The organism is Streptomyces sp. A0958, from assembly GCF_004795035.1.
Lineage (GTDB): Bacteria > Actinomycetota > Actinomycetes > Streptomycetales > Streptomycetaceae > Streptomyces.
Genome location: NZ_SSBK01000011.1, coordinates 115,344 through 171,470, shown reverse-complemented (window position 1 = coordinate 171,470; position 56,127 = coordinate 115,344). Strand labels below are relative to the sequence as shown.

General features: G+C 72.1%; 50 protein-coding genes, 4 pseudogenes and 1 riboswitch (2 of these 55 running past the window's edge). Of the genes and pseudogenes, 16 read left to right on the top strand and 38 right to left on the bottom strand.

Going from position 1 to position 56,127, the window contains the following annotated elements:
* The 5 genes and pseudogenes from E6P78_RS14570 to E6P78_RS33055 form a co-directional block, all read left to right on the top strand.
* Positions 1–820 carry the 3' portion of an adenosine deaminase gene (locus E6P78_RS14570; RefSeq protein ID WP_136204003.1) on the top strand. 215 nt of this gene lie to the left of the window's left edge, so only the last 820 of its 1,035 coding nucleotides appear in the window; the start codon falls outside the window, past its left edge; it ends in the stop codon at positions 818–820.
* Positions 821–844: 24 nt separating this feature from the next.
* Positions 845–1,585 carry a glycerophosphodiester phosphodiesterase gene (locus E6P78_RS14565; RefSeq protein ID WP_136203986.1) on the top strand — a complete coding sequence of 247 codons (741 nt, stop codon included), beginning with the start codon at positions 845–847 and terminating at the stop codon, positions 1,583–1,585.
* Positions 1,586–1,684: 99 nt separating this feature from the next.
* A pseudogene (locus E6P78_RS14560) lies at positions 1,685–1,858 on the top strand (ATP-binding protein); the annotation flags it as partial.
* A gap of 14 nt (positions 1,859–1,872) precedes the next feature.
* Positions 1,873–2,204 (top strand): annotated as a pseudogene (locus E6P78_RS33060) (LuxR C-terminal-related transcriptional regulator); the annotation flags it as partial.
* Between the two features lie 27 nt (positions 2,205–2,231).
* Positions 2,232–2,858 (top strand): annotated as a pseudogene (locus E6P78_RS33055) (serine hydrolase domain-containing protein); the annotation flags it as partial.
* Between the two features lie 76 nt (positions 2,859–2,934).
* Here the strand turns inward: E6P78_RS33055 and E6P78_RS14550 are convergent.
* Complete coding sequence (locus E6P78_RS14550) at positions 2,935–4,374, bottom strand: gamma-aminobutyraldehyde dehydrogenase (protein ID WP_136203985.1); 1,440 nt, start codon at positions 4,372–4,374, stop codon at positions 2,935–2,937.
* A 350-nt stretch (positions 4,375–4,724) separates the two neighbouring features.
* Here E6P78_RS14550 and E6P78_RS14545 point away from each other — a divergent pair, with 350 nt between their 5' ends.
* From E6P78_RS14545 to E6P78_RS14535, 3 genes are all read left to right on the top strand, one after another.
* Positions 4,725–5,462, top strand: coding sequence for an ATP-binding cassette domain-containing protein (locus E6P78_RS14545; RefSeq protein WP_136203984.1), 738 nt, complete (start codon positions 4,725–4,727; stop codon positions 5,460–5,462).
* On the top strand, positions 5,444–6,628 hold the full coding sequence (locus E6P78_RS14540; protein ID WP_168712622.1) for a hypothetical protein: 1,185 nt from the start codon (positions 5,444–5,446) through the stop codon (positions 6,626–6,628). Before E6P78_RS14545 ends, E6P78_RS14540 begins: the two co-directional genes overlap by 19 nt.
* Positions 6,629–6,696: 68 nt before the next feature.
* Complete coding sequence (locus tag E6P78_RS14535; protein ID WP_136203982.1) at positions 6,697–7,830, top strand: LOG family protein; 1,134 nt, start codon at positions 6,697–6,699, stop codon at positions 7,828–7,830.
* A 7-nt stretch (positions 7,831–7,837) separates the two neighbouring features.
* Here the strand turns inward: E6P78_RS14535 and E6P78_RS14530 are convergent, their stop codons facing one another.
* The 4 genes from E6P78_RS14530 to rlmN form a co-directional block, all read right to left on the bottom strand.
* Positions 7,838–8,863 carry an ABC transporter ATP-binding protein gene (locus tag E6P78_RS14530; protein WP_136203981.1) on the bottom strand — a complete coding sequence of 342 codons (1,026 nt, stop codon included), beginning with the start codon at positions 8,861–8,863 and terminating at the stop codon, positions 7,838–7,840.
* Positions 8,864–8,866: 3 nt separating this feature from the next.
* Entirely contained in the window at positions 8,867–10,471 is a 1,605-nt protein-coding gene (locus tag E6P78_RS14525) for an iron ABC transporter permease (protein ID WP_136203980.1), read from the bottom strand.
* Between the two features lie 86 nt (positions 10,472–10,557).
* On the bottom strand, positions 10,558–11,661 hold the full coding sequence (locus E6P78_RS14520; protein WP_136203979.1) for a thiamine ABC transporter substrate-binding protein: 1,104 nt from the start codon (positions 11,659–11,661) through the stop codon (positions 10,558–10,560).
* A gap of 80 nt (positions 11,662–11,741) precedes the next feature.
* A riboswitch (TPP riboswitch) is annotated at positions 11,742–11,858 on the bottom strand.
* A gap of 131 nt (positions 11,859–11,989) precedes the next feature.
* Positions 11,990–13,096: a 23S rRNA (adenine(2503)-C(2))-methyltransferase RlmN gene (rlmN, locus tag E6P78_RS14515; RefSeq protein WP_136203978.1), complete on the bottom strand. Its 1,107-nt coding sequence runs from the start codon at positions 13,094–13,096 to the stop codon at positions 11,990–11,992.
* 119 nt (positions 13,097–13,215) lie between these two features.
* Between rlmN and E6P78_RS14510 the strand changes: the two genes are divergently transcribed.
* The gene (locus E6P78_RS14510; RefSeq protein WP_136203977.1) at positions 13,216–13,764 is read left to right on the top strand and encodes a hypothetical protein; all 549 of its coding nucleotides are present in this window, start codon (positions 13,216–13,218) and stop codon (positions 13,762–13,764) included.
* Between the two features lie 69 nt (positions 13,765–13,833).
* Here the strand turns inward: E6P78_RS14510 and E6P78_RS14505 are convergent, their stop codons facing one another.
* The 5 genes from E6P78_RS14505 to rpsB form a co-directional block, all read right to left on the bottom strand.
* Complete coding sequence (locus E6P78_RS14505; protein WP_136203976.1) at positions 13,834–14,922, bottom strand: phosphatidate cytidylyltransferase; 1,089 nt, start codon at positions 14,920–14,922, stop codon at positions 13,834–13,836.
* Positions 14,922–15,479, bottom strand: coding sequence for a ribosome recycling factor (gene frr / locus E6P78_RS14500; RefSeq protein WP_018551793.1), 558 nt, complete (start codon positions 15,477–15,479; stop codon positions 14,922–14,924). The genes E6P78_RS14505 and frr overlap by 1 nt, the downstream gene beginning before the upstream one ends.
* A gap of 164 nt (positions 15,480–15,643) precedes the next feature.
* Positions 15,644–16,420: a UMP kinase gene (pyrH, locus tag E6P78_RS14495; protein WP_136203975.1), complete on the bottom strand. Its 777-nt coding sequence runs from the start codon at positions 16,418–16,420 to the stop codon at positions 15,644–15,646.
* Positions 16,421–16,577: 157 nt separating this feature from the next.
* On the bottom strand, positions 16,578–17,414 hold the full coding sequence (tsf, locus tag E6P78_RS14490; protein ID WP_136203974.1) for a translation elongation factor Ts: 837 nt from the start codon (positions 17,412–17,414) through the stop codon (positions 16,578–16,580).
* A 98-nt stretch (positions 17,415–17,512) separates the two neighbouring features.
* Complete coding sequence (gene rpsB / locus E6P78_RS14485) at positions 17,513–18,436, bottom strand: 30S ribosomal protein S2 (protein ID WP_136203973.1); 924 nt, start codon at positions 18,434–18,436, stop codon at positions 17,513–17,515.
* A 428-nt stretch (positions 18,437–18,864) separates the two neighbouring features.
* Here rpsB and E6P78_RS33870 point away from each other — a divergent pair.
* A pseudogene (locus E6P78_RS33870) lies at positions 18,865–19,317 on the top strand (M23 family metallopeptidase); the annotation flags it as partial.
* 384 nt (positions 19,318–19,701) lie between these two features.
* On the opposite strand, the gene E6P78_RS14470 reads toward E6P78_RS33870, so the two are convergent.
* The 18 genes from E6P78_RS14470 to E6P78_RS14385 form a co-directional block, all read right to left on the bottom strand.
* Positions 19,702–20,277 carry a TetR/AcrR family transcriptional regulator gene (locus E6P78_RS14470; protein WP_136204002.1) on the bottom strand — a complete coding sequence of 192 codons (576 nt, stop codon included), beginning with the start codon at positions 20,275–20,277 and terminating at the stop codon, positions 19,702–19,704.
* 164 nt (positions 20,278–20,441) lie between these two features.
* Complete coding sequence (gene whiG / locus E6P78_RS14465; RefSeq protein WP_136203972.1) at positions 20,442–21,278, bottom strand: RNA polymerase sigma factor WhiG; 837 nt, start codon at positions 21,276–21,278, stop codon at positions 20,442–20,444.
* 288 nt (positions 21,279–21,566) lie between these two features.
* Complete coding sequence (gene dprA, locus E6P78_RS14460) at positions 21,567–22,829, bottom strand: DNA-processing protein DprA (protein ID WP_240799210.1); 1,263 nt, start codon at positions 22,827–22,829, stop codon at positions 21,567–21,569.
* Positions 22,826–24,457 (bottom strand): YifB family Mg chelatase-like AAA ATPase, encoded by a 1,632-nt coding sequence (locus E6P78_RS14455; RefSeq protein ID WP_136203971.1) that lies wholly within the window; start codon positions 24,455–24,457, stop codon positions 22,826–22,828. Before E6P78_RS14455 ends, dprA begins: the two co-directional genes overlap by 4 nt.
* Positions 24,457–24,816, bottom strand: a complete 360-nt coding sequence (locus E6P78_RS14450; RefSeq protein ID WP_136203970.1) for a YraN family protein — start codon at positions 24,814–24,816, stop codon at positions 24,457–24,459. Before E6P78_RS14450 ends, E6P78_RS14455 begins: the two co-directional genes overlap by 1 nt.
* Before the next feature lie 84 nt (positions 24,817–24,900).
* Positions 24,901–25,209: a DUF2469 domain-containing protein gene (locus tag E6P78_RS14445; protein ID WP_003965949.1), complete on the bottom strand. Its 309-nt coding sequence runs from the start codon at positions 25,207–25,209 to the stop codon at positions 24,901–24,903.
* A gap of 63 nt (positions 25,210–25,272) precedes the next feature.
* Positions 25,273–25,761, bottom strand: a complete 489-nt coding sequence (locus tag E6P78_RS14440; RefSeq protein ID WP_136203969.1) for an NUDIX hydrolase — start codon at positions 25,759–25,761, stop codon at positions 25,273–25,275.
* Positions 25,751–26,500 carry a signal peptidase I gene (lepB, locus tag E6P78_RS14435; RefSeq protein ID WP_168712621.1) on the bottom strand — a complete coding sequence of 250 codons (750 nt, stop codon included), beginning with the start codon at positions 26,498–26,500 and terminating at the stop codon, positions 25,751–25,753. Before lepB (E6P78_RS14435) ends, E6P78_RS14440 begins: the two co-directional genes overlap by 11 nt.
* Before the next feature lie 49 nt (positions 26,501–26,549).
* Positions 26,550–27,353, bottom strand: a complete 804-nt coding sequence (lepB, locus tag E6P78_RS14430; RefSeq protein WP_240799213.1) for a signal peptidase I — start codon at positions 27,351–27,353, stop codon at positions 26,550–26,552.
* A 207-nt stretch (positions 27,354–27,560) separates the two neighbouring features.
* Complete coding sequence (lepB, locus tag E6P78_RS14425; RefSeq protein ID WP_136203998.1) at positions 27,561–28,484, bottom strand: signal peptidase I; 924 nt, start codon at positions 28,482–28,484, stop codon at positions 27,561–27,563.
* Positions 28,366–29,445 carry a signal peptidase I gene (lepB, locus tag E6P78_RS14420; RefSeq protein ID WP_240799208.1) on the bottom strand — a complete coding sequence of 360 codons (1,080 nt, stop codon included), beginning with the start codon at positions 29,443–29,445 and terminating at the stop codon, positions 28,366–28,368. The genes lepB (E6P78_RS14425) and lepB (E6P78_RS14420) overlap by 119 nt, the downstream gene beginning before the upstream one ends.
* Positions 29,438–30,208, bottom strand: coding sequence for a signal peptidase I (gene lepB, locus E6P78_RS14415; RefSeq protein ID WP_136203968.1), 771 nt, complete (start codon positions 30,206–30,208; stop codon positions 29,438–29,440). The genes lepB (E6P78_RS14420) and lepB (E6P78_RS14415) overlap by 8 nt, the downstream gene beginning before the upstream one ends.
* 45 nt (positions 30,209–30,253) lie before the next feature.
* A complete protein-coding gene (gene rplS / locus E6P78_RS14410; RefSeq protein ID WP_136203967.1) occupies positions 30,254–30,604 on the bottom strand; it encodes a 50S ribosomal protein L19 in 351 nt (116 codons plus the stop codon).
* 128 nt (positions 30,605–30,732) lie between these two features.
* On the bottom strand, positions 30,733–31,554 hold the full coding sequence (trmD, locus tag E6P78_RS14405; protein ID WP_136203966.1) for a tRNA (guanosine(37)-N1)-methyltransferase TrmD: 822 nt from the start codon (positions 31,552–31,554) through the stop codon (positions 30,733–30,735).
* Positions 31,554–32,147, bottom strand: a complete 594-nt coding sequence (gene rimM / locus E6P78_RS14400) for a ribosome maturation factor RimM (RefSeq protein WP_136203965.1) — start codon at positions 32,145–32,147, stop codon at positions 31,554–31,556. The genes trmD and rimM overlap by 1 nt, the downstream gene beginning before the upstream one ends.
* A 79-nt stretch (positions 32,148–32,226) precedes the next feature.
* The gene (locus E6P78_RS14395; protein ID WP_005311361.1) at positions 32,227–32,466 is read right to left on the bottom strand and encodes an RNA-binding protein; all 240 of its coding nucleotides are present in this window, start codon (positions 32,464–32,466) and stop codon (positions 32,227–32,229) included.
* Between the two features lie 2 nt (positions 32,467–32,468).
* Complete coding sequence (gene rpsP / locus E6P78_RS14390) at positions 32,469–32,909, bottom strand: 30S ribosomal protein S16 (RefSeq protein WP_136203964.1); 441 nt, start codon at positions 32,907–32,909, stop codon at positions 32,469–32,471.
* 157 nt (positions 32,910–33,066) lie between these two features.
* Positions 33,067–33,660 carry a hypothetical protein gene (locus tag E6P78_RS14385; RefSeq protein ID WP_003965961.1) on the bottom strand — a complete coding sequence of 198 codons (594 nt, stop codon included), beginning with the start codon at positions 33,658–33,660 and terminating at the stop codon, positions 33,067–33,069.
* A 556-nt stretch (positions 33,661–34,216) separates the two neighbouring features.
* Here E6P78_RS14385 and E6P78_RS14380 point away from each other — a divergent pair.
* Entirely contained in the window at positions 34,217–35,065 is an 849-nt protein-coding gene (locus E6P78_RS14380; RefSeq protein ID WP_136203963.1) for a class I SAM-dependent methyltransferase, read from the top strand.
* Between the two features lie 93 nt (positions 35,066–35,158).
* Here E6P78_RS14380 and ffh read toward each other — a convergent pair whose 3' ends face one another.
* The 5 genes from ffh to E6P78_RS14355 form a co-directional block, all read right to left on the bottom strand.
* The gene (ffh, locus tag E6P78_RS14375) at positions 35,159–36,712 is read right to left on the bottom strand and encodes a signal recognition particle protein (RefSeq protein WP_136203962.1); all 1,554 of its coding nucleotides are present in this window, start codon (positions 36,710–36,712) and stop codon (positions 35,159–35,161) included.
* A gap of 110 nt (positions 36,713–36,822) precedes the next feature.
* On the bottom strand, positions 36,823–39,276 hold the full coding sequence (locus E6P78_RS14370) for a [protein-PII] uridylyltransferase (protein ID WP_136203961.1): 2,454 nt from the start codon (positions 39,274–39,276) through the stop codon (positions 36,823–36,825).
* A 50-nt stretch (positions 39,277–39,326) separates the two neighbouring features.
* Complete coding sequence (locus tag E6P78_RS14365) at positions 39,327–39,665, bottom strand: P-II family nitrogen regulator (RefSeq protein ID WP_136203960.1); 339 nt, start codon at positions 39,663–39,665, stop codon at positions 39,327–39,329.
* A complete protein-coding gene (locus tag E6P78_RS14360) occupies positions 39,662–41,014 on the bottom strand; it encodes an ammonium transporter (RefSeq protein ID WP_136203959.1) in 1,353 nt (450 codons plus the stop codon). Before E6P78_RS14360 ends, E6P78_RS14365 begins: the two co-directional genes overlap by 4 nt.
* A 467-nt stretch (positions 41,015–41,481) precedes the next feature.
* Complete coding sequence (locus E6P78_RS14355) at positions 41,482–42,957, bottom strand: hypothetical protein (RefSeq protein ID WP_136203958.1); 1,476 nt, start codon at positions 42,955–42,957, stop codon at positions 41,482–41,484.
* A gap of 362 nt (positions 42,958–43,319) precedes the next feature.
* Between E6P78_RS14355 and E6P78_RS14350 the strand changes: the two genes are divergently transcribed.
* Positions 43,320–43,979 carry a bifunctional DNA primase/polymerase gene (locus E6P78_RS14350; RefSeq protein ID WP_136203957.1) on the top strand — a complete coding sequence of 220 codons (660 nt, stop codon included), beginning with the start codon at positions 43,320–43,322 and terminating at the stop codon, positions 43,977–43,979.
* 84 nt (positions 43,980–44,063) lie between these two features.
* Here E6P78_RS14350 and ftsY read toward each other — a convergent pair whose 3' ends face one another.
* Complete coding sequence (gene ftsY / locus E6P78_RS14345; protein ID WP_136203956.1) at positions 44,064–45,269, bottom strand: signal recognition particle-docking protein FtsY; 1,206 nt, start codon at positions 45,267–45,269, stop codon at positions 44,064–44,066.
* A gap of 124 nt (positions 45,270–45,393) precedes the next feature.
* Here ftsY and E6P78_RS14340 point away from each other — a divergent pair, with 124 nt between their 5' ends.
* Both E6P78_RS14340 and E6P78_RS14335 read left to right on the top strand, forming a co-directional pair.
* The gene (locus tag E6P78_RS14340) at positions 45,394–46,785 is read left to right on the top strand and encodes a cytosine permease (protein WP_136203955.1); all 1,392 of its coding nucleotides are present in this window, start codon (positions 45,394–45,396) and stop codon (positions 46,783–46,785) included.
* Positions 46,786–46,840: 55 nt separating this feature from the next.
* Positions 46,841–47,806: an LLM class flavin-dependent oxidoreductase gene (locus tag E6P78_RS14335; RefSeq protein ID WP_136203954.1), complete on the top strand. Its 966-nt coding sequence runs from the start codon at positions 46,841–46,843 to the stop codon at positions 47,804–47,806.
* A 67-nt stretch (positions 47,807–47,873) separates the two neighbouring features.
* Here E6P78_RS14335 and E6P78_RS14330 read toward each other — a convergent pair whose 3' ends face one another.
* From E6P78_RS14330 to E6P78_RS14310, 4 genes are all read right to left on the bottom strand, one after another.
* Entirely contained in the window at positions 47,874–49,292 is a 1,419-nt protein-coding gene (locus E6P78_RS14330) for a sugar porter family MFS transporter (protein WP_136203953.1), read from the bottom strand.
* A gap of 210 nt (positions 49,293–49,502) precedes the next feature.
* Positions 49,503–53,222 carry an AAA family ATPase gene (locus tag E6P78_RS14325; protein WP_136203952.1) on the bottom strand — a complete coding sequence of 1,240 codons (3,720 nt, stop codon included), beginning with the start codon at positions 53,220–53,222 and terminating at the stop codon, positions 49,503–49,505.
* Between the two features lie 358 nt (positions 53,223–53,580).
* Positions 53,581–53,793, bottom strand: coding sequence for a hypothetical protein (locus E6P78_RS14320; protein ID WP_018551753.1), 213 nt, complete (start codon positions 53,791–53,793; stop codon positions 53,581–53,583).
* 436 nt (positions 53,794–54,229) lie between these two features.
* Positions 54,230–54,511 carry an acylphosphatase gene (locus E6P78_RS14310; RefSeq protein WP_026242487.1) on the bottom strand — a complete coding sequence of 94 codons (282 nt, stop codon included), beginning with the start codon at positions 54,509–54,511 and terminating at the stop codon, positions 54,230–54,232.
* 142 nt (positions 54,512–54,653) lie between these two features.
* Here E6P78_RS14310 and E6P78_RS14305 point away from each other — a divergent pair, with 142 nt between their 5' ends.
* The gene (locus E6P78_RS14305) at positions 54,654–55,676 is read left to right on the top strand and encodes a CAP domain-containing protein (RefSeq protein WP_136203951.1); all 1,023 of its coding nucleotides are present in this window, start codon (positions 54,654–54,656) and stop codon (positions 55,674–55,676) included.
* A gap of 100 nt (positions 55,677–55,776) precedes the next feature.
* Positions 55,777–56,127, top strand: partial view of a helix-turn-helix domain-containing protein gene (locus E6P78_RS14300; RefSeq protein ID WP_136203950.1) — the 5' portion only. It continues 57 nt past the right edge of the window; 351 of the gene's 408 nt are visible here — the first part of the coding sequence; its start codon is at positions 55,777–55,779; its stop codon lies beyond the right edge, outside the window.

Below are 56,127 nucleotides of genomic sequence, written 5' to 3'. Positions count from 1 at the left end.
CACCCCGGAGGACGTCCGGCTGCTGACGTTCGAGATCGCCCGCGACATGGCCCGGCAGAACATCCGTTACGCGGAGCTGACGGTCACCCCGTTCTCCTCGACCCGGCGCGGCATTCCCGAGCAGGGCTTCATGGAGGCCATAGAGGACGCCCGCAAGGCCGCCGAGCGGGAGCTCGGGGTCGTGCTGCGCTGGTGCTTCGACATTCCCGGCGAGGCCGGTCTGGAGGCGGCCGAGGAGACCACCCGGCTCGCCGTGGACCTGCGGCCCGAGGGGCTCGTCTCGTTCGGCCTCGGCGGCCCGGAGGTCGGCGTGGACCGCCCGCAGTTCAAGCCCTACTTCGACCGCGCGATCGCCGAGGGCCTGCACTCGGTGCCGCACGCCGGGGAGACCACCGGCCCGCAGACCGTCTGGGACGCGCTGACGTCGCTGCGCGCCGAGCGCATCGGCCACGGCACCAGTTCGGTGGCCGACCCCGAGCTGCTGGACCACCTCGCCGAGCACCGCATCGCCCTGGAGGTCTGCCCCACGTCGAACATCGCAACCCGGGCGGTGAAGGACATCGAGCAGCACCCGGTCAGGGAGATGGTCCAGGCAGGCGTGCTGGTCACCATCAACAGCGACGACCCGCCCATGTTCGGCACGGACCTCAACAACGAGTACGCGGTGGCCGCCCGCATCCTCGGTCTCGACGAACGGGGCCTGGCCGCGGTCGCGAAGAACGCCGTCGACGCCTCCTTCCTCGACCCGGCCGGCAAGCGCGCGCTGGCCGCCGAGATCGACACGTACACGGACAACTGGCTGGAGAGCATCGGGCGGTGATCACCCGGCGGTGACAATGGCCCCATGCCCATGCCTGTCACCGCCGTCGCCCATCGCGGCGATCCGTACCGCGCCCGCGAGAACACCCTCCCCTCGATCCGCTCCGCCGTCGAACGGGGGGCGGACGCGGTCGAGATCGACGTCCGGGTCACCCGCGACGGTGTGCCGGTCCTGCTGCACGACGCCACCCTGGAGCGGCTGTGGGGCCGTGACCTGCGGCTGGACCGGCTCACCCACCGGGAGCTGACCGAGCTGACGGCGGGCGGTGTGCCGACGCTCCGCGAGGCGCTGCTCGCCCTCGCGGAGCACCGGGTGATGGTCGATCTGCCCGGTTCCACGTACGAGTCGGTGAAGCGGACGGTGGGGGTGGTGCGGGAGTGCGGGGCCGATGACCGCGTCTACTACTGCGCGGGCCCCGATGCCATGCTGCGGGTACGGGCCGCCGACCCGTCCGCCGAGATCGCGATGACCTGGACGACCCTCGCACCGCCGCGCCCCGTCCTGCTGGACGCGGTGCGGCCGCGCTGGCTGAACTACCGCTTCGGGCTGGTGGGCCGGGAGCTGACGGACCGCAACCACCGGGACGGGCTGCTGGTTTCGGCGTGGACCGCGGACACCGGCCGAACGATGCGCCGGCTGATCGGCCAGGGCGTGGACTCGGTCACCACCAACCGGATCGACGTGCTCCGCAAGGTGATCGACCGGCACGCGGCCGGTGGCCCGGACGGCTCCGGCCGCCGCCCCGCCACCGGGCCGAGACCGTGAGGAGCCCGCGGCGGATCTGGCGGCGGCTCCGGGACACCGGCGGGCCGGGCCCCCGGGTGGCGGACGCCGGCGTGGCTCTGCTGGTGCAGGCGGCGGTGTCCGCAGGACACCGGGGGCGCCGTCTACCGGATCGTGCAGGAGGCCCTGACCAACACCGTCAAGCACGCCGCCGCCACCGAGGTGGGCGTCCTGCTGACGTACGGGGAAAGCGGCCTGACCGTCTCCGTGACCGACGACGACAGGGGCGAGGGGCCGGGGACCGCCACCGGGAGCGGGCACGGTCCGGTCGCCGGGACGACCTCGTGCACGCGGTACGGGTGGTCGCGGCGGGCGACTCGCTGCTGGCGCCCTCGGTGGCCCGGCGGCTGATCGCCGAGCACACCTCGCGCCCGGCCGCGTCCGCGGCGGCGGGCAGCGGGCAGCGGCTCGGTGTGCTGACCGCCCGGGAGCGCGAGACCTGCTGCATCTGGCGCGCGGACTGTCCAACGCCGAGATCGCGGCGGCCATGGTGGTCAGCGACCACACGGCGAAGACGCACGTCGGCAACGTACTGTCCGAACTGGGCCTGCGCGACCGCGTCCGGGCCGTCATCTGCGCGTACGAGACCGGGCTCGTCGCCCCCTCGCCGGAGGGAGCGGCCCCGTTACCCGCGGGGACCAGGCAGCGCTACCTCAACATCAACCACACGGTGGCCGGGCTGCTGATCGAGAAGGTCACCGGGCACAGCTACGAGACGGAGGTCTCCCGGCGCATCCTGGCCCCGCTCGGTCTGCGCGACACCTCGTCCCCCGGTTCGCACCCGCGCATCCACGGCCCGTACGACCACGGCTACCAGCGCATGAGGCCGGCGGACGGCAGCACGGGGCTGCGGGACGTCAGCGTGTGGAGCGCGACCGACGGCTGGGCGGCGCGGGACATCATCTCCACCACCGCGGACCTGGAGCACTTCCTGACCGCGCTGTTCCGCGGCCGCGTGGGGCGCGGCCCGCTGCTGGGGGAGATGTTCACGCTGCCCGACGCCTCGGTGCGCGACTTCGAGTCCGGTGACGCGCCCGCGTACAGCGCCGGCCTGTCCACGTGGCAGCTGGGCGGCCGGCAGGTCTCGGGCAAGACCGGCGGCCGTTGGGGCTACAACTCCGGGATCGGCGCCCCGCGCGACCTCTCCCGCACCCTCGTCTACAGCATCAACTCCACGGACGCGAAGGCCGAGGGGGAGAACGCCCTGGTCATGGGGGTCGTGGGCACGGTCTTCGGCGCCCCGTCGGCCGGTTGAGCCGGGCGGCCATGCCGATGGCGGCCGCGGCCCCGCGCGGACCGGGTGGTCCGTGCGGGGCCGCGGGCGGGTGTGCTCAGGCGTCGAGGGACGTCATGACGTGCTTGATGCGGGTGTAGTCCTCGAAGCCGTAGGCGGAGAGGTCCTTGCCGTAGCCGGACTTCTTGAAACCGCCGTGCGGCATCTCCGCGACCAGCGGGATGTGGGTGTTGATCCAGACGCAGCCGAAGTCGAGGTTCTTCGACATCCGCATGGCGCGCGCGTGGTCCTTGGTCCACACCGAGGAGGCCAGCGCGTACTCGACGCCGTTGGCCCACTCCAGTGCCTGGGCCTCGTCCGTGAACGACTGGACGGTGATGACCGGGCCGAAGACCTCCTGCTGGATGATCTCGTCGTCCTGCTTGAGCCCGGAGACGACGGTCGGGGCGTAGAAGTAGCCCTTGTCGCCGACCCGGTGGCCGCCCGCCTCGACCCGGGCATGGGCGGGAAGGCGCTCGATGAAGCCGCTGACCTGGGCCAGCTGGTCGGCGTTGTTGAGCGGGCCGTAGAGCACGTCCTCGTCGTCGGGGCGGCCGGTCTTCGTGTCGGCGGCGGCCTTGGCGAGCGCGGTGACGAAGTCGTCGTGGATCGACTCGTGGACCAGGACGCGGGTGGCCGCCGTGCAGTCCTGCCCGGCGTTGAAGTAGCCGGCGACCGAGATGTCCTCGACGGCCTTGGCGATGTCGGTGTCCTCGAAGACGACGACGGGCGCCTTGCCACCGAGCTCCAGGTGGACCCGCTTGACGTCCTTGGCCGCCGACTCGGCGACCTGCATGCCGGCACGGACCGAGCCGGTGATGGAGGCCATCGCCGGCGTCCGGTGCTCGACCATGGCGCGGCCGGTGTCGCGGTCGCCGCAGATGACGTTGAAGACGCCCTTGGGCAGGATCTGCCCGATGATCTCGGCGATCAGCACGGTGGAGGCCGGCGTGGTGTCGGACGGCTTGATGACGACGGTGTTGCCCGCGGCGAGGGCCGGGGCGAACTTCCAGACGGCCATCATCATCGGGTAGTTCCACGGCGCCACCTGGGCGCAGACGCCGACCGGCTCGCGGCGCACGATGGAGGTCAGCCCCTCCATGTACTCGCCGGCCGAGCGCCCCTCCAGCAGCCGGGCGGCGCCCGCGAAGAAGCGGATCTGGTCCACCATCGGCGGGATCTCTTCGGTGCGGGTCAGCCCGATCGGCTTGCCGGTGTTCTCGGACTCGGCCGCGATGAGGTCCTCGGCCCGCTCCTCGAAGGCGTCCGCGATCTTGAGCAGGGCGCGCTGGCGCTCGGCCGGTGTGGCGTCGCGCCAGGCGGGGAACGCGGCCGCGGCGGCGTCCATCGCGGCGTCGACGTCGGCGGGGCCGGAGAGCGGCGAGGTCGCGTAGACCTCTTCGGTCACCGGGTTGACCACGTCGATCGTCCGCCCGTCGGCGGCGTCCCGGAACTCCCCGTTGATGTAGTTGCGCAGACGGCGTACCTCGGCGGTCACGGCCACCCCTCCTGATATGAGTCCAATGGGTGAGACGCCCAGCGTAGTCGGGCGCTCCCGCGCGGCGTCGGGCAAGGCCGCGGGCGAAGCTCTGAGCGAGCGTTCGACCGACTGATCGATTGACCCCGTCTTGACCTCCCCTTGACCGTCCCACGACGGCCCACAGCCGGTCATCTCATACGCCCGGCGCAGCCCTGTTGCGCCCGATCGAGTGGGAAGAAGCGCACCCGGGCCGCGTGCTGTGCGCTCACCGCGATCCGAATCCTTACGGTGCCGAGTGACCGATCGGCCCCCTCTTCGTTCCCCCGTACGGGGGAACGGGATATCTGATCTGAACCGAGGTGTACGCCATGGTGGCCCCGCCGGACAACGACGTGATCTGGGCGCGTTCCCTGCAGCACTCCCACAACGGCTCGCCCGCGCTCGGCGGGGTCTCCCTGGGTATCCGCGACGGCGAGATCCTCGCGGTGACCGGCCCGCGCGGCAGCGGCAAGACGACCCTGCTGCACTGCCTCTCCGGCCAGCTCGTCCCCCAGGAGGGCGAGGTCTGGTTCAACAGCGTCCCCGTGCACACCATGGGGCCGAGGCTGCGCGAGCGGCTGCGCCGCGACAAGTTCGGCTGGATCGCCCCCGAACCGCAGCTCGTCCCGGAGCTGAACGCCTGGGAGAACACAGCCCTCCCGCTCCTGCTGCGCGGCGCCTCGCAACGGGAGGCGAAGAAGGCCGCCATGGAGTGGCTGGAGCGCCTCGACATCGGCATGTGCGCCAAGAAGCGCCCGCACACCCTCCAGCAGAGCCAGCGGCAGCGGATCTCCGTGGCCCGCGCCCTGGCCACCGGCCCCTCGGTGATCTTCGCCGACGAGCCGACCGCGAGTCTGCACCGCACCGACCGCACCCATGTGCTGCGGACCCTGACCAGCGCCGCCCGCTCGCACGGCATCACGGTGGTGCTCGCCACCCACGACGCGGAGATCGCCGCCCTCGCCGACCGCGTGGTGCCCCTGCTGGACGGGCGCCGCGTCGCCACGCTCGCCCTGCCCGCCGAAACCGATCCGGAGGGCCGCGCGGCGTGCTCGCTCTCCGTCTAGCCCGCGGTTCCCATCCCCTGGTCCTGGTGCGCAGGCTGCTGGTCGCGGCCGCCTCCGCCGGGGTCGGCTTCCTCCTCCTGTGCACCCTCGGCTACGCGGCCGGGCACCCCGCCCACTCGGCCGGTTCGGTGCTGCGGCTGCTGTGGTGCCTCGTGCCGCTCGCCGCCACGGTGCAGTTCGCCGTCGCGGTGGCCCGTACGGACCCGAGCACCCGGCCGCGCTCCGGACTGTCCGCCGTCGGCCTCGGCCCGGTACGGCTCAGCGTGCTCGCCGCGGTCTCCACCGCCGTCTCGTGCACCCTCGGCTCCATGGTGGCGCTGCTGTTCTTCCTCCACCTGCGCGGCGACCTGTCCGGGCTGCCGTTCGACGGCGCCGCCGCCGGGCTGCTCGGCGCGGACGCGCCGCTGCCGGTCGCCGCCGTCCTCCTCCTGCTGGCCCTGGTGCCGGCGGTGGCCGCGACGGCCAGCGCGCTGGCGCTGCGCGCCCGTCCGGTACGGGCGGCGAGCGCCGCGGCGGACACCGGCGACCTGGTGTCCGCCGAGGAGATCCCGGCCCCCGCGGCCCCGCCGGCCGGACTGCCCTGGGGCGTGGCCCTGACGGCCGCCGGTCTCGCCGTCGAGGCGTACGCGAGCCGGGGCTCGGCCGGCAGCCCCTTCCCGCTTCCCGGCAAGCTCGACGCCACACCGGCCTGGGTGCTCGTCGGCTGGACGCTGACCGCGATCGGCCTGGCCATGGCGGGCCCCGGCCTGACCCACCTGTGCGGCCGGCTGCTCCAGTCGGCGCGCCCCGGAGCCGTACGCCTGCTGGCGGGCCGGGTCCTGATGGACGAGGCGCAGCGGATCGGCCGGCCGCTCGGCGTCGTCTGCGCGGTCCTCTCGGCGATCGTCGCCGCCTTCGCCCTGTACGGGACGGGGCCCCGGCCGTTCGGCCCGCTCACCGCGCTCGGGGCGGTGCTCGTCATCGGCTGCACCACGGCGACGCTGCTGACCTCGGCCCTGGAGGCGAAGCAGGCCCGCGCCGAGACGGCCCGGGCGCTGCTGCGGCTCGGCGCCCCGGCCTCGGCGCTGCGCGCGGCGACGGCCCTGCGTGCGGCCGCGCTGCTGGTGGTCTTCGCCCCGCTCACCTGGGCGATCGCGGAACTGGCCGCGCTGCCGCTGGCCCCGTGAGCGGGACCTGACGGACGAACCGGACCGGCCCGGGTGCGCTGCCCGGCCGGTCCGCGGCGTTTCGTAGCATGAGGGCCGTGGAAAGCAGCCCGGACGAGAACCAGAACGCCCACGGCGCGGAGATCGAGTCGCTCGCCGCGTTCGACGCGGCGGTCGCCGCCGGTTCGCTGGCGGGGCGCCGCGTGCAGTCCGTCGACCTGACGGACCGGGGTGCGGCCCTGCTGGCCACCGACGCCTCCGGGGCCGTCTTCCTCGGCTGCCCGATGGAGCCCGGCCCGGAGGAGAAGATACGGGCCGACGGCGCCCTGGTCTTCCCGCCGGTTCCGGGCCTGCCCTTCGACCCGTACCGGGGGCTGCTCTACTCCCCCGACGCGCTCTACGACGGGCTCGCGCGGGGCGGTTACGAGGCGACGCCGGACGCCCTCGCCTACCGCTGGTTCCAGCGGACGCGGTCGGACGGGGACGCGTTCGCCTCGATGCTGCGGGCGCTCCACGACGACGCGGTCTCCGACGCCCTGGAGGAAGTGCTCGCGGGACGGCGGGTGGCCGGCGTGATGGGCGGCCACGCGACGGCCCGGGGCAGCACGGCCTACGCGGCGGCGGCCCGCCTCGGCAGGACCCTGGCCCGCAGCGGTCTCACGGTGGCCACCGGGGGCGGCCCGGGCGCGATGGAGGCGGCCAACCTCGGCGCGTACGCCGCGCCCCACCCGGACGCGATGCTGGACAAGGCCTGCGAACTGCTCGGCGAGGTCCCCTCGTTCACCCCGTCGGTCACCGACTGGGCGCTGGCGGCGTTCGCGGTGCGGGAGCGCTGGCCGGACGGCGGCCGTTCCGTGTCGATCCCGACCTGGTTCTACGGCCACGAGCCGCCGAACCCGTTCGCCGGACACATCGCCAAGTACTTCACCAACGCCCTGCGCGAGGACGGGCTGCTGGCGCGTTCGTCCGCGGGCGTGATCTTCCTCCCGGGCGCGTCCGGCACCGTCCAGGAGATCTTCGACAGCGCCACCCCGAACTACTACGGCTCACGCGGCGAGCCCGTCCCGATGGTGCTGGTCGGCCGTGACCACTGGACGCGGGAGCTGCCTGCCTGGCCGCTCCTCGAAGCCCTGGCCGCCGGGCGCCCGATGGAGTCCCGGATCGCCCTGGTCGACACGGTGGAGGAGGCGCCCGCGACGCTGGCCCGGCTGTCGGAGGTGTGAGCGCCGGTCAGAAGAGCGCGGGCAGTACGACGCTCTCCGAGGCGTCGAAGGTGACGCCGACCCGCGCCCCCTCCTCCGGCGTGCCGCGCAGCGAGCACTCGGCGTCCAGCACCGGGCCCCGCTCGGGGTGCAGGGTGACTGCGACATGGCTGCCGCGGAAGGTGCGCGCGCCCACGACACAGCGCAGCCCCTTCTCGGGCCCGCCGATCCGCACCCCGGCCGGCCGCACCAGCAGATCGCACGCCCCCTGCGGCGACCCGGCCGGCACCGGCACCTCGCCCCAGTCCGTGTCCGCCGCCTCGCCCTCGACGGTCGCCTCCACCACGTTGTCGAAGCCCAGGAAGCGCGCCACGAACGCGGAGGCGGGGCGCTGCCACACCTCCAGCGGGGTGCCCACCTGGGCGACGCGCCCCTCGCGCATCACGACGACCCGGTCGGCCAGGGCGAACGCCTCGCCCTGGTCGTGGGTGACGGCGAGCACGGTCGTACCGAGCCGGCCGAAGAGGGCGCGCAGTTCGACGACGAGGCGTTCGCGCAGGCTGCGGTCCAGTTGGCCGAGGGGTTCGTCCAGCATCAGCAGCCTGGGCCGGGGGGCGAGGGCCCGGGCGAGGGCGACGCGCTGCTGCTCGCCGCCGGAGAGCGCGGCGACGGCACGCCGTTCGGCGCCGGGGAGGCCGACGAGGTCGAGGAGTTCGGCGACCCGGCGGTCCTGTTCGCCCCGGCCCACGCCGCGCATCCGCAGGCCGAAGGCGACGTTGGCGCCGACGTCCCGGTGCGGGAAGAGCTGGTGGTCCTGGAACATCAGGCCGAGCCCGCGCCGGTGGACCGGGACGCCGTCCTGGTCGGCGCCGTCGAGCAGTACCCGCCCGCCGTCCGGTTCCTGGAGCCCGGCGACCAGCCGCAGCATGGTGGACTTGCCGCTGCCGCTCGGCCCGAGCACGCAGACGGTCTCGTGGTCGGCGACCTCCAGGTCCACCCCGTCGAGCGCGGCCCGCTCGCCGAAGCGGACGGTGGCCGATTCGAGTGTCAGCATCGTCTAGAACTCCCCGGATCGGTCGGTGCGGATGCGTTCGAGCAGCAGCAGCGACACCGCGCACACGAGCATCAGAATGGTGCTGAGGGCCATCGCCTGGCCGTAGTTGAGCTCCCCGGAACGCCCTAGCAGCCGGGCCACCGCCACCGGCAGCGTCGGGTTGTCGGGCCGCGCGATGAACACGGTGGCCCCGAACTCCCCCAACGACACGGCGAACGCGAACCCGGCGGCGACCAGCAGCGCCCGCCGCACCAGCGGAAGGTCCACCTCGCGCCAGGCCCGCAGCGGCGAGGCGCCGAGCACCCCGGCCGCCTCGCGCAGCCGCGCGTCCACCGCTCTCAGGACCGGCAGCATGGTCCGTACGACGAAGGGCACCCCGACCAGCGCCTGGGCGAGCGGCACCAGAATCCAGGAGGTCCGCAGGTCCAGCGGCGGCTTGTCCAGGGTGATCAGGAAGCCGAAGCCGACGGTGACCGCGGAGACCCCGAGCGGCAGCATCAGCAGCGCGTCGAAGCCCCGTACGAGCCGGCCCGCCCGGCGGGTGAGCGCGGCGGCGGCCAGTCCGCCGACGACCAGGGCGATGAGGGTGGCGACCAGGGCGTAGCGCAGCGAGTTCCCGATCGCCTCGATGGGCGCGACCAGGAACGTACCGCTGTTGGCGTCCGCCGAGGTGAGCGCGCGGTAGTAGGCGAGGCCGGACCCGCCGAGCGAGCGCTCCACCAGCACGGCGAGCGGCAGCAGGATCAGCAGCAGCACGCTCAGCAGCACGCCCGCGAGCAGCGTCCACTGTCCGGCGCCGCTCGGCCTGCGGGCGGTCTGTGCCGGGTCGACCAGCTTCAGCGCGCGTTCCCTGCGCCGTACGGTCCAGGCGTGCACGGCGAGGATCGCGCCGACGGCGGCGAACTGCACGAGCGTCAGCACGGCCGCCGTGGGCAGGGCGAGCAGTTGCGCGGTCTGCCGGTAGATCTCCACCTCCAGCGTGGAGAAGCCGGGCCCGCCGAGGATCTGTACGACCCCGAAGGAGGTGAAGGTGAAGAGGAAGACCATCAGCGCCGCGGCGGCCAGGGCGGGGGCGAGCGCGGGCAGGGTGACACGCCGCCAGGCGGCGAACCTGCCGGCGCCCAGGACCCGGGCGGCCTCCTCCTGGCGCGGGTCGAGCTGCGCCCAGAGTCCGCCGACCGTGCGGACGACGACGGCGTAGTTGAAGAAGACGTGGGCCAGCAGGATCGCCCACACGGTGGTGTCGAGCCGTACGCCCCACAGCTCGTCGAGCAGACCGCCGCGGCCGAGCAGCGCGAGGAAGGCGGTGCCCACGACGACGGTCGGCAGCACGAACGGCACCGTGACGACGGCCCGCAGCACCTGCTTGCCGGGGAAGTCGAACCGGGCGAAGACATACGCGCCGGGCAGCGCGATCAGCAGGGTCAGCGCGGTCGAGGCGAGCGCCTGCCACAGGGTGAACCAGAGGACGCCCCCGATCTCCGGCCGGGCCAGCACCTCCCCGAACCGGCCGAACTGCCAGACGCCGTCCGCCTTGAGCCCGCGGCCGACGATCGCGGCGACGGGATAGGCGAAGAACACGGCGAAGAAGGCGACGGGCACGGCCATGAGACCGAGCCGGACCGCGTTCCCGCGCCGGGCCCGGGCGCGTGCGGACTTCCCGCGCGCGCCCGGTCCGCGTACGGGATTCTCCGCTACTTCACTACGAGCGAGGACCATGACTGGACCCACTGCTCACGGTTCTTGGCGATGGTGTCCGGGGCGACGGTCGCCGGCTTCTCGGCGGTGGCACCGAACTTGGTGAAGAGCTCCGGCACCTTCGCGTCCTTGGCGACCGGGCTGACGAACATGGTGAGCGGCATGTCCTCCTGGAACCTCTTCCCGATCAGGAAGTCGAGCAGGGCCTTGCCGCCGGCCTCGTTCTTCGCCCCGTCCAGCAGACCGGCGAACTCGATCTGGCGGAAGCACGTCCCGGTGGCGACCCCGGTCGGAGCGGTCTTGGGCTGCGGGTCGGCGTACAGCACCTCGACGGGCGGGCTGGAGGCGTAGCTGACGACGAGCGGGCGGTCGGCCTTGGCCTTCTTGCCGCCCGCGGAGCCGGAGAACTCCTCGTTGTACGCCTGCTCCCAGCCGTCGACGACCTTGACGCCGTTGTCCTTCAGCTTCTTCCAGTAGTCCTGGTAGCCGTCCTCGCCGTACGTGGCGACGGTGCCGAGGAGGAAGCCGAGGCCGGGCGAGGAGGTCGCGGCGTTCTCGGTGACGAGCAGGTCCTTGTACGCGGGCTTCGCCAGGTCGGCGAAGGTCTTCGGCGGCGCGAGCTTCTTGTCGGCGAAGTACTTCTTGTCGTAGTTGACGCAGATGTCGCCGGTGTCGACCGGGGTGACCCGGTGCTTGCCCGCGTCGAGCTGGACCTCGGCCGGGACCCGGTCCAGCCCCTTGGCCTCGTACGGCGTGAACAGGCCGTTGTCGAGGGCGCGCGAGAGCAGGGTGTTGTCGACGCCGAAGAACACGTCGCCGCGCGGGGAGCCCTTGGTCAGGATCTCCTGGTTGAGGGCGGCGCCCGCGTCACCGCTCTTCAGCACCTTGACGGTGTAGCCGGTCTCGCGGGTGAACTCCTTCAGCACGTCCTTGGAGGCGTTGAAGGAGTCGTGACTGACGAGCGTGACGGTCTTGGAGCCGGCGCCCTTGGTGCCGGCGGCGCCGGAGGCCGGGTCGTCGGAACTTCCGCAGCCGGCCAGCGCGGTGGCGCCGAGCGCGGCGGCGACGGCCGCGAGCGCGGCCTTCCTGGTGGTGCTCATGTGATTCCTCCTGGAGTGACCAGGAAGAGACGCGGCCCCGCCCGCACCGGCGCGAACCGGAAGCGGGCAGGGCGCAACAGCTTGAGTATGGTCCGAACTTCCTACCCGGAATGACCCGGGCGAGGTTCAGAGGGTCTGCGGCCAACCTGTCCTCGGTGCCGCACTCTCAGCGCTGTGGCGCTCCCCTGTCGGAATATGCAGTTGATTTCGGCCCCAGGCTACACGGCCCTTTTCGGCCCCGGGGCCGCCCATGGCCCCGGGCCGCTCGGCCCAGCGCTCGCAGGCCACCGCGTCCGGCCCCAGCGCGTTCGGAGCCCCACGCCCGGCCTCAGCGCTCGGAGGCCGCCAGCTGCCCGCAGGCCCCGTCGATCTCCTGGCCCCGGGTGTCGCGGACCGTGACCGGCACACCGTGTCCGGCGATCGCCTCGACGAACGCCCGCTCGTCCTCGGGCCGGGAGGCCGTCCACTTCGATCCGGGGGTGGGGTTCAGCGGGATCAGGTTGACGTGGACCCGCTTGCCCTTGAGGAGCCGGCCGAGCAGGTCCCCGCGCCACGCCTGGTCGTTGATGTCGCGGATCAGCGCGTACTCGATGGAGATGCGGCGGCCGGACTTCTCCGCGTACTCCCACGCCGCGTCCAGCACCTCGCGCACCTTCCACCGGGTGTTCACCGGTACGAGGGTGTCGCGCAGTTCGTCGTCCGGGGCGTGCAGCGAGACCGCGAGGCGGCACTTGAAGCCCTCGTCGGCGAACCGCAGCATCGCGGGCACCAGGCCGACGGTGGAGACGGTGATCCCGCGCTGCGACAGACCGAGGCCGTCGGGCTCGGGGTCGGTCAGCCGGCGGATCGCACCGACCACGCGGTTGTAGTTGGCCAGCGGCTCGCCCATGCCCATGAACACGATGTTGGAGAGCCGGGCCGGGCCGCCGGGGACCTCGCCGTCGCGCAGCGCCCGCATGCCGTCCACGATCTGGTGGACGATCTCGGCGGTGGACAGGTTGCGGTCGAGACCGGCCTGCCCGGTGGCGCAGAACGGGCAGTTCATCCCGCAGCCGGCCTGTGAGGAGATGCACATCGTGACCCGCTCCGGGTAGCGCATCAGGACGGACTCGACCAGCGTCCCGTCGTGCAGCTTCCACAGGGTCTTGCGGGTGGTGTCGTCGTCGCAGCTGATGTGGCGGACGACGGACATCAGGTCGGGGAACAACGCCTCGGCGAGCTTGTCCCGCGACCCGGCCGGGATGTTGGTCCACTCCGCCGGGTCGTGCGCGTACCGCGCGAAGTAGTGCTGCGAGAGCTGCTGGGCGCGGAACGGCTTCTCGCCGATCGCGGCGACGGCCTCCCTGCGCTCGACGGGCGTGAGGTCCGCGAGGTGCCGCGGCGGCTTCTTGGCTCCGCGGGGCGCGACGAAAGTGAGTTCTCCGGGCTTAGGCATGGTTCCTCCAGTGTCGCAGACGCGCGGAGGTACCCGGGTGCGCCGGCCGGGCGGGCGGCCGGAGCACCGATGGACCGGGCCGTTGGGGGTAACCGGGTCGTCACAGGGAGATTCCGCAGATGCCGCAGGAGGTAGGTGCCGTGCACACCGTGAAGCACTGGTTCAGCGACAGCCTGATCGGGCAGGGCCTGCTGGTCCTCGTGCTCGGCGTGGGCCTGGGTGCGCTGTTCCGGCGCGACGAGCATCCGGGCTTATGGGTGGTCCAGGGCGCCCTCTACACCGCCGTGGTCATGGGCACCCTGGCCGTGCAGCGCCACCGGACCGCCCGTGCGACCGGGGTCGGCCCGCGTACCATCGCCGACCTCGGCCGCAAGATCCGGCATCGTGAGGTGCCCCGGGACCCGGAGGAGCGGGCGGTCATGCGACGGCTGGTGGACGACGAGCTGGGGAAGATCGAACGGGGCGGGCGGTGGCTGCCGTACTGGCTGGGTGTCATGGGGCTGGTGGCGGTCGGCCTGCTCGTCCTCGGCGCCATCCGCGGCTCGCTGGGGTATTCGCTGGGCGTGGCGGTCCTCGTGGCCGCGTTCATCCTCTGGATTCTGCTGATGCGCCGGCGGACGCTGGGCCTGTACCACCACATGCGCGCCGCCCTGCGGGAAAACGGCTGACGTCACACGCGTAGGGTCCGCCGTCCCGTGGACGGCGGACCCTAGGCGTGTGAACAGGTCTGCGCGCGCTCAGCCGGAGCCGACGAAGAGCACCAGCAGCAGCCAGACCACCGGCGCGGTCGGCAGCAGCGAGTCCAGCCGGTCCATGATCCCGCCGTGGCCGGGCAGCAGGGTGCCCATGTCCTTGATCCCGAGGTCCCGCTTGATCATGGACTCGCCCAGGTCACCGAGGGTGGCGCTGGCCGCGACGGCGAGCCCGAGCAGCAGCCCCTGCCACCAGGAACCGTCGTCGATCAGGAACTGCATGCACAGCGCACCGGCCACCATCGCGAAGCTGACCGCCCCGAACAGGCCCTCGCGGGTCTTGCCGGGGCTGATGCGCGGCGCGAGCTTGTGCTTGCCGAACCGCCAGCCGACCGCGTACGCCCCCGTGTCGCTGACCACGGTCAGCAGCAGGAAGGTGAGTACCCGCTGCGGCCCGTCGTCGGCGGTCAGGAGCATGGCGACGAAGGTGGCCAGGAAGGGCACGTAGAACGCGGCGAAGACGCCCGCCGTGACGTCCCTGAGGTAGTCCTCCGGCGGCTGTGTCATCCGCCAGACGAGGACCGCCAGAGCGGTCAGGGCCATGGCGGCCCAGGCCCCCTCGGCGCCCCACGCGTACCCGGCGACGACCATGGCCCCGCCGCCGACCGCGAGCGGCACGAGCGGAGCCTTGATGCCCTTGCGCTCCTCCAGCCGGGAGGTCAGCTCCCACAGGCCGACGACGACGGCGAGCACGATCACGCCGACGAAGACCGCCTTGACGACGAAGAGCGAGACGACGACCAGGGCGCCGAGCCCCAGGCCGACCCCTATGGCGGCTCCCAGGTCACGGCCCGCACGCTTCTTCTGCGGGGGTGGCGGCGGCGCGGTGGGCATGGGCTCCTGCGGCTTCTCGTCGCGGAACAGGGGGCCGCCGCTCGGGCGTCCGGCCCCCTGTTCCCGGTGATCACGGTCTTCAGCGTCTCTACCTGCGTCGGGAACGTCCGGCACGATGGGCATGGGCCGAGTCTGCTGGGCGTCATGCGCATCGTATGCAGGACCCGCCGCAGCGGCCCGCATCTCGGGCGCGACCCGGTGGCCGGCGCCCTGCGGAGCGCCCCAGGAAGAGTCGTTCATCAGACTTCGAGCAGCTCGGCTTCCTTGTGCTTCAGCAGCTCGTCCACCTGCGCGACGTACTTCGCGGTGGTGTCGTCGAGTTCCTTCTCGGCGCGGCGCACCTCGTCCTCGCCGGACTCCTTGTCCTTGACCAGCTTGTCGAGCGTCTCCTTGGCCTTGCGGCGGACGGCCCGGATCGAGATCTTGGAGTCCTCGGCCTTGGTCTTCGCGACCTTGATGTAGTCGCGACGGCGCTCTTCGGTCAGGTCGGGAAAGTTCACCCGGATGATATTGCCGTCGTTGCTCGGGTTGACGCCGAGGTCCGAGTCGCGGATGGCCTGCTCGATGTTGCGCAGCGCCGTCTTGTCGAACGGCGTCACGACGGCCATACGGGGCTCGGGCACCGAGAACGAGGCCAGCTGGTTGATCGGGGTCGGCGCGCCGTAGTAGTCGGCGACGATCTTGTTGAACATCGCCGGGTGCGCACGGCCGGTACGGATCGCGGCGAAGTCTTCTTTCGCGACGACGACGGCCTTCTCCATCTTCTCCTCGGCCTCGAGGAGGGTTTCTTCGATCACCACGTGCTCCTGCGTGTCTTGAAAGGGCCCGGCGTGCTCGGGCCCGGCGGGTCCTGCGTCGCGTCCTCACCTGCACGGTGTCCGACCGGCAGGCCGTTGTCCATCTTCCGGGGCGGTCCCGCGCCCCGGGTTCCACCGGGCCTCACCGGTGGAACCACCCGTTGTCAGGCGCGGGTGCCCTGGTCGCTCACGAGCGTGCCGATCTTCTCACCCTTGACGGCGCGGGCGATATTGCCCGCGGTGGTGAGCTCGAAGACGAGGATCGGCAGGTCGTTGTCACGGCAGAGCGTGATGGCGGTGGCGTCGGCGACCTTGAGATCGCGGGCCAGCACCTCGCTGTACTCCAGCGCGTCGAACTTCACCGCCGCGGGGTTGGTCTTCGGGTCGGCGTCGTAGACCCCGTCCACGCCGTTCTTGCCCATGAGCAGCGCCTCCGCGTCGATCTCCAGGGCACGCTGGGCGGCGGTGGTGTCGGTGGAGAAGTACGGCATGCCCATGCCGGCGCCGAAGATGACGACGCGGCCCTTCTCCAGGTGCCGTACGGCACGCAGCGGAATGTACGGCTCCGCGACCTGGCCCATGGTGATGGCGGTCTGGACGCGGGAGTCGATGCCCTCCTTCTCCAGGAAGTCCTGGAGCGCGAGGCAGTTCATCACGGTGCCGAGCATGCCCATGTAGTCGGAGCGGGCCCGGTCCATGCCCCGCTGCTGGAGCTCGGCGCCGCGGAAGAAGTTGCCGCCGCCGATGACGATCGCGATCTGCGCGCCGTCCCGGACGACCGCCGCGATCTCGCGGGCGATGGCGTGCACGACGTCGGGGTCGACACCGAGACCCCCGCCTCCGGCGAACGCCTCTCCGGACAGCTTCAGCATGAAGCGTCCGGGCACCTTGCCGTCGTCGCGCTTGTGGTCACCTTTGGCGGCGTCCGCGCCCTTGTTCATGGAGATTCTCCTCGTGCACATACGAAGAAGGCCATTGCCGGTGGGCCTGGTGTCCCTCAGCGGCAATGGCCTCCTCGTCAGATCTGCGGTCGTACGGCGGTGTGCGGCCGTCGACTGCACCAGACCCTATCGGGGTCCGCCGTTTTTCGCGGACGACTCAGATGCCGACCTTGATTCGCGTGAAGCGCTTCAGGGTGACACCGGCCTCGTCCAGGACCTTCTGGACGGACTTCTTGTTGTCCAGCGCGTACGGCTGGCCGAGGAGGGTGGCCTCCTTGAAGAAGCCGTTGACGCGACCCTCGACGATCTTCGGGAGGGCGGCCTCGGGCTTGCCCTCGGCGCGGGTGGTCTCCTCGGCGACGCGGCGCTCGGCCTCGACGACGTCCGCGGGGACGTCCTCGCGGGCCAGGTACTTCGGCGCGAAGGCGGCGATGTGCTGGGCGAGGCCCTTCGCCAGGTCGGCGTCGGCCTTGTCCAGCTCGACCATGACACCGATCTGCGGCGGCAGGTCGGGCATCGTGCGGTGCATGTACACGGAGACGTAGGCACCCTGGAACTGCGCGAAGCGGTCCAGGACGATCTTCTCGCCGAGGTTGGCGTTGGCCTCGTCCACGTACGCCTGGACGGTCTTGCCGGGCTCGATCTCGGAGGCGAGGAGCGCCTCCAGGTCGGCCGGGGAGGACGCGGCGACGTGCGCGGCCAGCGCGTTGGCGACGGCCTGGAACTTGTCACCCTTGGCGACGAAGTCCGTCTCGCACTTCAGCTCGACCAGAACGCCGGACGTCTTGTCCTCGGAGACGAGGGAGACGACCGCGCCGTTCTCGGCGGAACGGCCCTCGCGCTTGGCGACGCCCTTCTGGCCCTTGATACGCAGCGCCTCGACGGCTCCGTCGACGTTGCCGTCGGCCTCGTCGAGCGCCTTCTTGCAGTCCATCATGCCGGCGCCGGTGAGCTCGCGGAGCTTCTTGACGTCAGCGGCGGTGTAGTTCGCCATGAGTCTGTGTTCTCTCTCGAAGTCTGAAAGATCTACGGGTGGACGGCGGGGGCGGTGCTTGTGGCACCGGCCCCCGCCGTCTTCAGCCGTGACGGGTGTCAGGCCTGCTCGGCGTCCGCGGCCGGGGCCTCGGCCTGCTCGGCCGGGGCTTCGGCCTGCTCGGCGGCGATGGCGGCCGGCTCCGCGTCGGCGGCGGCGTCCTTCTCGGTCTCGACCGAGGACTGAACCTCGGCGTCGGCCTTCTTGTCGCCCTCGAGCAGGTCACGCTCCCACTCGGCGAGCGGCTCGCCGGCGGCCTTCTCGCCCGGCTTCGAGTCGCCGGTCGCGGCGCCGGAGCGGGCGATGAGGCCCTCGGCGACGGCGTCGGCGATCACGCGGGTGAGCAGGGTGACGGAGCGGATCGCGTCGTCGTTGCCCGGGATCTTGTAGTCGACCTCGTCGGGGTCGCAGTTGGTGTCGAGGATCGCGACGACCGGGATGTGGAGCTTGCGCGCCTCACCGACGGCGATGTGCTCCTTCTTGGTGTCGACGATCCAGACGGCGCTCGGCACCTTCTGCATCTCGCGGATACCACCGAGGGTCTTCTCCAGCTTGGCCTTCTCGCGGGAGAGGACCAGGAGCTCCTTCTTGGTGAGGCCGGAGGCGGCCACGTCCTCGAAGTCGATGAGCTCGAGCTCCTTCAGACGCTGAAGGCGCTTGTAGACGGTGGAGAAGTTGGTGAGCATGCCACCGAGCCAACGCTGGTTGACGTACGGCATGCCGACGCGCGTCGCCTGCTCGGCGATGGCCTCCTGGGCCTGCTTCTTCGTACCCACGAACATGATGGAGCCGCCGTGGGCGACGGTCTCCTTGACGAACTCGTAGGCGCGGTCGATGTACGACAGCGACTGGAGCAGGTCGATGATGTAGATGCCGTTGCGCTCGGTGAAGATGAAGCGCTTCATCTTCGGGTTCCAGCGACGGGTCTGGTGACCGAAGTGGACGCCGCTTTCCAGCAGCTCCCGCATCGTGACGACGGCCATGGCCGTACTCCTTGAGGTACTCGGTTTCGCGACAGCAGGATTGCTGTCGCGCCTGACGCCCCGACGCGCCGTGCCACGAGGGACCGAGAGGCGCGGCCACCTCCGCTGAGCGGGTGGTGGCGGGGCGTGCGAAGTCGACCCGGTGACCCGGATCGCCAGAAGAAGTGTACGGGACCAGTCGGGTCCCGGGTGACGGCGCTGTCCACAACCGGTGGGTAGTCCACAGATCCGGTCCATGATCCCCGCGATCCCGGGCCCCGGGGGACGGTGGTGCCATGCGAATCACATCCGGCCGGGCTGCTGCCCGGACCCGAGACGGCGACCGCCGCACGTGCTGGCGGACCACCCCCTGGGCTCTCGTCCTCGCCCTGCTGGTGGTGGCGTGGGGCGGCCGTCCCGGCGCGGCCGTGGCGGCGGGGGCGGGCGCCGGTGGGCGGGTCTGGCCGCTGGCGGGGCGGCCCGCGGTGGTACGGGGGTGGGAGCCGCCGGCCACACCGTACGGGCGGGGGCACCGGGGGGTCGACCTGGCCGCCGTACCGGGCACCGAGGTGCTGGCCGCCGCGCCGGGCCGGGTCTCGTTCGCGGGCGGCGTCGCCGGGCGCGGGGTGGTCTCGATCGAGGTCGCCGGGACGGGCGACCCGCCGCTGCGGACCACGTACGAGCCGGTGCGCCCGCTCGTCGCGAAGGGCGACGAGGTCACGGCGGGGCAGGTGGTGGCCGTGCTGGAGGCGGGGCCGTTCCACTGCCCGTCGGGCTGTCTGCACTGGGGACTGCGCCGCGCGGACGCGTATCTGGACCCGCTGTCGCTGCTGCCGGCCTCACTGCTGCGGCGCGGCCCTTCGCGGCTGCTGCCGGTGTTCGGTGTGCCGCTGCCGGAGGCGGCTTCCGGGGCGCGGGCAACCACCGGGAGCGGCGGACGGCCCGGCACGCCCGGCGGCGGAGGCCCGCCCGGCCCTGCGGTACTGGTGGTCCTCGCCGGGCGGTGGCGGTGGCGGGCCGGGCAACGGAGGTGGCGGCCCGGGCGGTGGTGGCCTGGGCGGTGGCGGTCCGGGCGGTGGCGGGCCGGCGCGCCCGGCGGCGGGGCCCGGCCGGCCCTGCGGTACTGGTGGTCCTCGCCGGGCGACGGAGGTGGCGGCCCGGGCGGCGGTGGCCCGGACGGTGGCCGTGGCCGGGCCGGGCGGTGAAGGCGGCGGTCCGGACGGTGGCCGTGGCCAGGCCGGGCGGTGGAGGTAGTGGCCCGGGCGGTGGCGGTGGCCGGGCCGGGGTCAGTCCCGGGCGGCCGCGGCGCCCCGGACGCCGTTGAGGATCATGGCGACGGCGGTGTCCGCGATGACACCGGGCTCCTCCGCCACGCTCAGCTCGATACGCCGGACCGCGGCATCCACGGAGCCCTGCAGCAGCATGGCCGCCAGCCGGGGCTCCTCGTGGCCGAGGTCGCCGAGCGCCTCGACGATCATGGCGATCAGACCGCCGTGCGCGGCCCGGATCTTCTCGCGCGCGCCCGCGTCCAGTTCACTGGCGGAGATCGCGACCACGGCCCGGTGGCGCCGGTCCCCGACGAGGTCGAGCTGCCGGCGGACGTACGCCTCGATCTTCTCCTCGGGCGTCCCCGCCCGCTCCATCGCGTTCTCGACCTCGGCCGCCCAGACGGGGAAGTCGACGGCGCACAGCTCCTCGACGACGGCAGCGCGGGAGCGGAAGTACTCGTAGACGGAGGACCGGGCGAGGCCCGTACGTTCGGCGAGGGCGGGGAAGGTCAGCGCCTCCGTGCCCCCTTCGGACAGCAGAGAGCGCGCTGCGTCCAGGAGGGCGCCGCGCTGCATGGTCCGGTGCTCGGCCACGGAGGCCGCTCGAATCCTGGGCACGCCTCCACTCTACGGCGACGGCCGCCGCAGAGAGCGGGCGCGGCCCGAATGGTGGCCGAAGCGGGCCTCCGGAGGGCGACAGCGGGGCGGGCGGGCCCGGGGCGGCGGCAGCGGGGCGGGGCCCGGGGCGGGCCCGCTGCTCAGCGGCCGGCGTCCGCCAGTTTCGCGCGGAGCTGGAGCACCGACTTGGTGTGGATCTGGCTGACCCGGCTCTCGGTGACCCCGAGGACGTTGCCGATCTCGGCGAGGGTGAGGCCCTCGTAGTAGTAGAGCGTGACGACCGTCTTCTCGCGGTCCGGGAGGGTGTTGATCGCACGGGCCAGCAGCCTCCTGAGCTCCCGGTCCTCGGCCACCTCCACCGGATTGTCGGCGGCGGTGTCCTCCAGCGTGTCCATCAGGCTCAGCCGGTCGCCGCCCTCGCCGCCCACATGGAGCAGCTCCTCCAGCGCCACCACATTGGCCAATGACAACTGGCTGAAAACCGCGTGCAGTTCGTCCAGCGTGACGTCCATCTCCGCCGCGACCTCCGCCTCCGACGGGGTGCGCCGCAGCTGGGCCTCCAGGGTGGCGTAGGCGCGCTCCACGGCTCGCGCCTTCTGCCGGACGGAGCGCGGAATCCAGTCCAACGCCCGGAGTTCGTCGATCATCGCGCCCCGGATGCGGGTGATCGCGTACGTCTCGAACTTGATCGCCCGCTCGATGTCGAACTTCTCGATCGCGTCGATCAGCCCGAAGACCCCGGAGGAGACGAAGTCGGCCTGCTCGACGTTGGACGGCAGCCCCACGCTCACCCGGCCGGCGACGTACTTCACCAGGGGCGAGTAGTGCAGGATCAGCTGCTCCCGCAGCCTTCCGTCGCCCGTCGTCTTGTACGAACGCCACAACTCGTCGAGCGAGGACGGGGCGGGAGGGCGCACAGTGCCACGCGCAGCCGGTGGTACTGCCGCGCGGTCAGACCCGGAGGTGTGCTGGGGCATGTGGTGCCTTGAGCCGTTCTGCCGTGAAGTACTGGGACTTGTCTCTGGGGCGGAATCCTTGTGAGCGTAGCGTGACTGTGTTGTCGCGGTGCGCGCAGGATAAGCGATGGGGGCCGTGCGCTCCCGGGCGGACGGACATGACGCGCGACCGAGCCGCGGACATGACAGCCCGCCGGGGTGCGGACACGTCGGGGGCCCGGGGCCGCCGCCGCAGGCACCGGCCCCTCAGGCACCGTCGAAGCGTCCGCCGAGGTCATCGGCATCACCTTTTCACCCGAATGCCCCAGGTCAAGAACCGCCTCGCCGCGCGTCGTCCCGGCAACTCGGCCGTCGCGTCAACCTCCATCCTTCGCCTTCACGTTCGACGAATCCCAGTGAGTGCAGTTCGTACAGCTTGCCGAGGGCTTCGTCGGCGCTCGTACCGGCGGCGCGCGCCACCTCCCGGGCGTCGACGGCCGTACGGGCGGGCAGGGCGTCGAGCACCCTCCCGGCGACGGTGTCAAGCAGGTCCCGGGCCAGCACGGGACCGCTTCTGGACGGGGCCAGATCCCCGATGTTCCCTACGAGTTCGGCCACTTCAGCCGCGTCCGTCACGAGCACGCCCTCCCCTCGCAGGAGTTCGTGGACGCCCGCCGACAGGCCACTGGTTGCCGGCCCGGGAACGCCCATGGTGAACCGGCCGAGCCGCTGCGCACTGCGCGCCGTGACGAGGGAGCCGCTGCGGTACTCGGCCTCGACCACGACCGTCCCCCGCGTCAACGCGGCGATCACCCTGTTCCGCAGGATGAACCTGCTGCGCGTCGGGTGTTCGGACGGCGGCAGTTCACCGATGACGAGCCCCTGTTCGGCCACCCGCCCGATCAGCTCGGCGTGTCCGCGCGGGTAGGCGACATCGACCCCGCAGGCCAGCACCGCCATCGTCGCCCCACCGGCGGCCAGCGCACCGCGGTGCGCCGCCCCGTCCACCCCGAAGGCCGCCCCCGAGACCACCACCCAGCCCCGCTCCGCCAGGCCCGCGCCCAGCGATGTCGCCATGTGCGCCCCGTACGGCGTGCAGGCGCGGGCGCCGACCACGGCGACCGAGCGCAGCGCCCAGAGCCGCAGATCGGGCCTCCCCCGCACCCAGAGCCCGGTCGGTCGCGCATCGCCCAGGTCGTCGAGCTGCGTCGGCCACTCCGGATCGCCGGGGCAGACGAAGCGCCCGCCGACCGCCGCCACGGCCGCCAGATCCCGCTCCGGATCGACGCCCTCGGCCCTCAGCCGGTAGCCGGCCAGCCGCCTCACCGTCATGCCGCCCAGCCGCTCCGCCTCCCCGCCCGGGACCGTGATCCGGCGCCAGAGCTCCGCCGCCCCGCACTCCCGCAGCCACCGGCCGCCACGCTCGTCGCCCGGCTCCAGCACCCGGGTGAGCGCCGCCCGCGCCAGCCGCTCCCGCGCACCCACGCCCCCGGTCACCGCCGCGCCGCCGCACGCGGGCGCGGCTCCCCCGCCGCCGAACCCGCGCACCGTGGCCACCGCGCCGCCCCCGCGTCCCGCCTCCTCCCCCGTCATCCCGCCCCCGCCCCCGCCCCCAGCGAGGTCCCGCGTGGGATGCCGCTGCGCAGTTCCAGGGCCACCGCGATGTCCGAGGCGTCGGGGCGGTCGGCACCGCGCAGGTCCGCGACCGTCCACGCCACCCGCAGCACCCGGTCCAGGCCCCGCGCGGTGAGCAGGCCCCGCTCCATGTCCCGCTCGGCCGCCATCAGCGCGCCCGGCGCCGCACTCAGCCGGGTCCGCAGCTCATGGCCGGGGACCTCGCTGTTGGTCGTCCAGGCCGTCCCCGCCAGCCGCTCGGCCGCCCGCGCCCGGGCCTCGCGCACCCGGGCCGCGACGGTCGCGGTGGACTCGCCCCGGCCGCCCCGCCCCATCAGGTCCTCCCGCGTGACCGGGTCGACGACCACCCTCAGGTCCACCCGGTCCAGCAGCGGCCCGGAGAGCCGGGCCTGGTAGCGCCGCACCGCGGACGGCGGGCACTCGCAGCCCTGCCCGCTCAGGGTGTGCCGCCCGCACGGGCAGGGGTTGGCGGCGAGCACCATCAGGAACCGGGCCGGCAGCCGCACCACCCCGGCGCTCCGCGCCACCACGACGTGCCCGGACTCCAGGGGCTGGCGCAGCGCGTCCAGTGCCCGGACGGAGAATTCCGGCGCCTCGTCCAGAAAGAGAATCCCGCGATGAGCGAGCGAGACGGCGCCGGGTCTCGGCAACCCGTTGCCCCCGCCGACCAGCGACTGCATGGTCGCCGAGTGGTGCGGCGCGCAGTAGGGCGCCCGGGAGACCAGCGGCTCGCCCGGCGGCAGGATGCCGGCGACCGAGTGCACGGCGGTCACTTCGAGGGACTCCTGCCTGGTCAGCGGCGGCAGGATCGCGGGCATCCGCTCGGCCAGCATCGTCTTGCCCGCGCCCGGCGGGCCGGTGAGCAGCAGGTGGTGGCCACCGGCCGCGGCAACCTCCAGGGCCTTGCGCGGCCTCTCCTGCCCCGCCACGTCAGCCAGGTCCGGCCGGGCGCCCTCGCCCGTCGCCGAAGCCCTCGCGATGCCGGTGCCCAGTCCGGCGCCGGGCATCATCAGCCCGGCCAGCATGGTGTCGGGGCGCCCCTCGTCGTGGGCCCGCTGTTCGTCGGGCACGGGTTCGTCGCACAGCACCGCGATCAGCTGCCGCAGGCTGCGCACCCCGAGCACGGAGACCCCGGGCACGAGGGCCGCCTCGCCCGCGCTCTGTTCGGGGACGACCACCTGCCGGTAGCCGGCCTCGGCCGCCGCGAGGACGGCGGGCAGCACCCCCCGCACCGGGCGCACCCGGCCGTCGAGCCCCAACTCCCCGATCATCACCACGTCGTCGATCGAGGCGGGGTCGATCCGCTCGGCGGCGCCCAGCACCGCGCACGCGACGGCGAGGTCGAAGCCCGATCCGCCCTTGGGCACCGAGGCCGGGGACAGCCCCACGGTGAGCTTCTTCTGCGGCCACTCCGCCCCGGAGTTGACCACGGCGGCCCTGACCCGGTCCCGGCTCTCCACCAGGCTCTTGTCCGGCAGCCCCACCAGGGTGAACGCCGCCACCCCGGCCTCCAGGTCCGCCTGGACCTCCACCACCACGCCCTCGACGCCGACCAGCGCCACCGAGCAGGCACGTGCGAACCCCATCAGGCCACCCCCCGCGCGTGCTCGGCCAGGGGCGCGCCGCGAGTGGGCAGCACCACGCCCACCAGGTCGATGCGCACCCCGCCCGGCGGCGGGCCGCCGTGCCGGTCCAGCCAGAGCGCGGCCAGCCGTCGCAGCCGGTCCGCCTTGGCCGGTGTGACAGCGGCCATCGGATGCTCGAACGCGCCCGCCCTGCGGGTCTTCACCTCACAGATGACGAGCGCGTCACCGTCCATCGCGACGATGTCGATCTCGCCTGCGCGACAGCGCCAGTTCCGTTCCAGTACGGACATGCCGGCGTCGGCCAGCAGCCGCGCCGCCAGGTCCTCGCCGTACCGCCCGAGAGCCCCCCGTGCGTTCATATCGGCACCACCTCCGGCACCGACTCTGACGCGTCCGCCCTACTTCAGTGGATCTTGGTGGACAAGCGGGCGATTGTGGATAACTCAGCCACCCGGAAGTTCGAGGTCGCTCTTGTTGAGCTCCTCGATGTTGACGTCCTTGAACGTCAGCACGCGTACCTGCTTGACGAACCGTGCGGGCCGGTACATGTCCCAGACCCAGGCATCCGCCATGGACACCTCGAAAAACACCTCGCCCTGGACCGAGTGAACCTGCATCTCGTAGTCGTTGGTGAGGTAGAAGCGCCGTTCGGTCTCGATCACATATTTGAACAGACCGACGACATCGCGGTACTCCCGGTAGAGCTTCAGCTCCATCTCGGTCTCGTACTTCTCGAGGTCCTCGGCGCTCATTGGCATGTTCCCCTTCAGCCGTGCGTTTCCCCATTGTGCGCCGGCCCCCGGCGCCCCGGCCGCTCAGGCGTTTTCGGGGGCCAGAACCACCGGCGTACCCGGAGGACCCTCGGCGAGCAGCGTCCGGAGCAGCTCGGCGAGTCCGGTCGGGTACACCGTCTCACGGGCCGCCGACAGTTCGGCGGAGGTCCACCACCTCAGACCCGTGACACTGCGGCGTTCCAGCCATGTGTGCCCGCTGGTGTCGGTGGCTGTCTGTGCCGTACGGGCCAGGAAATACCACTCGTCCTGTTCCCAGCGCCGGCCGTCGAAGAGGAAGGAGCACCGCCGCTGCCAGAGGACCGGGCCCAGTTCGACGTCGGTGATCCCGGTCTCCTCGGCCAGCTCGCGCAACGCGGCCCGCTCGTGCGTCTCGTCGCCCTCCAGGCCGCCGCCCGGGGTGAACCACCAGGTGCGTTCCGGGTCTTCCGGTTCGAAGCCGTGCATCAGCAGAATGCGGTCGTCCGGGTCGAGGAGTACCAGGCGGGAGACCTTCCGCACCTCAGCGGACACCGGCGGCCGCCTTCGGCTGCGTGTTCCGCTTCGGCCGGGCGGAGCGGGCCGCGAGCGGGCCGTACACGGCACCGCCGAGGATGAGCACGATGCCCACCACCATGGCGGCGAGCTGGAGCTTCAGCGGCCCGGCCGACGAGATCCCGCCGGGCAGCGCGGCGAAGGCCTGGGGCCTGTCGACCATGGAGCCGAGCGGCCAGGCGACGGCGTCGACCCGGGCCTGTACGGCTCCGCGCGGCACCGAGCCATGGGTGGCGTCCTCCAGGTGGACCCGGGAGTCCAGCGAGACCGTGCGGTCGTCGCCCAGGAGGAAGAGCTGCCCCTTCGGCACCTCGGCCGTGAAGTCCTCGCCCGAGGCGCGGCCGGACGCCTGCAGATACGGTTCGTCGATGGGTATGCCGTTGACCGTGAGGCGGCCGTCCTTGCCGCAGCAGACGATCTTGTCGCCGCCGGTGCCGACGACCCGCTTCACCATGGGCATGTCGCCCCACTCCGGGTCGGTGAAGACGACCACGTCACCGCGCCGGACCTCGCTGCCGCCCACCCGCTGTGCGAGGACCTTGTCGCCCGCGTTCACCGTGGGCGTCATCGAGCCGGTCGGGACCGTGTAGGGCCGGTACACCACGGCCCCCCAGGCGAAGCCGCCGAGGAAGAGCACGCAGCCGAGGGCCACGGCCACTGAGGACAGCCTGCTGCCGAGCCGGCCGCGGCCGTCATCCGTACGACCTGTTGCACCCATACCGGCGTCCCCCATCGGAGATCGACAATCGCTGATCCGCGTGGGCACCCTACCCGGCAGTACGCCCGGCGGTCAGCCTCCGCCGGCGCCACAGCACGAGCGGCAGGGCACCGGCGAGGCCGATGGCACCCGGCGCGGCCCCGGCGGCGGCGCTGATGCCTGGCTGGTCGAAGGTGTCCGGCACGGGCAGCGTCGCCCAGCGGTCGACCGGCCACGCCACCACCACGGCCCGGCCCACGACCTGGCTCACCGGCACGAAGCCCTTGTTCGCGTCGTCGGTGTGGTAGCGCGAGTCCGACGAGTCCTGCCGGTGGTCGCCCATCACCCAGATCTTGCCGTCGGGCACCTTGAACGGGCCGAAGGGCATGTCGTCGCAGGCGCTGTTACCGGGGAAGACGTACGGCTCGTCGAGCGCCTTGCCGTTGACCTCGACCGGGCCGCCCTTCTTGCACTCCACGGTGTCACCGCCGACCGCGATCGTGCGCTTGATCAGGTCCTTCTCCTCGGCGGACGGCATCAGCCCGACGAAGCTCAGGAACTTCTGCGCGGCGTTCGGCTTCGGGGTCGGCTCGTCCTTCAGCCAGCCGTCCGGGTCGTGGAAGACGACGACCTCGCCGCGCTCCGGCTCCGAGCCGAACCACGGGGTCAGCTTGTCGACCAGCACCCGGTCACCGCGCTGGAGCGTGTTCTGCATCGAATCCGAGGGAATCGAGAACGCCTGCACCAGAAACGTCTTGATCAGCAACGCCAGAACCAGCGCGATCCCGATGAGGAGGGGCAGTTCCTGCCAGAACGGGCGGGAGGACTTCTTCTTGTCCCTGCCGCCGTCCGGCTCGGCTTCGGGCGCTTCCACCGGCTCGTCCCCGGCGCCGGCGCCGGGGTCCGTCGTGTCGGCCGGTTCCGGCTGCCGTGTGGGCCCCTGCTCGGGCCGTGCTCCGCCTGCCACTCCACTCACGTTCCGCTTCCTCACTCTGCGCCGGTTGCCTGCCCATCGGACCGTCCCGCCGGCGGCCCGCCGTATCGGAGAACCGCCCCCTGCGGGCAGGGGGCGGTCCGTCGGTTACGTCGTCCGCCGGGGCGAGGTCCGGCGGTGCCTGCGCCAGAGCACCAGCGGTACGGCGCCCGCGAGGCCGATCGCTCCGGGCGCCGCCGCCGCGGCGGCGGCCGCGGCGTTGATGCCCGGCTGGTCGAAGGTCTTAGGGACCGGGAGGGTCGCCCAGCGGTTGACCGGCCACGCGATCACGATGGCCCGGCCGACCACCTCGTCGGTGGAGACGGTGCCGCCGCCCGGCAGATTCTGGTGGTACCGGGAGTCGAGCGAGTTCTGCCGGTGGTCGCCCATCACCCAGATCCGGCCCTTGGGAACCTTGATCGGGCCGAACGGCTGGTCGTCGCAGGCGCTGTTCCCCTCGAAGATGAACGACTTGTCGTCCAGCGCCTTGCCGTTGACCACGACCGGTCCGTTCTTCTTGCACTCCACGGTGTCACCGCCGATCGCGATGACCCGCTTGATCAGGTCCTTCTCCTCGGCGGAGGGCATGAGACCGATGAAGCTGAGGAACTTCTGCACCGCGTTCGGCTCGGGTGCCTGGGTGTCCTCCAGCCAGCCGCCCGGGTCGTGGAAGACGACCACCTCGCCGCGCTCCGGCTCCGAGCCGAACCACGGGGTCAGCTTGTCGACCAGCACCCGGTCACCGCGCTGGAGCGTGTTCTGCATCGAATCCGAGGGAATCGAGAACGCCTGCACCAGAAACGTCTTGATCAGCAACGCCAGAACCAGCGCGATCCCGATGAGGAGGGGCAGTTCCTTCCAGAACGGGCGGGGATTCTTCTTCCGGGCCGTGCTGCCGCCGGACGCGCCGCCGTCACTCTCCGCCCCGCCCGCCGTCGCCCCGTCCGCCGCTTCTCCGGCGGACTCGGCATGCGCCGGACTGCCCGGCCGGTCCTCGGGTTCGTCGTGTCCGGATCGTGCGCCGACCGCCAAATCCCCCACATCCACTCCTTACTCCGTGCCACCGCCTGCGTCCTAGCCGATGCAGGCCCACCACTCCCATAACGAGCGGGAGTTCCGCAGGGGTCGGGAGCCGGGTCAATCCGTTGGGATACTCGGACACACTATTCGACGGCCCCGAGGCAGCCGCCGTACCGGCGCGCGCGTCCGGGACCGAGGAGAACGCCGAGCGTTCCTCAAGACCGCTCCAGTGCCCGAAGGGCCAGACGATCCACTTCGCCCGCCCCACGACCGCGTCCTCGGAGATCGTGCCGTTCGCCGTCTTGTCCAGGTGGAAGCGTGAATCGGCGGAATTGGAGCGGTGGTCCCCCATGACGAAGAGGCGGCCCGCCGGAACCTTTACCTCGAATTTGATGGTGGAGGGGGAATCCCCGGGGAAAACATAGGGTTCGTCGACCGCCACGCCGTTGACGACGAGCCGCCCGTCCTGCTCGCAGCACCTCACGGTGTCGCCCCCGACGGCCACGACCCGCTTGATCAGATCCTGCTCGTCGTCCGAGGGAAGCAGCCCGATGAAGGTGAGCGCCTCCTTCACCTGCTTGATGACGACGGGGGACTCCTTCGGGCTCACCTGGTTCGGCGGCGGCCAGTCCGAGGGGTTGCGGAACACCACGACGTCGCCGCGCTGCGGCTTGGACCCGAACCAGGGCGTCAGCTTGTCCACGAGCACCCGGTCGCCGATCCGGATGGTCTGCTCCATCGACCCGGAGGGGATCACGAAGGCCTGCACCAGGAACGTCTTGAGGACCAGCGCGACCAACAGCGCCACCGTGATCAGCAGCGGGATCTCCCGCACCGCCGACCTGCGCCGCTTGCGCTTCACCTTGCGGGCCAGCCTGCGCCGCTCCGCCCGGGTGGGCAGCGAGCGCGCTCCGTCTGCGGGCGGCGTGCTCCCCCCGGGCGCCGCGTCGCCGTGGCGCCCGCGGTTACCCATGGGCCGGGCCCGGCGCCGGTATGCCGTCGAATGCCGGGGTGCCCGGCAGGGGACCGATCCGGCCGAACGGCCAGCCGAACCAGTCGACCCGCCCGATCACCCGGTCCACCGGCACCATGCCGCCGCCCGGCTCGCCCAGGTGGTCGCGGGAGTCACGGGAGCGGCTGCGGTGGTCGCCCATCATCCACAGGGTGCCGTCCGGCACCACGATGTCGAAGGGGGCCCGGGAGGCCGCGTCACCGGGGTAGAGGTAGTCCTCGTCCAGCGGCCGGCCGTTCACCTCGATCCGGCCCCGCTCGTCGCAGCAGACCACCCGGTCGCCCCCCACACCCACCACCCGCTTCACGAAGTCGGTCTCGGCGGGCTCGGCGAGCCCGAGGGACGCCACCGCCCCGTGCAGCAGCGCGGTCACGGGGTTCTCCTCCGCGCCCTCGCTCACGAAGGAGCCGGTGCCGTCGAAGACCACCACGTCACCACGCCGGGGCACGGAGCCGAAACGGTACGCCAGTTTGTTGACGAGTACCCGGTCGCCCACCCGGAGCGTGGACTCCATCGAGCCGCTCGGGATCAGGAAGGGCTGCACCACGAAGGCGCTGAAGAGGAGCACGAAGACCGCGCAGGCGGCACCGAGCGCGAAGAGGCGCCGCCCGGACAGCGAGGCGGCGACCCGGTGCCGCAAACGAGAGGAGCGCGACCGCTCCTCCGGACCCGTATCGGGTGCGGAGGAGCGATCGCGCTCCTGGAGTTCTGCTTCCGTGTCCATCGGGGCCAGAGCTTATCCGGCCGTCCTGTGGACCAGGCAGTCAGCTCAGCGGTCGCGCTTCTCCTTGATCTTCGCGGCCTTGCCGCGCAGCTCACGGAGGAAGTACAGCTTGGCGCGACGGACGTCACCGCGGGTCACGAGCTCGATCTTCTCGAAGATCGGGCTGTGCACCGGGAAGGTGCGCTCGACGCCGACGCTGAAGGAGACCTTGCGGACCGTGAAGGTCTCGCTGACGCCCGCGCCCTGGCGGCGGATGACGATGCCCTTGAACTGCTGGACACGGGAGCGGTTGCCCTCGATCACGCGGACGTGAACGTTGACGGTGTCGCCGGGACGGAACGCCGGGACGTCGGTACGCAGCGACGCGGCATTGACGTCGTCGAGCAGGGAAGCCATGTTGTCTGCTTTCTTCGCCGATGCCACAGGTCATCGACGGGAGAGAGTGATGAGTGCGAAGGGCTGATCGCGTCGGACGGGCGTCTTTCCCCCTGTGGCAGGGGCGCACGCGGACGTACAGCAGCGGCCTATTCTTCCACGGCCTCGGGCCTGCGCCAAAATCGGCCGCCGGGCTCCGGTGACCAGCCGAGGATGGAGAGCATCTCCCGGTCCTTCTTGTCGAAGCCGGACGCCTCGCACCGCTCGATCAGATCGGGCCGGTTGGCGGCCGTACGGCGCAGCGCCTCGTCCCGCCGCCAGCGCGCGATCCGCCCGTGGTGGCCGCTGAGCAGCACGTCGGGGATGCCCCGGCCGCGCCACTGGGGCGGCTTGGTGTAGACGGGCCCCTCCAGGAGGTTGGCCATCGCGCCGGGTGCGAAGGAGTCGTCCTGGTGGGAGGCGGCGTTGCCGAGCACGCCGGGCAGCAGCCGGGCCACCGCCTCGGTGATCACCAGCACCGCCGCTTCCCCGCCCGCCAGCACGTAATCGCCGATGGACACCTCGACCACCGGCATCCGGGTGGCGTACTCCTCGGACACCCGCCGGTCGATCCCCTCGTACCGGGCCGGGGTGAAGATCAGCCAGGGCCGCTCGGAGAGTTCGACGGCGAGTTCCTGGGTGAACGGCCGGCCGCTCGGCGTCGGCACCACGAGGACCGGGGAGTGCGCCCCCGCCTCGTAGCCGTCCGCCAGCGCCTCGTCCAGGGCGTCGCCCCACGGCTCGGTCTTCATGACCATGCCGGGACCGCCGCCGTACGGGGTGTCGTCCACGGTGTTGTGGCGGTCGTACGCCCAGTCGCGCAGGTCGCGCACGTGCACGTCGAGGCGGCCGTTGGCGCGGGCCTTGCCGACCAGGGAGACGTTCAGCGGTTCCAGGTACTCGGGGAAGATCGTGACGACGTCGAGGCGCATCAGGCGTCCTTGCCCGTCGCCCCGGGCCCGTCGCCGCCGGCCGGCCCGTCCTCCTCCTCGCGCGCGGAGGCCACGACCGCCTCGCTCGCGTCGATCAGCCCGGGCGGCGGGGTGATCACCGCGCGCTGCTCCTCCAGGTCGATCTCGGTGACGATCTCCTCGACGAACGGGATCATCACCTCGCTGCCGTCCGGGCGCTCCACGATGAAGAGGTCCTGGGACGGCAGGTGCGTGATCTCGGTGATCCGGCCGACCTCGGTGCCGTCGGCGAGGACCACATCGAGGTCCATCAGCTGATGGTCGTAGAACTCCTCCGGGTCCTCAGGGAGTTCCGCCGGGTCGACGTCGGCGATCAGCAGGGTGTTGCGCAGCGCCTCGGCGGCCGTACGGTCCTTCACGCCCTCGAAACGCAGCAGCAGCCGGCCGCTGTGCACCCGGCCGGTCTCGATCGTCAGCGGTCCCGCCGTGGCCGGCTCGGTGGCCAGGACGGCTCCGGGCGCGAGCCGCAGCTCCGGCTCGTCCGTGCGCACCTCGACGGTGACCTCGCCCTTGATGCCGTGGGCGCGACCGATCCGCGCGACTACCAACTGCACCTTGTGTCTCTCCTGTCGTACGACGACGGGCCGGGGCGGGCGCTTGGCCCTCCCCGGCCCGTGCCGGTGTTCAACTCTGTCAGCGAACCTGGTCCACATCGACGAGGTCGACGCGGATGCCACGGCCGCCGATGGCGCCCACGACGGTACGCAGCGCGCGTGCGGTGCGGCCGTTGCGGCCGATCACCTTGCCGAGGTCATCGGGGTGGACCCGTACCTCCAGCACACGGCCACGGCGCAGGTTGCGCGAGGCGACCTGCACATCGTCGGGGTTGTCGACAATGCCTTTCACGAGGTGCTCGAGAGCCTCCTCGAGCATGCTCAGGCCTCGGTCGACTCGGCGGGCGCGGCAGCGTCAGCAGCCTCGTCCGCCTTCTTGTCGGCCTTCTTCGCCTTCGGCGTGATGGCCTCGCCCTTCGACTCCTCACCGTCGGTGGAGAGAGCGTCGAACAGGGCGCGCTTGTCGGCCTTGGGCTCCGGCTGCAGCAGCGGCGCGGGGGCCGGGAGGCCCTTGTGCGCCTGCCAGTCGCCGGTGAGCTTCAGGATCGCGAGGACCGGCTCGGTCGGCTGGGCGCCGACGGACAGCCAGTACTGCGCGCGCTCCGAGTTGACCTCGATGCGCGACGGGTTCTGCACCGGGTGGTACAGGCCGATCTCCTCGATGGCCCGGCCGTCACGGCGGGTACGGGAGTCGGCGACGACGATGCGGTAGTGAGGCGAACGGATCTTGCCCAGACGCTTCAGCTTGATCTTGACTGCCACGGAAGTGGTGTCTCCTGGTCTATGACGTGGTTGGGCACAACGAAGATGCCACGTGGGGTTGCGGTACTCGGGTGCCCGATGGACGCGTCAGCCGGAGGAGAGAGGGGTCCTGTGCGACTGTCGAGTACAGCTAGCCATTGTGCCACACCACATCGGCTCACCCCACCGCGACCGCCGCTTCCGGAATCCGGAACGGCTTTCCGCAGCCGCCGCAGACGATCGGGGCCTGCGCGAGGACCGAGGGGACCACGCGCACATTGCGTCCGCAGTCACAGACGGCCTTGACCCGCACGCCCCCTCCGGAGGAACCGTGCCGGGCGGCGGGGCCGCGGAAGGAGCGCTTGGTGTCGGCGGCGGTGGCCACGGTGTGCGCCTTGAGAGCGCGTTGCAGCCTTTCCGTCGTCGGCCGGTAGCGGCGCTTGGCCTCGGGGTTGAGCGTGACCAGCGAGAAGCCGCTGCTGGGATGGGGCTCCTCGGCATGGTCGAGGCCCAGCTCCTCGGCGATCGCCAGGAATCGTCGGTTGTGGTAACGGCCGGCGCGTGAGGTGTCGCGGACACCTCTCGCGGCGGCGATGCCGTGGACTGCCTCATGGAGCAGTCGCTCGAAGGAGAGCTCGGCGCCACAGGCGGACGAGGACTCTCCGATCAGGGACTCGGGTGCGGCGAGATCGGGCAGCTCGGGGTGGTACCGCTGAATATCGGCCCACGCCTGCGCCAGCTCTGCGGCAAGTACAGGTGGTGTCGTGCTCACGTCGTGACCAACGAGCGCGGGGCCCTCGGTGTTCCGATTCCGGGCCATCCCAAATATTTTGCACGTACCAGTCAGTTGCCGTTCATGCGTCCTGACGAGGGCGGGTGCGCTGATCTGCGGAGAAGTCTCACAGCTCGCACCAAGCCGGTACGTAGCGGCGCGTACGCCCGGGCGCGTAGACGCGGTACGCGCCCCCGGCGCCCGCGAGCCTCCCGGCGGCGGAACCGCATCGGGCGCGGAACAGGTTGGAGAGGGTACCCGCAGCCCCCTGACGTGCTCGACGTGCCCGTCCCGGCGAGTCGGGTGAGACTGGGACGGCAGAGACGGCAGAGCACGTGGCGGACCCCTGGGGCGCCCTTGCCGTCCGGGCGCCCAGGTGCCGTCGCACGCCCCGGGCGGTCTCGCGGGCGACCGTGCCCGCAGACCCCTGGACGCGGCGGCGGACGCGCAGTTCTCTGGCATACGGGGGGAGCGCGCGTACGTGGACGGGCCAACCGTCCACTCGGGCACGACCGATCGGCAGAACCGGCAACCTCGGCGGATTGGGGCGCATTCCATGACACCAACGCTCGTCCGGCACCACAGGCACACGGAGTCCCCCGCCCCCGCGGGGGACGGCTCCCGGGCCCGTGACTGGGCCGAGATCCAGGAACGGATGCTCGCACCGCTGTACGAAGCGGTGTACACGCGGCTGGAGGTGGGGCCCGCCACGCGGATGCTCTCGCTCGGCTGCGGTTCCGGGCTCGCGCTGCTGATGGCCGCGGGCCGCGGCGCGCGGGTCACCGGCGTGGACACCGACCTCGAACGCCTCGCCCTCGCGCGGGCCCGGCTCCTGCCCGCCCCCGAGGACCGCGGCTCCCCCGTCACCGGAACCCGCCTCGTGGACTCGGTCACCGAGGCGGCTGCCGACGGGCCCCACAACCTGATCACCGCGTTCACCCCGATCGGCTGCGCGGCGGGCGACGGGGACGAGCTGGTCCGGGCCCTCGGGGCCGCGGTGCCGTCGGCGGGCCGGGGCTCCACGGTCGTCCTGACCGGCTGGGGCCCGCCGGAGCGGTGCGCCACTTCGGCGGTGCTAGGGGTGGCGAGCCGGCTCGCCGAGGACGGGCGCACGCCGGGCAGCGGGTCCTGGCGCGGGCCGCGCCGGGACGATCTGGAGAACGTGGCCTTCCGGTCCGGGCTGAACCCGGACGGCTCGGGCCGGGTGGCCTGCCCGTTCGGCTACGCCGACATGGACAGCGCGGTACGCGGCCTGCTCTCGACCCGGCTGTTCGACGCGGCGGCGGGGGCGACGGACCGGTGGCAGGTGGAGAAGGAAGTGGCGGAGGCCGTGCACCCGCACCGGCGCCCGGACGGCACGGTGTGGATGTCCAACGTGTTCCGCTACCTGGTCTGCACGACGTGACACATGCGAAGGGGGGCGTCCGCCGTTGCGGCGAACGCCCCCTTCGGACCCCTTGGGATACCGACCGGACCCCTTGGGATACCGACGTGAGCGTCAGCCCATGAACTTCTTGAACTCGTCCGGCAGCTCGAAGTTCTGAGCGTCCTGGCCGGCCGGCAGGCCGGGGACGCCGCCCTGGGCCGCCTGCTCGCGGCGGGCGGCGGCGGCCTGCTCCTCCGCCTTGCGCTTCATCGGGTTACCGCTCTTGCGCTTGCCCTTGGCCTGCTTGATCTGCTTCTTCTGCCGACCCGGGCCACCGCCCATGCCCGGCATCCCGGGCATCCCCGGCATGCCGCCGCCCTGGGCCATCTTCGACATCATCTTGCGGGCCTCGAAGAACCGCTCGACCAGGTTCTTCACGGCGCTGACCTCGACGCCGGAGCCCTTGGCGATACGGGCGCGCCGCGAGCCGTTGATGATCGTCGGCTCCGCGCGCTCCTTCGGGGTCATCGACTTGATGATCGCGGCGGTGCGGTCGACGTCGCGCTCGTCGATGTTGTTGATCTGGTCCTTGATCTGCCCCATGCCGGGCAGCATGCCGAGCAGCTTGGAGATGGAGCCCATCTTGCGGACCTGCTCCATCTGGGCCAGGAAGTCGTCCAGCGTGAAGTCCTTGCCGCCCTTGCTGGACGCCAGCTTGGAGGCCATTTTGGCGGCCTCTTCCTGGCTGAAGGTCTTCTCCGCCTGCTCGATCAGGGTGAGCAGGTCACCCATGTCGAGGATGCGGGACGCCATGCGGTCCGGGTGGAACGCGTCGAAGTCCTCGAGCTTCTCACCGTTCGACGCGAACATGATCTGCTTGCCCGTGACGTGGGCGATCGACAGGGCGGCACCACCGCGGGCGTCACCGTCGAGCTTGGAGAGGACCACCCCGTCGAAGCCGACGCCGTCGCGGAAGGCCTCGGCGGTGTTGACCGCGTCCTGACCGATCATCGCGTCGACCACGAAGAGGATCTCGTCCGGGCTGACGGCGTCGCGGATGTCCGCGGCCTGCTGCATCAGCTCCTGGTCGATGCCGAGCCGGCCGGCGGTGTCCACGATGACGATGTCGTGGACCTTGGTCTTCGCGTACTCGATGGAGTCCTTGGCGACCTGGACCGGATCACCGACGCCGTTGCCCGGCTCGGGGGCGTACACCGCGACGCCGGCGCGGTCGGCGACGACGCTCAGCTGGTTGACGGCGTTGGGGCGCTGGAGGTCACAGGCGACGAGCAGCGGCGAGTGGCCCTGGCCCTTGAGCCAGAGGCCGAGCTTTCCGGCGAGGGTCGTCTTACCGGCGCCCTGGAGGCCGGCGAGCATGATCACGGTGGGCGGGTTCTTGGCGAACCGCAGCCGCCGGGTCTCGCCGCCGAGGATGGAGATGAGCTCCTCGTTGACGATTTTGACGACCTGCTGAGCAGGATTCAGCGCCTGGGAGACCTCGACGCCGCGCGCCCGCTCCTTGACGTTGGCGATGAAGGACCGGACGACGGGCAGCGCCACGTCGGCTTCGAGCAGGGCGATACGGATCTCGCGAGCCGTGGCGTCGATGTCCGCCTCGGACAAGCGGCCCTTGCCCCGGAGGTTCTTGAAAGTCGCGGCAAGGCGGTCGGAGAGAGTATCGAACACGGCGCTCGTCGGTCCTCAGGGTCGGGGGCGGGTGGAGTCAGTCGGTTCCAAGGGTATCCGGACGCCGGAGAACGCCAAGCCCTCGCCCGGTACCGGCCGCCGGGCCGGGTTCAGCCGAGCGCCTTCTCGACCTCCTGGGCCAGCTCCGCCGCCCGCCTCGCGGACAGCGGCTCGCCGTCCCCGTCCGTGACGTAGAAGGCATCCACCGCGTTCGCCCCCAGCGTCGACACATGCGCGCTGCGCACCCGTACCGTGCTCCGCTCCAGTGCGTGGCCGACGCGGTGCAGCAGGCCCGGGGCGTCCTGGGCGCGGACCTCGATCACCGTGGCCAGGCGGGAGCCGGCCGGCGCGACCGTCACCCTGGGCGGCGGGGCCTTCACACCGCGCCGCCGGGGGTAGGCGGCCTCGCGTTCGGCGAGGCGGGCCCGGATGTCCAGGGAGCCGTCCAGGGCGCGGACCAGGTCGGCGCGCAACCGGGCCGCCTGGGGCAGCGAGCCGTACTCGGCGGCCACCCGCCAGCTGAGCAGCAGCAGGTCCGCGGACTCGCCCAGCTCGGTGGGCAGCTCCACGGCCCTCAGGTCGGCGGCGCGCACGGTGAGGCGGTGCAGGGCGAGGACTCCGGCGGCGGCGGGCAGGACGCCCGGCCGGTCCCGGAGCGCGATGAGGAGTTCGACGCCGACGGGTTCGGGGGCGCCCTCCTCGTACGGGGTCTCGGGCCGGGTGTGCAGGGCGAGGACGGGTTCGCCGGTGCGCAGGGCCTCGACGGCGAGGCGTTCCTGCTCGGCGTTGGGGGCGGCCGGCTCGGGCTCCTCGGGGGCCTCACCGGCGAGGACCTGGGCGACGCGTTTGACGAGTTCGGTGACGAGGGAGGCACGCCAGGCGGACCAGGCGGCGGGCCCGGTGGCGAGGGCGTCGGCCTCGGTCAGGGCGTGCAGCAGCTCCAGGGTGGCGGCGGTGCCGACGGCGTCGGCGACGGCGCGGACGGTGGCCGGGTCGTCCAGGTCGCGCCGGGTGGCGGTCTCGATGAGCAGCAGGTGGTGGCGTACGAGGGTGGCGATGACGCCCACGTCGTGCTGGTCGAAGCCGATCCGGGCGGCCATGTCGCGGGCGATGACCTCGCCGGCGACGGAGTGGTCGCCCGGCCAACCCTTGCCGATGTCGTGCAGCAGGGCGGCGACGAGCAGCAGGTCGGGGCGGCCGACGCGGCGGGTGAGCGAGGAGGCGCGGACGGCCGTCTCGACGAGGTGGCGGTCGACGGTCCAGGTGTGGACGGGGTTGCGCTGGGGGCGGCAGCGGACCCGTTCCCAGTCGGGCAGGAGCCGGGTGACCAGCCCCTCGGCCTCCAGCGCCTCCCAGACGGGGACGGTGGCCTCACCCGCGCCGAGGAGGGTGACGAGTTCTTCGCGCGCCTCGGCCGGCCACGGCACCGGGAGCGGCTTCGCGGCGGTGGCGAGGTGGCGTACGACGTGGCGGGAGAGGGGCAGTTCGGACTGGGCGGCCGCGGCGGCGGCCCGCAGGACGAGCACGGCGTCGTGTTCGGGGCGGGCGGTGCGGGCGAGGACCGCCTCGCCCTCGGCCTCGACCACGCCGTCGGCGAGCGGGGTCCGTTCGGGCGCCGGGCTCCGGCCGCCGCCGAGCAGGGCCCGCAGCCGGGGCCGGGCCGAGCGGGCACGCAGCACCCGGTTGACCTCGCGCCAGGTGACGTCGGTGGCGTACGAGACGGTGCGGGCGGCCTCGTAGACCTGGCGCAGCAGGGCGTCGGCGTCGAGGAGGCCGAGGGCTTCGGCGACCTGGTCCTGTTCCTGGAGGGCGAGGCGGTCGGTGGCGCGGCCGGTGGTGAGGTGGAGGGCGTCGCGGGCGTCGAGCAGGACGCGGCGGGCCTCGGCGAGCCCTTCGCGGGGGGCGTCGGCGACCCAGGAGGCGGCGACGGCGCGCAGGGCGGTGGCGTCGCGCAGGCCGCCCCGGGCCTCCTTGAGGTCGGGTTCCAGGAGGAACTGGAGCTCGCCCCGGCGTTCGGCCCGTTCGCGGCAGAGTTCGTGGAGCGCGGGGAGGCGTTCGGTGGCGTGGTTCCTCCAGTCGGCGAGGATCGCGGTGCGCAGGGAGGCGGCGAGGCCGAGGTCGCCGGCGACGGGCCGGGCGTCGAGCAGTCCGAGCTGGACCTTGAGGTCGTCGCCTGCCGTCTTCCGGGCTTCGCCGGGGGTGCGGACGGAGTGGTCGAGGGCCAGGCCGAGGTCCCAGACGGGGTACCAGATCCGGTCGGCGAGGGCGGCCACGGCTCGGGCTTCGGCGGCGCCGTCGTGCAGGAGGAGCAGGTCGAGGTCGCTGCGCGGGGAGAGTTCGCCGCGGCCGTAGCCGCCGACGGCGACGAGGGCGGCGCGCCGCACACCCGTGTCCGCGGCCGCGTCGGTGAACAGGGCGGTCAGCCAGGCGTCGGTGAGCGTGGCGAGGGCCGCACGGCGCGGCGGCCCGGGCCGCTCCTTCTCCTGGAGGAGGCGCAGCCGGGCCGCCGCGTATCCGCTGGGTTCCGAGTCCTCGGATTCGGTGATCGCTTCGGTGCTCGTCACCCAGCTTCCCTTCCGTGTGCGCGACGGTGCGAAACAGTGGGCCGGGCCGGTCAGAGCGCGTCCGGGCCGCGTTCGCCGGTGCGGACCCTGACCGCGGTCTCGACCGGGACGCTCCAGACCTTGCCGTCGCCGATCTTGCCGGTGCGGGCGGCCTTGACGACGACCTCGACGAGCTGTTCGGCGTCCTCGTCCTCGGCCAGGACCTCGATGCGGATCTTGGGAACGAGGTCGACGGTGTACTCGGCGCCCCGGTAGACCTCGGTGTGGCCGCGCTGGCGCCCGTAGCCGCTGGCTTCGGTGACCGTGAGGCCCTGGACGCCGAAGGCCTGGAGGGCTTCCTTGATCTCGTCGAGGCGGTGGGGCTTCACGACTGCGGTGATGAGCTTCATGCGTCCACCTTCTTGTTCGTCGGGGCGGCCGGCGTGCCGGGGGCGGAGGCGGTGGTGCGCGGGGCCGCACCGCCGCCGGCGCCGCTGAAGTCGTACGCGGTCTCGGCGTGTTCGACCTGGTCGATGCCGGCGACCTCGTCGTCCTCGTCCACGCGCATCCCGAGGGTCTTGTCGACCAGGAGGGCGAGGGCGGCGGAGACGAGCAGAGAGTACGCGAGGACGGCGAGGACCCCGACGGCCTGCTTGCCGAGCTGGTCGGGCCCGCCCCCGTAGAAGAGGCCCTTGGCGTCGGACTGGACCCCGCCGGTGGCGAAGAAGCCGACGAGCAGGGAGCCGATGATGCCGCCGACGAGGTGGACGCCGACGACGTCCAGCGAGTCGTCGTAGCCGAGCCTGTACTTGAGGCCGACGGCCATGGCGCACAGCACACCGGCGACGGCGCCGACCGCGATGGCGCCGAGCGGGCTGACCGCGCCGCCCGCCGGGGTGATGGCGACGAGTCCGGCGACCGCGCCGGAGGCGGCGCCGAGGGTGGTGAACGAGCCGTGGCGCAGCTTCTCGTAGCCGAGCCAGGCGAGCATCGCGGCGCCGGTGGCGACCTGGGTGTTGACGAACATGACCGCGCCGACGCCGTCGTCGTTGCCGAGCCAGGAGCCGGCGTTGAAGCCGAACCAGCCGAACCAGAGGAGAGCGGCGCCGAGCATGACGAGCGGCAGGCTGTGCGGCCGCATCGGGTCCTTCTTGAAGCCGATGCGCCTGCCGATGACGAGGATCACGCCGAGGGCGGCGGCACCGGCGTTGATGTGGACGGCGGTACCACCGGCGAAGTCGATGACACCGAGTTCGGCCAGCCGGCCGCCCGGGCCCCAGACCCAGTGCGCGACCGGGAAGTAGACGACGGTGACCCAGAGGGTGATGAAGAGCGCCCACGCGGTGAACTTGACCCGGTCGGCGAGGGCGCCGCTGATCAGGGCCGGGGTGAGCACGGCGAACATCAGCTGGAACACGGCGAAGACGTACACCGGGATGGTGGCGCCGTCCCAGAGTTGCGTGACGCCGATCCCGCTGAGGCCGACGTAGTCCTGGCTCCAGCCGATGACCGAGCCGGCGTCGGTGCCGAAGGCCAGGCTGAATCCGTAGAGCACCCACAGGATGGTGACGATCCCGAGGCTGACGAAGCTCATCATCAGCATGTTGAGGGTGCTCTTGACGCGGACCATGCCTCCGTAGAAGAAGGCGAGGGCCGGGGTCATGAGCATCACCAGGGCCGAGCAGATGAGCATGAAGCCGGTGTTGGCGGCGGACAGCGCCGGGGCGTCTGCGGCAAGCGTCGTGATGCCTGGGGGCATCGGCGTCTCCTCGTCGTCGGTGCGGCCGCGTGCGGGCGATGGGGCACGACCACGTGCGGGACCACTGGGGAAGGCGTGCGGGCCGGTTGTGCCCCTGAGATTCGCGCAGCGCCGTTTCGGGCGTCGCGCCGCGTTGTTTCGCCGCAGTGACCAAGAGGGCCGCCGTGTTACGTCCCCGTGAACCGCCCGTGCCGTGCCGCGCTCGCGCCCACTGTGCGGCCCGGGCCGCACACGGTGCGGTTACGACGCTCCGGCAGGGGAACGGCCACATGAACCGGCCACGGCGATCACCCGTTGACCTGGCAATGGGGGGAGCCGAAGTCGGTCTGTGCGGGGTGATCGTCGTGGCCGGGGTAAAGGGTGCCTAAGGGCTGTCGTCGAATTCCCGTCTGCCGAGTGGCGCCATACACGCACTCTCGCCGCACGGCCCGCCCTCCGGGCGAACGACGGGAATTTGACGACGGGCCCTAGACCGCTTCCACGGTCTCCGGCAGCTGTTCGATGAGGAGTTCGGTGAGCCGGGCGACCTCGGGTACGTCCCCGAAGTCCCGGGCGGCGGTGTCGACGGTCTTGCGGAGCCTGGTGTTGACGCGCTCGGAGCGGACCTTCTTGGCGACGCGCAGCGCCCGCTCGGCCGGCACGGTGGACTCCTCGGGCTCGCCCTTGAGGAGGTGGACGGTGGCGAGGCCGATCAGATTGAGCGCGTAGGAGCGCTGGTGCTCGTCGTCCTCGCCGAAGAGGTGGACCGCCCTGCGCATGACGGGCTCGGCGAGCGAGGCGTACGTGGGGCTGCGGCCGGCCACGTAGGCCAGGTCGCGGAAGGAGTGCGAATTCTCGCCGTTGAGCTCGGCCTCGGAGAAGAAGCGAATCCAGTCGGGCTCCGGCTCGCCGTCGATGCCGGCGTCGAGGAAGGTGTCCTCGGCCATCCGGACAGCCCGCTTGCACTTGCTGGGCTGGCCCATGTTGGCGTAGGCCCGGGCCTCCATCGCGTACAGCATGGCCTGGGTGCGCGGGGTCGCGCAGTCCCGGCTGCCGTACTGGGCGAGGTGGATCAGCTCCAGGGCGTCGTCCGGGCGGCCGAGGTGGATCATCTGCCGGCTCATGCTGGACAGGACGTACGAGCCGAGCGGCTTGTCGCCGGCCTCCTTGGAGGCGTGCAGGGCGAGCACGAAGTACTTCTGGGCGGTGGGCTGGAGGCCGACGTCGTAGCTCATCCAGCCGGCCAGCTCGGCCAGTTCGGCCGCGCAGCGGAACAGGCGCTTGGCGGTGGCGGCCGGCTGCGGCTCCTGGAGCAGGTCGGTGACCTCGTGGAGCTGGCCGACGACGGCCTTGCGGCGCAGTCCGCCGCCGCACTGCGCGTCCCACTGGCGGAACATCGCGGTGGTCGACTCCAGCAGGTCCAGCTCGGGGCCGGAGAGCCGGGAGGGGCGGCGGGAGGCCGCGGCGTCCTCCGGCTCGGCCGGGCCGGAGGACGCGACCGGCACCAGCCAGCGCTGCATGGGCTCGATGAGCGCGGGCCCCGCGGCGAGGGCGAGGGAGCTGCCGAGGAAGCCCCGGCGGGCGAGCATCAGGTCGCTGCGGGAGAACTCGCTGAGCAGGGCGACGGTCTGCGGGCCCGCCCACGGCAGGTCCACCCCGGCTACGGAGGGTGCCTGGTGCGGGGTGCGCAGGCCCAGGTCCTCGACGGCCACGACGCTGCCGAAGCGCTCCGAGAACAGCTCGGACAGGATGCGCGGGATCGGCTCGCGCGGCTGCTCGCCGTCGAGCCAGCGCCGCACCCGGGAGGTGTCGGTGCTGATGTGTTGGGCGCCCATCTGGCGTGCCCTGCGGTTCACCTGCCGCGCCAGCTCGCCCTTCGACCAGCCGCTGCGTACGAACCACGATCCCAATTGCCCGTTCGGGCGCTTACCGGCATTCGAATCGCCTGCGCCGCTGCCACTCACTGGAACGCCCCCATCCCGCCGAATACTGTCGCGCGAAGCACTATCAGAATGCCGCGAACTCATGTCGCCCGTACGGGCGTTGCGCCCGATCGAACAGAAACTCGGGTTGCCTCCGGCATACCCATGGGCGCACATACTTCCATGGTTCGTGTACCGACGGTAATCCTACGATCACCGGCTCGGCGAGGGCCTTTGCACAATCGCCACCATTCGCCACCCCTTCGACTGAACGCCACCCGTGCGGGGCGCGATTCACTTGACAGAGCGATCAACAGGAGGCGCAGGGATGCGCCCGGGGGGCGCGCGGACGGTTACGCGCTCCCCTTCGTAACCACCGGCGAGTCGGACCCGTTGGAGGGGGCATGGGCTTCACGATCGGCGGCATCCGCGAAATGCGAACCGGCTCACGGCGCCGCGGCCGTGCCGCCGGCGGCACCGCGGTGGCGGAGTACACGGGCCTGTGGGGCTGGGCCGTCGTGCCGGGCGCGCGCGCCGCGGACGGCGCCTGCTCCTGCGGCGACGCCGGCTGCGCCGCCCCCGGCGCGCATCCGCTGGACTTCGCGCCCGAGGTGCCCGCCGGGGCGACGCTCGACGCGGCGGCGCGCGCCTGGGCCGAGGTGCCGGGCGCCTCGATGCTGCTCCCCGTGGGCCGCAGCTTCGACGTGCTCGACGTGGCGGAGGCGGCCGGGCGCCGGGCGCTGGTGCGGATGGAGCGGATGGGCCTGCCGCTGGGCCCGGTCGCGGTGACCCCGCAGGGGCGGGCCCAGTTCTTCGTCGCGCCGGGCGCCGCCGACGAACTGCCCCGGCTGCTGTACCGGATGGGCTGGGACGACGCCGGTCTCGACCTGCGGGCGCTCGGCCCCGGCTGCCACATCACCGCGCCGCCGTCGGACCGGGGCGGTCTCGGACCGGTGCGCTGGCTGCGGCCGCCCGGTCCGGACAGTGCGGCACCCCCCGAGGCCCGGCTGCTGCTCGGCACGCTGGCGTACCTCTGCCACCGCTGGGCGGCCTCCTGCGCCTGAGCGGGCCGCGCGCGACCCGCCCGACAGCGTGAAGCCCGGCCGCACGAAGGCGTGCGGCCGGGCTTTCGGGGTCCCGCTCGGGGGTCAGTCCCCGATCAGGGCGTCCACGAACGCCTCGGGCTCGAACGGGGCCAGGTCGTCCGGTCCCTCGCCGAGTCCGACGAGCTTGACCGGTACGCCCAGCTCGCGCTGGACGGCGATGACGATGCCGCCCTTGGCGGTGCCGTCGAGCTTGGTGAGGACGATGCCGGTGATGGCGACGACCTCGGCGAAGACCCGCGCCTGGACCAGGCCGTTCTGCCCGGTGGTGGCGTCGAGGACGAGCAGGACCTCGTCCAGCGGCCCGTGCTTCTCCACGACCCGCTTGACCTTGCCCAGCTCGTCCATGAGGCCGGTCTTGGTGTGCAGCCGGCCCGCGGTGTCGATGAGCACGACGTCGGCGCCCTCGGCGATGCCCTCCTTCACGGCGTCGAAGGCGATGGACGCGGGGTCGCCGCCCTCGGGTCCGCGCACGGTACGGGCCCCGACGCGCTCGCCCCAGGTCTGGAGCTGGTCGGCGGCGGCGGCCCGGAAGGTGTCGGCCGCGCCGAGCACGACGCTGCGGCCGTCGGCGACGAGCACCCGGGCCAGCTTGCCGGTGGTGGTGGTCTTGCCGGTGCCGTTGACCCCGACGACCATCACGACGCCGGGGGTCTCCAGGCCGCCCTCCGTCTTGACGGCGCGGTCGAAGTCGGTGCCGAGCAGGGTGAGCAGTTCCTCGCGCAGCAGGGCGCGCAGCTCCTCGGGGGTACGGGTGCCCAGCACGCGGACGCGTTCGCGGAGCCGTTCCACCAGTTCCTGGGTGGGGGCGACGCCGACGTCGGCGGTGAGGAGGGTGTCCTCGATCTCCTCCCAGGTGTCCTCGTCGAGGTTGTCCCGGGACAGGAGCGCGAGCAGCCCCTTGCCGAGGGTGTTCTGCGAGCGGGCGAGGCGGGCCCGCAGCCGGACGAGCCGCCCCGCGGTGGGCTCGGGGACGTCGAGCGCGGGGGCGGCGGGCGCCTCCGGTTCCACGGTCTCGGTCTCGGGGACGGCCTCGGCGGGCGGGGCTCCGGCCTCCTCGATGGTGCGGCGCGATTCCTCGCGCGGCGTTTCGGCCTCCTCGCCGGCACGGGGCTCGGCGGGAGGAGTGATGGTCGGCGTGCTCGACGGCGCCGGGGGCAGCTGCTTCTTCTTGCGGCTGCTGACCACGAGCCCGCTGATCACGCCGACCGCGACCAGGGCGATGACTACAGCAAGGATGACGAATTCCATAACCCACCCAGTATCAGTCACCCGGCCCGGCAATCGGGGAAGGGTGGGGTCCGGCGCAGGGCCGGGTGCGCACGTGTCCGACCATTCGTTATGCGCCGTATGCCGGAAAGGTACGATCCTGGCTGTGGAGACCCGTGGCCTGGACCCCGTGCCCGACGAGGAGCGCGCCGGCCGGGTCCGCGCCCTCTTCCCCACCTGGGCCGCGGCGAACATGACGGTGCTGCTGCTCACCGTCGGCGCGGGGCTCGTCGTGCTCAACGGGCTGAGCTTCTGGCAGGTGCTGGTGGTGGCGGTCACCGCGCCGCTCGTCTCGTTCGGCCTGGTGGGCTTCATCTCGGTGGCGGGGAAGCGCGGCGGCGCCCCCGGCATGGCGCTGTCACGGGCTGTTTTCGGCCAGCGGGGCAATCTGGCCCCGGGGACGCTGATCTGGGTCGCGCGGTGGGGCTGGGAGACGATGAACGCGGTCACCGGGGCGTACGCCCTGCTGACCGTGGGCGATGTGCTGTTCGGCGTACGGAGCACGCCGGCCCTGATCATGGGGACGCTGCTCGCGTTCGTCGCGGGCAGCTTTCTGCTGTCGGGCCTGGGGCTGCGGGCGCTGCGGGTGTGCTGCACCTGGTCGGCGTACCTCTTCGGCGCCTTCAGCGTCCTGGTGCTGGTACATCTGGCCGTCACGTCGCCGTGGCGGGTGGTGCTGGAGCGGCCGCCCGGTCCGGTGTCGATGGTGATCGCGGGCATCGGCACCCTGACGGCCGGCGGGATCAGCTGGGCCCCGTCCGGGCCGGACTTCACCCGCTACCTGCCGCGCACCGCCTCGGGCCGGGCCATGGTCGCGGCCACCGTGGGCGGGGCGGCCGTGGTCTTCCTGCCGATGGTGCTGATGGGCGCTGTGATGGCGGTGGGAACGCCGGAACTGGCCGTCACCGGTGATCCGGTCTCCTTCATCGGGGTGCTGCTGCCGACCTGGCTCTCCGTTCCGTATCTGATCGTCACGGTCACCGGGATGGTGCTGATCAACGCGATGTCGATGTACTCGGCCGGATTCACCGCGCAGACCCTCGGATTCTCGGTCCCGCGCGCCTGGGCCGTCGGGGTGAACGCGGCGATCAGCCTGTTCCTGGGGGCGCTGCTGATGATGGTGGCGAGCAGTTTCATCGAGTCGTTGGTCTCCTTTCTGAACCTGCTCGCGGTGACGTTCTCGGCCTGGATCGGGGTCTTCGCCACGGACATGCTGCGCGGCCGTGTCTACGATCCGGTGGCGCTCATGGACACCACGCCCGCCAGCGCCTACTGGTACACGGGAGGCGTCGCGTGGCCCGCCGTCGCGGCCTGGGCGGCCGGTCTCGCGGTGGGGCTGCTCTTCACCGGCGTGGAGTGGTTCACCGGCCCGCTCGCCAGTACCTGGCCCGGGCGCAGCGGACTGGGCTGGGCGGCCGCGGTCCTCGTCTCGGGCGGCCTGTACGCGGTGCTGCCGCGCCCGGGCACCCGCCACGGGGCCGCACCCCTACACTTCTGACGCACCATCAGTTAAGGTCGCGGCCCCGTCCCGGCCGTCCGAAGGGGACCGCGTCATGGCCTTCACCGTCGTACGGTTCAACCTCGTCGATCCCGGCGCCACGCCCGAATCCCTCTCGGCCCGTTACCGCGCGGCCCTGGACATGGCCGCGTACGCCGACGCGCACGGCGTGGACACCGTCCAGACCGAGGAGCACCACGGGGTTGCCGACTCCTGGTTGCCCTCCCCCTTCGTGCTCGCGGCGGCCGTGTTCGGCGCGACCAGCCGGATCGCGGTGACCGTCTCGGCGGTCATCGGCCCGCTGCACGACCCGCTGCGGCTGGCCGAGGACATCGCGGTGCTCGATCTGCTGAGCGCGGGCCGGCTGGCCACGGTGGTGGGGATCGGCTACCGGCGGGAGGAGTACGAGCGGGCGGGCGTCGAGTGGGCGGGGCGCGGCCGGCTCCAGGACGAGCTGCTGGAGACGCTGCTGACCGCGTGGAGCGGGGAGCCGTTCGCGTTCCGGGGCCGTACGGTGACGGTCACCCCGCGCCCGTTCACCCGCCCGCATCCGCTGCTGCTGGTGGGCGGGAGCTCGCGGGCGGCGGCGCGGCGGGCGGCCAGGCTCGGGCTGCCGCTGTTCCCGAGCGCGCATCTGCCGGAGCTGGAGGCGTACTACCACCAGCAGCGCGCGGTGCACGGCACGGAGGGGTTCTGCATGATGCCGTCGGCCGAGACGCCGCTGCTGCACGTGTCCGAGGACCCGGACCGGACGTGGGCCGCGTACGGGGAGCATTTCCTGCACGAGGCGCGTACGTACGCCTCCTGGCAGTCCGAGGACATCCGCTCGGCCGTCCGCTCGGCGGCGACGACGGTGGCGGAGCTGCGGGACGAGGGCGTCTACCGGATCGTCACCCCGAAGGCGTGCGCGGCGCTGGCCGGTGAGCTCGACAGCCTGGTGCTGCATCCGCTGTGCGGTGGCATGCCGGTGGAGGAGGGGTGGCGGAGCCTGCGGCTGTTCTGCGGGGCGGTCGGCGGGTGAAGCGCGTACGGCCCCGCTCGCGGGTGCGCGCGGGGCCGTACGGTTTCGAGGAGGGGGCAGCGGGGAGTTAGCCCATCTCCTCCAGCGCCTTGCCCTTGGTCTCCTTGACGAACTTGATGACGAAGGGGATCGAGAGCGTGGCGAAGCAGGCGTAGATGATGTACGTGCCCGACAGGTTCCAGTCGGCGAGGCTCGGGAAGCTCGCGGTGATCGCCCAGTTGGCGATCCACTGCGCGGATGCGGCGACGCCGAGCGCGGCGGCACGGATGCGGTTGGGGAACATCTCGCCGAGGAAGACCCAGACGATGACACCCCACGACAGGGCGAAGAAGAGCACGAAGACGTGGGCGGCGATGAGCGCGACCGTGCCCTGGGTGGTGGGCAGCTTGCCGTCGACCAGGTCGGCGGAGAAGGCCCACGCCTCGAAGGCGAGGGCGACGGCCATGCCGCAGGAGCCGACGAGGGCGAGCGGGCGGCGGCCGACCCGGTCCACCAGGATCATCGCGATGACGGTACCGATGATGTTGATGATCGACGTGGTGAACGAGTAGAAGAACGAGTCGGTCGGGTCGATGCCGACGGACTGCCACAGCGTCGCCGAGTAGTAGAAGGCCACGTTGATGCCGACGAGTTGCTGGAACACCGAGAGGCCGATGCCGACCCAGACGATGGGCAGGAAGCCGAAGCGGCTGCCGAGCAGGTCCTTGAACGAGGACTTGTGCTCGCGGCGCATCGCGGTCTCGATCTCCTCGACCCGCGCGTCCAGGTCGACGCCCGCGCCCTCGACCTCTTCGAGGATCTTCCGGGCCCGCTCCCGCTTGCCGATGGAGAGCAGGAAGCGCGGCGACTCGGGGATCGCGAACGAGAGCAGCCCGTAGAGGATGGCGGGCACGACCATCACGCCGAGCATCCACTGCCAGGCCTCGAGCCCGGCGATCTTGCCGCGCTGGTCTCCGTCGGCGATCTGCAGGATGCCGTAGTTGACCAGCTGGGAGATGGCGATGCCGACGACGATCGCGGCCTGCTGGAAGGAGCCGAGCCGGCCCCGGTAGGCGGGCGGTGAGACCTCGGCGATGTACGCGGGGCCGATCACCGAGGCCATGCCGATCGCGAAGCCGCCGATGACGCGCCAGATCGCCAGGTCCCAGAGCGCGAACGGGAGCGCGGAGCCCACGGCGCTGATGGTGAACAGGACGGAGGCGATCTGCATGCAGCGGATGCGGCCGATGCGGTCGGCGATCCGGCCGGCCGTGGCGGCGCCGATCGCACAGCCGATCAGGGCGATGGCGATGACCTGGGCGAGCGTGCCCGAGCCGATGTCGTACCGGTGGCGGATCGCCTCGACGGCACCGTTGATGACGGAGCTGTCATAGCCGAAGAGGAAGCCACCCATCGCGGCCGCGGCGGTGATGAAGATGACGTGGCCGAGGTGGTCCGGGTGCGCCGCCCTGGCTCCGGACTCCGGTCCCTGCGATGTGCTGGTCACATGAACTCCTGATGCCTGGCCGCAACGACAGGCGTGGGGGGTGAGCTCCTCCCAGTGGTACACAACTTCTCACCGACTACCACTTGAAGACAAAGTAGACGTCGCAGAGACTATGTCTTCAAGTTTTGAAGTCAACACCGGGGTAGGAGCCGAGATCCACCCCCACGTACCCAGAAGGCCACGTTGAAGTCCTGAAGATTTGGTAAAGGCTCAGCGAAGCCGCTGGCTGATGACCTTGGAGACGCCGTCGCCCTGCATCGAGACGCCGTACAGCGCGTCGGCGACCTCCATCGTCCGCTTCTGGTGCGTGATCACGATGAGCTGCGAGCTCTCCTGGAGCTCCTCCATGATCCGGATCAGCCGCTGGAGATTGGTGTCGTCGAGAGCCGCCTCGACCTCGTCCATCACATAGAACGGGCTCGGCCTGGCCTTGAAGATCGAGACCAGCAACGCCACTGCCGTCAGGGACCGTTCCCCGCCCGACAGCAGGGAGAGCCGCTTGACCTTCTTGCCCGGCGGCCTCGCCTCCACGTCCACACCGGTGGCGAGCATGTTGTCCGGATCGGTAAGGATCAGCCGCCCCTCACCGCCCGGGAACAGGCGCGAGAAGACGCCCTCGAACTCGCGGGCGGTGTCCCGGTAGGCCTCGGTGAAGACCTGCTCGACCCGCTCGTCGACCTCCTTGACGACCTGCATCAGATCGGCCCGGGTCTTCTTCAGGTCCTCCAGCTGCTCGGAGAGGAACTTGTGCCGCTCCTCCAGCGCCGAGAACTCCTCAAGGGCGAGCGGATTCACCTTCCCGAGTTGCTGATACGCCCGTTCGGCCGACCTGAGCCGCTTCTCCTGCTCGGCCCTGACGAACGGCCTCGGCAGGTTGCGCGGATGCTCCGGGTCCTCGGGCAGCTCCTCGCCCTCGGCGGCCGGCGACGGCGGCACCGGCTGGTCGGGTCCGTACTCGGCCGCCAGCCCGGCCGGCTCGACGCCCAGCTCCTCCAGCGCCTTCGTCTCCAGCTGCTCTATCCGCAGCCGCTTCTCGGCGCCCAGCACCTCGCCCCGGTGCACCGAGTCCGTCAGCTTGTCGAGCTCCCCCTTGAGGTCGCGGCCCCGCAGGCGCTCGGCCGCCAGCTCGCGCTCCCGCTCCCCCTTCGACGCCTCGGCCGCCGCCCGCTCCCGCTCCGCCCGTACGACGGACACCTCGACGTGGGCCAGCAGCTGCCGGGCACCCGAGGCCACCGCGGAGGCCACCTCGGCCTCGTGGCGCAGCCGGGCGCGGCGCCGCTCGGCCCGGTCCCGCGCCTCGCGCTCGGCCCGCGCGGCCCGGTCCAGCGAGTCGGCGCGCCCGGCGAGCGCCTTGACGCGTTCCTCGTGCGTACGGACCTGGAGGCGGGCCTCCATCTCGGTCTGGCGGGCGTTGGCACCGTCGGCCGCGAGCCGGTCGCGCACGCCGGTGTCCGGCTCGTCGTCGGCGCCGTCACCGGCCGCCTCCTCGGCGCCGAGCAGCCGCTCGGCCAGCTCCTCGGCCTCCTCGGTCGCCCGCTCCAGCGCCTCCTGGGCCCGGGCGGCCGACGCGTCCATCCGCTCGGCCTCACCGGCGGCGCCCCGCGCCTGACCGGCCAGCCGGCCGAGCTGCTGGGCCACCCCCGACTTCTCACGTTCCGCGGCCCGCCGGCGCTCCCCAAGCTCCTCGACGAGCGCCGCCGACGCGGTCCGCCGCTCGGCCGCGAGGCGCTGCGCCTCGGCGAGTTCGGTGCAGCGCACGGCCAGCTCGGCGAGTTCGGCGGCCGCCTCGTCCACGGACGCCCGCACTTCGAGCAGGCTCGGCGCGCCGGCGGAGCCGCCGTGCGCGAAGTGCGCGGAGAGGATGTCCCCCTCGCCGGTCACCGCCGTCAGCTCCGGACGATCGGCCACCAGCTCCTCGGCGTCCTCCAGCGTGGGGACGACCACCATGTCCCGCACCAGCCTGCGGACGGCGGCCACCAGTTCGACGGGGCCGCCGACGAGATCGGCGACGGCGGGCGCCCCCGGACCGGCGACGACGACCGGGACCGGTTGCCGGTCGGCCCGCTCCTCGACGGCCCCCGCGGGCTCCCGGGCGGCTGCGGCCTCCGCGCTCTGCCCGGGAAGGACGACCTGCGCCACGCCCTCGTGCTGCGGCGGGTGCGCCTGCGTCCCCTGCTCGGGTACGTGGCCCACCGCGTCCGCGCCCCGCGCCCCGCCCCCGAGGAGCAGGGCCGCGCGGCCCGCGTCCTGCTTGCGCAGCAGCCGGATCGCCTCGGCCGCCGTGGCCGGGTCCGTCACCGCGACCGCGTCCGCCGCCGCGCCCAGCGCCGCCGCCACCGCGACCTCGTGCCCCGGGGCCACCGTCAGCAGCTCCGCCGCCGGTCCGAGCAGCCCCGTCAGCCGGTCGCGGGCCCCGAGCAGCACCCCCGTACCGTCCTTGCGCCGCAGCCCGAGGGCCAGCGCGTCGTGCCGGGCCGCGAGGGCGGCGCGCCGTCGTTCGGCGGCCGTGGCCTCCTCCCGGGCCCCGGAGAGCGCCGACTCGGCCTCCTTCAGCTCGCGCCGGGCGGCCTCGTGGCGCTCGCCGAGTTCCGTGTCCCCGGCGTCCAGGCCGTCGACCTCGGCCTTCAGCTGCTCGTACTCCTCCTGGGCCGCGACCGCCCGCTCCCGCGCCTCGTCGCGGGACGCGGCCAGCCGGTCGATCTCCGCCTGGGCCGAACCCGCGCGGCTGCGGGCGGCGTTGACCTGGCCGTGCAGCCGGGCGAGCCCTTCGCGGCGGTCGGCCAGGGCGCGGGCGGCGTCCTTGAGCCTGCGCTCCTCGGCCGCCAACTCGCGTTCCAGCTCGGCGCGGTGGGACGCGGTGTCCTCCAGCGCGTGTTCCGCCGCCTCCAGGGCCGCGGTCAGTTCGGCCTCCTGCTCGCGGATGCGGGCCGCCTCGCGCTCCATGTCCTCGGGGTCGCGGCCGCGCCGCTCCTCCTCGGGCGGGGCGGTGGCGCTCTTCACCCGGGCGTCGGCCAGCGAGGTCGTGCCGCGTACCCGTTCGGCCAGCTGGGACAGCTCGTACCAGGTCTGCTGGGCCCGCTGGAGCCGGGGCGTCAGCCGCCGCACCTCGTCCTCCAGTTCGGCCTCGCGCCCGAGCGCGGCCTTGAGTTCCGCCTCGGCGGCCTCCCGGCGCTGCTTGAGCGCGGCCTCGTCGGCGATCTCCCCGCGCAGGGCGGTGCGCAGCGTCACGAGGTCGTCGGCGAGGAGGCGCAGCCGGGCGTCGCGCAGGTCGGCCTGGATGACCGCGGCCCGGCGGGCCACCGCCGCCTGCCGGCCGAGCGGTTTCAGCTGCCGCCGCAGCTCGTCGGTGAGGTCCTGCACCCTGGCCAGGTTCGCCCCCATGGCGTCCAGCTTCCGCAGCGCCTTCTCCTTGCGCTTGCGGTGCTTGAGGACACCGGCGGCCTCCTCGATGAAGGCGCGGCGGCCCATCGGGTCGGCGTGGAGGACGGAGTCCAGCTGCCCCTGCCCGACGATGACGTGCATCTCGCGGCCGATGCCGGAGTCGGAAAGCAGTTCCTGGATGTCGAGCAGCCGGCAGGTGTCGCCGTTGATCTGGTATTCGCTGCCGCCGTTGCGGAACATGATCCGCGTGATCGTCACTTCGGCGTACTCGATGGGCAGGGCGCCGTCGGAATTGTCGATGGTCAGCGACACCTCCGCCCGGCCCAGCGGTGGCCGGCCGGTGGTCCCGGCGAAGATCACGTCCTCCATCTTGCCGCCGCGCAGGGATTTGGCCCCCTGCTCCCCCATGACCCAGGAGAGCGCGTCCACCACATTGGACTTGCCCGACCCATTGGGGCCGACCACGCAGGTGATCCCGGGTTCGAACCGCAGGGTCGTGGCGGAGGCGAACGATTTGAAACCGCGCAGGGTCAGGGCCTTGAGGTGCACGCCGCCGGACTCTACCTTTCGCTCTCGGTTTCGCTGATGAAGGTGCAGGGCACATCAGACGGTAAGGGAAGGGGTGTACGTCCGGGGCGGGACCTGCGCGGGGCGAAGGGAAAAGAAAGAAGGGACGCCGAAGCGTCCCTTGTTAATTCTGTGGATCATGCGTCGTCATGAATAAGCGTGCGTCACCATGACGGCGCGCGTTACCGGATCAATGACGAGGCAGAAGAGAAGCAGATCAACGCGGACCTGCGGCCGTCCGGCCTGCGATTGACCTTCAGTGATCCGGCGGTGTTCCGGCGATGTGCCTGTGCGGTTGGCGTGCGCGGCCCGATCGGCCCGTCGGGGCCTCTCGATCGGGTCAGGTCAGTGCCGGCTCCGCCTGGGGTACGTCGATGTCGATGCTGTCGAGCAGCGACTCCTGGTGCTGAGCGGCGGCGTTGAGCGCGTCGTTCTCGTCCTGAATGCGTACGAGTTCGGACTCGAGGTCCTGGACGCGCTGCTGGAGCCGTCGCATCTCGGCGAGGAGTCGCGGGTCGGAACCGCCGACGTAACCGAGAAGCGCCTTTGCCATGAGGATGGTCCTCCACAATGAGTGACCGACCGATGCGGTGTGGGTCGTGAGGGATCGCACCCGCGGTGCTCGGCAGTGCTCTGTGTCACTGCTGTCCTGCTGCCTACCAGCTCTGCCGAACAGCTAAGGTGCGCGGGGATTTCAGAGTCTCACCAAAAAGTTTGACGGTCAACACGATCACACCCCGTAGAGGCAGGCGTCCCGGGGGCGCGCGGCGAGACGATCATGCGGCGCGACTCTCCAGCGGGGCCCTCTGGGGTCCGGAGATCATCGTTACTGCGGCAGCCTGGCACGCCAACCGAATCTTGGCAACCATCGGGTCATTCCGCAGGTCATTTCATGTGTACGCGCGACGGGGGTGCCTGTGGTCGCCCCGCGCCACGAATCGAACACGGCCCGAACGCGGGCCCTTTTCCCGTTCCGTTCCCCACCCGGATCAGCGGATCGCGAAGCCCTCGTATCCCCCGCGCGGCGTGTCCCAGATCTCAGTGACTCCGTCAACGCGGCCGGGTGTGTCGTCCGACCGCAGCCAGTCCAGAAGACGGTGGCAATTCTCACGCCGGCCCTCGGCCACGACCTGCACCCTGCCGTCGTCCAGATTGAGGGCGAAGCCGGTGAGGCCCCCGATCTCCAAAGCATTTGCCCTGGTGAACCAGCGGAACCCTACTTGCTGTACTCGACCGCGTACCCAAGCGGTGAGTCGTACATCTTCGTTCATGCCCGAACGCTAACCGGCCGATTGCTTACGAAGCACTTCTCGGCGAATCGCCATGGCGTACAGTCCCCTCGCAAAAGCTTCACTCGTTCGGGTGAGCGTGGGCGCTGAAAACGGCGTCCGGGTCGTCAGAAGGGCACAGCAGATGGGACGCCATCGACGCATCGCCGCAGCTCCCGCCGCTGAAGAGTCCGCGGACGGGGGCGCCGGCCGGCGCCGGGGTACGAACCGCAGGAAGCGGTCCGCGATACCCGTGCGCACGGGGCTGATCGGCGTCTCGGCGGCCATGGCCGTCGGAGCCGTGGCCGTGGCCTCGGGTCTGCTGCCCGGCGGGGACAGCCACACCGTGGGCGGTGGCCCGACCGCCGACCAGGTGCGCTCCCAGGCCGCCCCGGACCTGCTCACCCAGGGCGGCGCCACCACCGAGCCCGCCGACCGCGCCTCCGCTTCGGCCACGGCGAGCCGGGGCACCGACCGCTCCGCCGGGCCCGCGAAGACGCGTTCCACCAAGTCCGGCTCGCCGTCCACGTCGGCCTCCGCCGCCGCCTCCGCGCCCGCATCGGCCTCGTCCTCCGCTTCCGCTTCGCCCTCGAAGACGGCCGCGCCGACGAAGACCGCGGCCGGCAAGAAGGCGGCCGGCAAGAAGAAGGAGACGGCCAAGCCCTCCTCCAGCGCCTCCAAGGCGCCGGCCACCGAAACAGCCAAGAGCTCGGCCCCGGCGGCCCCGGCCGCCCCGAAGACCTCGTCCTCCGCCCCGGCCCCGTCCAGGAGCAGCACGCCGACGGCCGCCGCGACCTCCGCCCGGGCCGCCGTGCTCGCCCTGGTCAACCAGGAGCGCGCCAAGGTCGGCTGCAGCCCGGTCACGGCGAGCGCGTCGCTGGCCTCGCTCGCCCAGAACTTCAGCGACGACATGGCCGAGCGCGGCTTCTTCGGCCACACCGACCCCGACGGGAAGACCCCCTGGGACCGGGCCGACGCGGCCGGCGTCTCCGGGCTCGGCGGCGAGAACATAGCCCGCGGACAGGCCGACGCCCAGGCCGTGATGGACGCCTGGATGAACAGCGACGGCCACCGAGCAAACATTCTCAACTGCGACTACAAGACCCTCGGCGTCGGCGTCCACCTCGGAACCGGCGGCCCCTGGTGGACCCAGGACTTCGGCTTCTGACCCGCGCCACCTCCGTCCCCACCACCCCGTACGCCCCGCTCGCTTGCTCCCGGATTCCGCTGTCTCGGGGAAAGCGCTGTGCGGGCGTACGCTGGTTTTCATGGACCAGAGCACCGCATCGCCCGAGGAGCGGCGGGACGTCATGCCGCCCTTCGACGTGTTCTCCAAGCAGTGCCCCTCGCGCGGCCTGCTGGAACACGCCACCGGCCGCTGGGGCAGCCTCACACTCGGCGCCCTGTACGAGGGGAGCCTGCGCTTCAACGCGCTGCGCCGCCGGGTCGACGGGGTGAGCGAGAAGATGCTGTCCCAGACCCTGCAGGCGCTGGAGCGGGACGGCCTGGTGCACCGCGAGGCGCAGCTCGTCAATCCGCCCCGCGTCGACTACGAGCTGACCCCGCTCGGGCGCGAGGTCGCGGAGCGGCTGCTCGGCCTGATCCACTTCGTGGAGGGC

What these genes read in the sequence shown, in the direction of transcription:
- E6P78_RS14380 (WP_136203963.1), top strand. Translation starts at nt 34,217, where the DNA reads ATGACACCAACGCTCGTCCGGCACCACAGGCACACGGAGTCCCCCGCC.
- E6P78_RS14450 (WP_136203970.1), bottom strand. Translation starts at nt 24,816, where the DNA reads ATGAACGCACGGGGGGCTCTCGGGCGGTACGGCGAGGACCTGGCGGCG.
- E6P78_RS14445 (WP_003965949.1), bottom strand. Translation starts at nt 25,209, where the DNA reads ATGAGCGCCGAGGACCTCGAGAAGTACGAGACCGAGATGGAGCTGAAG.
- pyrH (WP_136203975.1), bottom strand. Translation starts at nt 16,420, where the DNA reads ATGAACAAGGGCGCGGACGCCGCCAAAGGTGACCACAAGCGCGACGAC.
- E6P78_RS14360 (WP_136203959.1), bottom strand. Translation starts at nt 41,014, where the DNA reads ATGCCCCCAGGCATCACGACGCTTGCCGCAGACGCCCCGGCGCTGTCC.
- tsf (WP_136203974.1), bottom strand. Translation starts at nt 17,414, where the DNA reads ATGGCGAACTACACCGCCGCTGACGTCAAGAAGCTCCGCGAGCTCACC.
- E6P78_RS14365 (WP_136203960.1), bottom strand. Translation starts at nt 39,665, where the DNA reads ATGAAGCTCATCACCGCAGTCGTGAAGCCCCACCGCCTCGACGAGATC.
- E6P78_RS14565 (WP_136203986.1), top strand. Translation starts at nt 845, where the DNA reads ATGCCCATGCCTGTCACCGCCGTCGCCCATCGCGGCGATCCGTACCGC.
- E6P78_RS14535 (WP_136203982.1), top strand. Translation starts at nt 6,697, where the DNA reads ATGAGGGCCGTGGAAAGCAGCCCGGACGAGAACCAGAACGCCCACGGC.
- E6P78_RS14545 (WP_136203984.1), top strand. Translation starts at nt 4,725, where the DNA reads ATGGTGGCCCCGCCGGACAACGACGTGATCTGGGCGCGTTCCCTGCAG.
- E6P78_RS14320 (WP_018551753.1), bottom strand. Translation starts at nt 53,793, where the DNA reads ATGGCAAAGGCGCTTCTCGGTTACGTCGGCGGTTCCGACCCGCGACTC.
- trmD (WP_136203966.1), bottom strand. Translation starts at nt 31,554, where the DNA reads ATGCGCCTCGACGTCGTCACGATCTTCCCCGAGTACCTGGAACCGCTG.
- lepB (WP_168712621.1), bottom strand. Translation starts at nt 26,500, where the DNA reads ATGGGTGCAACAGGTCGTACGGATGACGGCCGCGGCCGGCTCGGCAGC.
- E6P78_RS14305 (WP_136203951.1), top strand. Translation starts at nt 54,654, where the DNA reads ATGGGACGCCATCGACGCATCGCCGCAGCTCCCGCCGCTGAAGAGTCC.
- lepB (WP_136203968.1), bottom strand. Translation starts at nt 30,208, where the DNA reads ATGGACACGGAAGCAGAACTCCAGGAGCGCGATCGCTCCTCCGCACCC.
- lepB (WP_240799208.1), bottom strand. Translation starts at nt 29,445, where the DNA reads ATGGGTAACCGCGGGCGCCACGGCGACGCGGCGCCCGGGGGGAGCACG.
- dprA (WP_240799210.1), bottom strand. Translation starts at nt 22,829, where the DNA reads ATGACGGGGGAGGAGGCGGGACGCGGGGGCGGCGCGGTGGCCACGGTG.
- E6P78_RS14525 (WP_136203980.1), bottom strand. Translation starts at nt 10,471, where the DNA reads ATGGCCGTGCCCGTCGCCTTCTTCGCCGTGTTCTTCGCCTATCCCGTC.
- E6P78_RS14395 (WP_005311361.1), bottom strand. Translation starts at nt 32,466, where the DNA reads ATGCTCGAGGAGGCTCTCGAGCACCTCGTGAAAGGCATTGTCGACAAC.
- rplS (WP_136203967.1), bottom strand. Translation starts at nt 30,604, where the DNA reads ATGGCTTCCCTGCTCGACGACGTCAATGCCGCGTCGCTGCGTACCGAC.
- E6P78_RS14455 (WP_136203971.1), bottom strand. Translation starts at nt 24,457, where the DNA reads ATGGGGTTCGCACGTGCCTGCTCGGTGGCGCTGGTCGGCGTCGAGGGC.
- E6P78_RS14350 (WP_136203957.1), top strand. Translation starts at nt 43,320, where the DNA reads ATGGGCTTCACGATCGGCGGCATCCGCGAAATGCGAACCGGCTCACGG.
- E6P78_RS14505 (WP_136203976.1), bottom strand. Translation starts at nt 14,922, where the DNA reads ATGAACGACTCTTCCTGGGGCGCTCCGCAGGGCGCCGGCCACCGGGTC.
- rlmN (WP_136203978.1), bottom strand. Translation starts at nt 13,096, where the DNA reads ATGCCTAAGCCCGGAGAACTCACTTTCGTCGCGCCCCGCGGAGCCAAG.
- E6P78_RS14530 (WP_136203981.1), bottom strand. Translation starts at nt 8,863, where the DNA reads ATGCTGACACTCGAATCGGCCACCGTCCGCTTCGGCGAGCGGGCCGCG.
- whiG (WP_136203972.1), bottom strand. Translation starts at nt 21,278, where the DNA reads ATGCCCCAGCACACCTCCGGGTCTGACCGCGCGGCAGTACCACCGGCT.
- rpsB (WP_136203973.1), bottom strand. Translation starts at nt 18,436, where the DNA reads ATGGCCGTCGTCACGATGCGGGAGCTGCTGGAAAGCGGCGTCCACTTC.
- ftsY (WP_136203956.1), bottom strand. Translation starts at nt 45,269, where the DNA reads ATGGAATTCGTCATCCTTGCTGTAGTCATCGCCCTGGTCGCGGTCGGC.
- E6P78_RS14510 (WP_136203977.1), top strand. Translation starts at nt 13,216, where the DNA reads ATGCCGCAGGAGGTAGGTGCCGTGCACACCGTGAAGCACTGGTTCAGC.
- E6P78_RS14520 (WP_136203979.1), bottom strand. Translation starts at nt 11,661, where the DNA reads ATGAGCACCACCAGGAAGGCCGCGCTCGCGGCCGTCGCCGCCGCGCTC.
- E6P78_RS14335 (WP_136203954.1), top strand. Translation starts at nt 46,841, where the DNA reads ATGGCCTTCACCGTCGTACGGTTCAACCTCGTCGATCCCGGCGCCACG.
- E6P78_RS14310 (WP_026242487.1), bottom strand. Translation starts at nt 54,511, where the DNA reads ATGAACGAAGATGTACGACTCACCGCTTGGGTACGCGGTCGAGTACAG.